At 38.4% G+C, this 57,671-nt stretch carries 46 protein-coding genes and 1 tRNA gene (1 of these 47 running past the window's edge); 22 read left to right on the top strand and 25 right to left on the bottom strand.

What is annotated here, in order from left to right:
* Positions 1–141: 141 nt before the first annotated feature.
* The 3 genes from E1140_RS19955 to E1140_RS19965 form a co-directional block, all read right to left on the bottom strand.
* Positions 142–216, bottom strand: a tRNA-Pro gene (locus E1140_RS19955).
* A gap of 73 nt (positions 217–289) precedes the next feature.
* The gene (locus tag E1140_RS19960) at positions 290–1,417 is read right to left on the bottom strand and encodes a hybrid sensor histidine kinase/response regulator (protein WP_155188336.1); all 1,128 of its coding nucleotides are present in this window, start codon (positions 1,415–1,417) and stop codon (positions 290–292) included.
* A gap of 36 nt (positions 1,418–1,453) precedes the next feature.
* Positions 1,454–3,676 carry a PAS domain S-box protein gene (locus E1140_RS19965; RefSeq protein ID WP_155188338.1) on the bottom strand — a complete coding sequence of 741 codons (2,223 nt, stop codon included), beginning with the start codon at positions 3,674–3,676 and terminating at the stop codon, positions 1,454–1,456.
* Positions 3,677–3,771: 95 nt separating this feature from the next.
* On the opposite strand from E1140_RS19965, the gene E1140_RS19970 reads away from it, so the two are divergent.
* The 4 genes from E1140_RS19970 to E1140_RS19985 all read left to right on the top strand — a co-directional run bounded on the left by E1140_RS19970 (position 3,772) and on the right by E1140_RS19985 (position 9,732).
* Positions 3,772–6,375: a WG repeat-containing protein gene (locus tag E1140_RS19970; RefSeq protein WP_155188340.1), complete on the top strand. Its 2,604-nt coding sequence runs from the start codon at positions 3,772–3,774 to the stop codon at positions 6,373–6,375.
* A gap of 63 nt (positions 6,376–6,438) precedes the next feature.
* Positions 6,439–8,058, top strand: coding sequence for an alkaline phosphatase PafA (gene pafA, locus E1140_RS19975; RefSeq protein ID WP_155188342.1), 1,620 nt, complete (start codon positions 6,439–6,441; stop codon positions 8,056–8,058).
* A gap of 61 nt (positions 8,059–8,119) precedes the next feature.
* Complete coding sequence (locus tag E1140_RS19980; RefSeq protein WP_155188344.1) at positions 8,120–9,622, top strand: sodium-dependent transporter; 1,503 nt, start codon at positions 8,120–8,122, stop codon at positions 9,620–9,622.
* A 20-nt stretch (positions 9,623–9,642) separates the two neighbouring features.
* Positions 9,643–9,732, top strand: coding sequence for a hypothetical protein (locus tag E1140_RS19985; RefSeq protein WP_246203073.1), 90 nt, complete (start codon positions 9,643–9,645; stop codon positions 9,730–9,732).
* Here E1140_RS19985 and E1140_RS19990 read toward each other — a convergent pair.
* On the bottom strand, positions 9,729–10,568 hold the full coding sequence (locus E1140_RS19990; protein ID WP_155188347.1) for a hypothetical protein: 840 nt from the start codon (positions 10,566–10,568) through the stop codon (positions 9,729–9,731). The genes E1140_RS19985 and E1140_RS19990 overlap by 4 nt on opposite strands.
* 413 nt (positions 10,569–10,981) lie before the next feature.
* Here E1140_RS19990 and E1140_RS19995 point away from each other — a divergent pair, with 413 nt between their 5' ends.
* The 4 genes from E1140_RS19995 to E1140_RS20010 are packed head-to-tail and all read left to right on the top strand — an operon-like array spanning position 10,982 to position 15,012.
* On the top strand, positions 10,982–13,084 hold the full coding sequence (locus tag E1140_RS19995; protein WP_155188349.1) for a WG repeat-containing protein: 2,103 nt from the start codon (positions 10,982–10,984) through the stop codon (positions 13,082–13,084).
* 35 nt (positions 13,085–13,119) lie between these two features.
* Entirely contained in the window at positions 13,120–13,590 is a 471-nt protein-coding gene (locus E1140_RS20000; RefSeq protein ID WP_155188351.1) for an NfeD family protein, read from the top strand.
* Between the two features lie 5 nt (positions 13,591–13,595).
* On the top strand, positions 13,596–14,588 hold the full coding sequence (gene floA, locus E1140_RS20005; protein ID WP_155188353.1) for a flotillin-like protein FloA: 993 nt from the start codon (positions 13,596–13,598) through the stop codon (positions 14,586–14,588).
* 13 nt (positions 14,589–14,601) lie between these two features.
* Entirely contained in the window at positions 14,602–15,012 is a 411-nt protein-coding gene (locus tag E1140_RS20010; protein WP_155188355.1) for a hypothetical protein, read from the top strand.
* 25 nt (positions 15,013–15,037) lie between these two features.
* Here the strand turns inward: E1140_RS20010 and E1140_RS20015 are convergent, their stop codons facing one another.
* The gene (locus E1140_RS20015; RefSeq protein ID WP_155188357.1) at positions 15,038–15,418 is read right to left on the bottom strand and encodes a group III truncated hemoglobin; all 381 of its coding nucleotides are present in this window, start codon (positions 15,416–15,418) and stop codon (positions 15,038–15,040) included.
* Positions 15,419–15,490: 72 nt separating this feature from the next.
* On the opposite strand from E1140_RS20015, the gene E1140_RS20020 reads away from it, so the two are divergent.
* Positions 15,491–16,258, top strand: coding sequence for an exodeoxyribonuclease III (locus E1140_RS20020; protein WP_155188359.1), 768 nt, complete (start codon positions 15,491–15,493; stop codon positions 16,256–16,258).
* A 144-nt stretch (positions 16,259–16,402) separates the two neighbouring features.
* Here E1140_RS20020 and E1140_RS20025 read toward each other — a convergent pair whose 3' ends face one another.
* From E1140_RS20025 to hemA, 3 genes are all read right to left on the bottom strand, one after another.
* The gene (locus E1140_RS20025) at positions 16,403–17,086 is read right to left on the bottom strand and encodes a DUF2461 domain-containing protein (RefSeq protein WP_155188361.1); all 684 of its coding nucleotides are present in this window, start codon (positions 17,084–17,086) and stop codon (positions 16,403–16,405) included.
* On the bottom strand, positions 17,083–17,856 hold the full coding sequence (locus tag E1140_RS20030; protein ID WP_155188363.1) for a S1/P1 nuclease: 774 nt from the start codon (positions 17,854–17,856) through the stop codon (positions 17,083–17,085). Before E1140_RS20030 ends, E1140_RS20025 begins: the two co-directional genes overlap by 4 nt.
* 86 nt (positions 17,857–17,942) lie before the next feature.
* Positions 17,943–19,208: a glutamyl-tRNA reductase gene (gene hemA / locus E1140_RS20035; RefSeq protein ID WP_155188365.1), complete on the bottom strand. Its 1,266-nt coding sequence runs from the start codon at positions 19,206–19,208 to the stop codon at positions 17,943–17,945.
* Between the two features lie 211 nt (positions 19,209–19,419).
* On the opposite strand from hemA, the gene E1140_RS20040 reads away from it, so the two are divergent.
* The 6 genes from E1140_RS20040 to E1140_RS20065 all read left to right on the top strand — a co-directional run bounded on the left by E1140_RS20040 (position 19,420) and on the right by E1140_RS20065 (position 30,740).
* Positions 19,420–20,163: a ComEA family DNA-binding protein gene (locus tag E1140_RS20040; RefSeq protein ID WP_155188367.1), complete on the top strand. Its 744-nt coding sequence runs from the start codon at positions 19,420–19,422 to the stop codon at positions 20,161–20,163.
* Positions 20,164–20,220: 57 nt separating this feature from the next.
* On the top strand, positions 20,221–24,225 hold the full coding sequence (locus E1140_RS20045; protein ID WP_155188369.1) for an AAA domain-containing protein: 4,005 nt from the start codon (positions 20,221–20,223) through the stop codon (positions 24,223–24,225).
* 224 nt (positions 24,226–24,449) lie between these two features.
* The gene (locus tag E1140_RS20050; RefSeq protein ID WP_155188370.1) at positions 24,450–24,872 is read left to right on the top strand and encodes a hypothetical protein; all 423 of its coding nucleotides are present in this window, start codon (positions 24,450–24,452) and stop codon (positions 24,870–24,872) included.
* A 151-nt stretch (positions 24,873–25,023) separates the two neighbouring features.
* Positions 25,024–26,109: an efflux RND transporter periplasmic adaptor subunit gene (locus E1140_RS20055; RefSeq protein ID WP_155188372.1), complete on the top strand. Its 1,086-nt coding sequence runs from the start codon at positions 25,024–25,026 to the stop codon at positions 26,107–26,109.
* Between the two features lie 25 nt (positions 26,110–26,134).
* The gene (locus E1140_RS20060; protein WP_155188375.1) at positions 26,135–29,314 is read left to right on the top strand and encodes an efflux RND transporter permease subunit; all 3,180 of its coding nucleotides are present in this window, start codon (positions 26,135–26,137) and stop codon (positions 29,312–29,314) included.
* Positions 29,307–30,740, top strand: coding sequence for a TolC family protein (locus E1140_RS20065; RefSeq protein WP_155188377.1), 1,434 nt, complete (start codon positions 29,307–29,309; stop codon positions 30,738–30,740). Before E1140_RS20060 ends, E1140_RS20065 begins: the two co-directional genes overlap by 8 nt.
* Positions 30,741–30,898: 158 nt before the next feature.
* On the opposite strand, the gene E1140_RS20070 is transcribed toward E1140_RS20065, so the two are convergent.
* The 4 genes from E1140_RS20070 to E1140_RS20085 all read right to left on the bottom strand — a co-directional run bounded on the left by E1140_RS20070 (position 30,899) and on the right by E1140_RS20085 (position 34,673).
* On the bottom strand, positions 30,899–31,726 hold the full coding sequence (locus E1140_RS20070) for a M23 family metallopeptidase (RefSeq protein WP_155188379.1): 828 nt from the start codon (positions 31,724–31,726) through the stop codon (positions 30,899–30,901).
* Positions 31,727–31,843: 117 nt separating this feature from the next.
* A complete protein-coding gene (locus E1140_RS20075; RefSeq protein WP_246203069.1) occupies positions 31,844–32,869 on the bottom strand; it encodes a serine hydrolase domain-containing protein in 1,026 nt (341 codons plus the stop codon).
* Positions 32,870–32,991: 122 nt separating this feature from the next.
* Entirely contained in the window at positions 32,992–34,065 is a 1,074-nt protein-coding gene (locus E1140_RS20080; RefSeq protein WP_155188383.1) for an acyltransferase family protein, read from the bottom strand.
* A gap of 8 nt (positions 34,066–34,073) precedes the next feature.
* The gene (locus E1140_RS20085) at positions 34,074–34,673 is read right to left on the bottom strand and encodes an ankyrin repeat domain-containing protein (RefSeq protein WP_155188385.1); all 600 of its coding nucleotides are present in this window, start codon (positions 34,671–34,673) and stop codon (positions 34,074–34,076) included.
* Between the two features lie 217 nt (positions 34,674–34,890).
* Here E1140_RS20085 and E1140_RS20090 point away from each other — a divergent pair, with 217 nt between their 5' ends.
* Entirely contained in the window at positions 34,891–36,984 is a 2,094-nt protein-coding gene (locus E1140_RS20090) for a helix-turn-helix domain-containing protein (RefSeq protein WP_155188387.1), read from the top strand.
* 33 nt (positions 36,985–37,017) lie between these two features.
* Here E1140_RS20090 and E1140_RS20095 read toward each other — a convergent pair whose 3' ends face one another.
* Entirely contained in the window at positions 37,018–37,875 is an 858-nt protein-coding gene (locus E1140_RS20095) for an SH3 domain-containing protein (protein ID WP_155188389.1), read from the bottom strand.
* 129 nt (positions 37,876–38,004) lie between these two features.
* Here E1140_RS20095 and solA point away from each other — a divergent pair, with 129 nt between their 5' ends.
* Positions 38,005–39,141, top strand: a complete 1,137-nt coding sequence (gene solA, locus E1140_RS20100; protein WP_155188391.1) for an N-methyl-L-tryptophan oxidase — start codon at positions 38,005–38,007, stop codon at positions 39,139–39,141.
* Positions 39,142–39,237: 96 nt separating this feature from the next.
* Here the strand turns inward: solA and E1140_RS20105 are convergent, their stop codons facing one another.
* Entirely contained in the window at positions 39,238–39,633 is a 396-nt protein-coding gene (locus tag E1140_RS20105; RefSeq protein WP_155188393.1) for an endonuclease domain-containing protein, read from the bottom strand.
* Between the two features lie 263 nt (positions 39,634–39,896).
* Between E1140_RS20105 and E1140_RS20110 the strand changes: the two genes are divergently transcribed.
* The 3 genes from E1140_RS20110 to E1140_RS20120 all read left to right on the top strand — a co-directional run bounded on the left by E1140_RS20110 (position 39,897) and on the right by E1140_RS20120 (position 42,582).
* Positions 39,897–40,268, top strand: coding sequence for a BlaI/MecI/CopY family transcriptional regulator (locus E1140_RS20110; RefSeq protein ID WP_155188395.1), 372 nt, complete (start codon positions 39,897–39,899; stop codon positions 40,266–40,268).
* The gene (locus E1140_RS20115; protein WP_155188398.1) at positions 40,265–41,599 is read left to right on the top strand and encodes a M23/M56 family metallopeptidase; all 1,335 of its coding nucleotides are present in this window, start codon (positions 40,265–40,267) and stop codon (positions 41,597–41,599) included. Before E1140_RS20110 ends, E1140_RS20115 begins: the two co-directional genes overlap by 4 nt.
* A 62-nt stretch (positions 41,600–41,661) precedes the next feature.
* The gene (locus tag E1140_RS20120; RefSeq protein WP_155188401.1) at positions 41,662–42,582 is read left to right on the top strand and encodes a polysaccharide deacetylase family protein; all 921 of its coding nucleotides are present in this window, start codon (positions 41,662–41,664) and stop codon (positions 42,580–42,582) included.
* Here E1140_RS20120 and E1140_RS20125 read toward each other — a convergent pair.
* The 6 genes from E1140_RS20125 to E1140_RS20150 all read right to left on the bottom strand — a co-directional run bounded on the left by E1140_RS20125 (position 42,572) and on the right by E1140_RS20150 (position 49,539).
* A complete protein-coding gene (locus E1140_RS20125; RefSeq protein WP_155188403.1) occupies positions 42,572–43,186 on the bottom strand; it encodes a hypothetical protein in 615 nt (204 codons plus the stop codon). The two genes, E1140_RS20120 and E1140_RS20125, sit on opposite strands and share 11 nt — an antisense overlap.
* A gap of 4 nt (positions 43,187–43,190) precedes the next feature.
* A complete protein-coding gene (locus E1140_RS20130) occupies positions 43,191–43,691 on the bottom strand; it encodes an RNA polymerase sigma factor (RefSeq protein WP_155188405.1) in 501 nt (166 codons plus the stop codon).
* Positions 43,692–43,780: 89 nt separating this feature from the next.
* The gene (locus tag E1140_RS20135) at positions 43,781–44,335 is read right to left on the bottom strand and encodes a DUF4287 domain-containing protein (RefSeq protein ID WP_155188407.1); all 555 of its coding nucleotides are present in this window, start codon (positions 44,333–44,335) and stop codon (positions 43,781–43,783) included.
* Between the two features lie 57 nt (positions 44,336–44,392).
* On the bottom strand, positions 44,393–45,115 hold the full coding sequence (locus tag E1140_RS20140; RefSeq protein ID WP_155188408.1) for a LytR/AlgR family response regulator transcription factor: 723 nt from the start codon (positions 45,113–45,115) through the stop codon (positions 44,393–44,395).
* A gap of 3 nt (positions 45,116–45,118) precedes the next feature.
* Positions 45,119–47,155 (bottom strand): tetratricopeptide repeat-containing sensor histidine kinase, encoded by a 2,037-nt coding sequence (locus E1140_RS20145; RefSeq protein ID WP_155188410.1) that lies wholly within the window; start codon positions 47,153–47,155, stop codon positions 45,119–45,121.
* 218 nt (positions 47,156–47,373) lie between these two features.
* The gene (locus tag E1140_RS20150; protein WP_343034270.1) at positions 47,374–49,539 is read right to left on the bottom strand and encodes a B12-binding domain-containing radical SAM protein; all 2,166 of its coding nucleotides are present in this window, start codon (positions 49,537–49,539) and stop codon (positions 47,374–47,376) included.
* Between the two features lie 163 nt (positions 49,540–49,702).
* On the opposite strand from E1140_RS20150, the gene E1140_RS20155 reads away from it, so the two are divergent.
* The gene (locus E1140_RS20155; protein WP_155188414.1) at positions 49,703–52,276 is read left to right on the top strand and encodes a M14 family zinc carboxypeptidase; all 2,574 of its coding nucleotides are present in this window, start codon (positions 49,703–49,705) and stop codon (positions 52,274–52,276) included.
* Between the two features lie 232 nt (positions 52,277–52,508).
* Here the strand turns inward: E1140_RS20155 and E1140_RS20160 are convergent, their stop codons facing one another.
* Together E1140_RS20160 and E1140_RS20165 are read right to left on the bottom strand one after the other, a co-directional pair.
* On the bottom strand, positions 52,509–53,123 hold the full coding sequence (locus E1140_RS20160; RefSeq protein ID WP_221412733.1) for a hypothetical protein: 615 nt from the start codon (positions 53,121–53,123) through the stop codon (positions 52,509–52,511).
* Between the two features lie 19 nt (positions 53,124–53,142).
* Positions 53,143–53,628 carry a YdeI/OmpD-associated family protein gene (locus E1140_RS20165; protein WP_155188418.1) on the bottom strand — a complete coding sequence of 162 codons (486 nt, stop codon included), beginning with the start codon at positions 53,626–53,628 and terminating at the stop codon, positions 53,143–53,145.
* Between the two features lie 148 nt (positions 53,629–53,776).
* On the opposite strand from E1140_RS20165, the gene E1140_RS20170 reads away from it, so the two are divergent.
* On the top strand, positions 53,777–56,137 hold the full coding sequence (locus E1140_RS20170; protein ID WP_155188420.1) for an ABC transporter permease: 2,361 nt from the start codon (positions 53,777–53,779) through the stop codon (positions 56,135–56,137).
* Between the two features lie 7 nt (positions 56,138–56,144).
* Here E1140_RS20170 and E1140_RS20175 read toward each other — a convergent pair whose 3' ends face one another.
* From E1140_RS20175 to creD, 3 genes are all read right to left on the bottom strand, one after another.
* Complete coding sequence (locus E1140_RS20175) at positions 56,145–56,501, bottom strand: TfoX/Sxy family protein (protein ID WP_155188422.1); 357 nt, start codon at positions 56,499–56,501, stop codon at positions 56,145–56,147.
* 81 nt (positions 56,502–56,582) lie between these two features.
* A complete protein-coding gene (locus E1140_RS20180) occupies positions 56,583–56,867 on the bottom strand; it encodes a hypothetical protein (protein WP_155188424.1) in 285 nt (94 codons plus the stop codon).
* Between the two features lie 10 nt (positions 56,868–56,877).
* Positions 56,878–57,671, bottom strand: partial view of a cell envelope integrity protein CreD gene (creD, locus tag E1140_RS20185; protein ID WP_155188426.1) — the 3' portion only. 553 nt of this gene lie beyond the right edge of the window; 794 of the gene's 1,347 nt are visible here — the last part of the coding sequence; the start codon falls outside the window, past its right edge; it ends in the stop codon at positions 56,878–56,880.

Here is a 57,671-nt window from a genome sequence, read left to right on the forward strand (position 1 = left end):
TCCAGAATAACCTGAAAATTCCGAAATCAAACCTTGCTCACTCTATTCGCATTTATTCATTTATAATTCCTTCATCAAATAAATTTGATTCTGTCTATAAATGAATAAACCTCTGGCATTTTTCCAGAGGTTTTTTATTTGTCGGGATGACTGGATTCGAACCAGCGGCCCCCACGTCCCTAACGTGGTGCGCTAACCGGACTGCGCCACATCCCGGAATGATGAAGTTGCAAACCTAGATTTACAAATCATATTTTCAAACAGGAAGAATACATTTTATTTCAGAAGATTACCCTTCTTCTGTTTCAGCGTTATTAGGGATCTTAATTGTAAAGACAGAACCTTTACCTTCTTCTGAATCAAGTAGAATTTCGCCATTTAGACGTTCGATGGACTCACTAACGATAAACAGGCCCAGTCCACTTCCACCCATTTTTTCATCAGAACCCTTATAAAACATGTCGAAGATGTTATTTTTTAGTTTAGGGTTAATGCCGATTCCGTTGTCAGCAACTTTGATAACAACTTCATTATCATCAACCTTGGCACTAATATTTAATTGTGGTTGAGGCTGATTAAGGTTACTGTATCTGATAGCATTGCTGATTAAATTATTCAAAATAATCTCCAATCTATATTTGTCACAGTACAGCTTAACAGTCTGGACAACATCAATAGTTTTTTTGATGTGCTGAGAGCCTATGAAATACTCATGAATGTCTACTGCATTTCTGATAACATCGTTTAGAATAATGTCATCTTTTCTTATCTCAAGGTGAGAATTGCGTGAGTATTGAATAATCTCTTTTAATAGTTCATCCAACCTTTTAACGCTGCCCTCCTGCAGGTCTAAATACTCCCTTATTCTATCAAGGTCTTCTTCTTTTTTTGCCAGATTGATCAAGCCAAGTACTGAAGCCAATGGAGCCCTTAGGTCGTGAGAAGACCTGTATACTAACTCGTCAAGTTCTTTATTGGTCTTTTGAAGTTGCTTAATAAGGTTCTTGTTTTCCAGTCTAAGTTTATAAGCTTCAAGTGCATAATCAATGGTTTCTTTTAGCTCATCTTTATTCCACGGTTTGGTTATGTACCTAAATACTCTGCCCTTATTAATAGCAGAGATTATAGCCTCCATATCGCTATAGCCTGTAAGTATAATCCTGGTAATTTCAGGGTATAGGTTGGCTATCTTTTCCAGAAACTCAACGCCTGTCATATTAGGCATGCGTTGGTCGGTTATGACAAGACGAATTTCATTATCTCTGAGCATTTCTAAACCTTCCTGCGCAGATTTAGCAACAAGAACTTCATATTCCCTTCGGAAAATAATCTTGAAGCTGTCAAGGTTCTTTACCTCATCATCAACATAAAGGATTAACTCTTTATTGTTATCGGGTTTTTTTATGATGCTATCCATAAATGCTCAAATTGTTCCAGAAGTTATCAATTCATTTTAATTGAATCCTTGTTTTGTTGGTAAAGAAACTGTGAATGTTGTCCCATTGTTATCGCTGGTAAAATTTATACTTCCGTTATGGTCTTGAATAATACCTAAACTTATAGATAGTCCAAGCCCTGTGCCCTCACCCGGTTCCTTTGTGGTATAGAAAGGCTCGAATATTCTACTTTGCATCTCTTCTGGTACGCCTGGGCCATTATCTTTTACGGTAATGATAACCCTATCTTCAGCCAATTCAGTTTTTACCAGTATTGCGCCTTCATCCTCTATGGCTTGAACTGCATTGTTTATTAAATTCATTAATACCTGATTAATCTGCCCTGGAGCGCACTCTATTGGCGGAATGTCACCAAATTCCTTAATGATCTCAATTTTGTACTTGTAGTTGTTGTGCAGCATCAAGAGTACATTGTTTATGGTGTCATGTATATTATGCTTTTCAATCTTCTCTTTATCCATGCGGCTAAAGGTTCGTAACCCTTTCACGATTTCAGCGGCCTGCTCAGCTCCCGAATTAATATGGGTAGCCATTTGGTTAAAATCCTGAGCTAGCTCATTCAGGTTATCATTTTCTTCACTTGTTATTTTCTTTACCTCTTCATTAAGTTCTTCTAATAGCATTTTTAGCGCTTCTGAACTTGTTTTTATATAACTAATTGGGTTGTTCAACTCATGAGCAATGCCTGCTACAAGTACACCCAGACTAGCCATTTTTTCGGTATGAATAAGCTGGTCACGGGTGTTTTTTAGCTGATAAACTGTATTTTCCAATTCTTTCTTCTGCACCTCAAGGTTTTCATTTAATGCATGAAGCTCTTCACTTTGTTGCCTTAGCTCTTCTTCAGAAGCACTTAACTCGTAGTTAGTCAGCTTTAATTCTTCCTCTATCTGTTTTATTTTAGAAATGTCATTGATATAAGCACAATTATAAATGGCTCCATCATATTCAATATTGATGGCATTGATTAAAACTGGAAATCTCGACCCATCTTTTTTGATATATGTTGCTTCTACATCTTTCAGTGGTTTGTCACTTCTTTCTTTAAACGTTTTGCCCCACTGCTTTTTATTCATTGAAGGGTCAATGTCATAAATTCTTTTGGTGTTAAACTCTTCTTGGGAAAACTGAGACACCTTTAAAGTCTCCTCATTTACATAATAAAATGAGCCATCTTCTTTTATCCATTCTATTAATATAGGTGCTTTATCTATAGTTTCCTGTGCTAATCTTAACTGCCGCTCAAGATTTTTAGATTCGGTGATGTCTACTATAAAACCTTCCAATGCTTCGAGGCGCCCATAGTCATCATATATGCCAATACCGCGCTCAGTCACCCACTTTTGAGCACCGTTTTTACAAACTATTGGAAAATTTATCTCATAAGGTTGCTGATCTTTCAACGCTCTTTCTATAATCGCTCGGTTTGAGGTTTGAAAGTCTTTCCTGACAATTTTTGTTTCAAAAAATCGCTTCGCATTTTTTATTTCTTCGCTGCTATAACCTGTCAATGGTAGGCAACCATCACTGATGAAAGTTACAGTTGAATATTTATCATTAAGGCATCTATAAGCCATGCCCTGCAGGTTGGTTAGCAGAGTAGCATATGCCTCTTCACTTTCAGAGATTCTTTTATTCTGCTCTGAAATTTCCTGCTGAGCTAGTAATAACCTTTCCTCCTGTAGTATTTCTCTTGTTATGTCTATCATGACACCTTCAAGTGCTACAAGCTTTCCTTTAGCATCATAGACACCTTTGCCCCTGTCAATTACCCATTTTTCGGCACCGCTCTTTGTCTGTATAGGGTATTTAACATTAAAGCTTGTCTTTTCTTTCAAAGCCTTCTTGATTTCTGACCATACCTTCTTATTTATTTTTGGATCAACCAAATCTTTATCAACTTGAAGTATACCTGCACTGAAATCTGTGGCAGGGTAACCTGTTAACTCTTTGGCGCCTTCACTTATGAATGATGTTTTCCAGCTTTTGCCATTAGGAAGGTATTGATATGCCATACCTTGAAGATTAGTTAATAACTCTTGATAAGATTCTTCTCTATATTTTAGCTGATCTGATTTATCTTTAATTTCATTGGTACGATCTACAATCTCCTTTTCTAGCTCCTCAATGATTTGATTACCAGACCTTTTCTCTTTTATCAAGTCTATGAGTTCCTTTTTAGTGAGTTTTTCCAGTGGTCCCAATTTCTTTAAATTCATAACTTTGGCTTTAACACAGTTAGAAAATTAGCTAATTGGAGAGCTAAATCAAATCAAAACGATATTTACACCTTATACAGTACCAGCCTGAGCAAATGCCTAGAAAATCGCTTATATACTTTATTTTTTCTATTTACTGTCTATCTGCGTCAGCTCAGACAGGTAATATTAAAAAGGCGCTGAAGCTGCAGGAGAAAGGAAAAATCGAGAAAGCACAAAAACAGATTGAGAAGGCATTTAAGAAAGATGCAAGTTTACCAGCGGCCATTTATGCTACAGCAAAAATCCAATTTGATACAGCATATCATAATTACAATATAGATAGCGCCTATTTCACCCTATTGGAAGCACGGAAGTATTTCGGTTTGCTCGAAGAAAAGGATATGGAAAAGCATGCTAAAATTGGCGTCAACCTGGTATCGATGGATGAGTTTAAGCGTGAAATAGAAACAGCAGCTTTTTTACGCGCCAGATTAGAGAATACTGAAGATCGGTTGAATTACTTTCTAGAGACTTTTCCTAAGTCGAAGCAAGAGGCCTCGGCTGTCAAGATTAGGGATAGCCTAGCATTCCAAACCGCTAGAAGAACCAATACCTATGGTGCCTATGAAGACTTTATGTCCAAATACCCCAATGCACTTCAATACGATGATGCTAAGCAACGGTATGAGAAACTTTATTTTACGAAAAGTACTGCTGACGGCAAACTTGACAGTTATGTGAAGTTTCTTCAAACGCATGGCACAACACCATACAGGTTTGAGGCAGAAAGAAATATTTATGAAATATCTACAGCAGATAATGAGCCTAAGAGCTATTTGGCGTTTATGGATAAGTACCCAAAAAGCAACTGGGTTAAGAAAGCACGTAGGGTCCTGTATCATGTGCTGAAGGATAAGGGTGAAATTGAAAGTTTTCCCAAAAAATGGCTTACAGATTCGTTAGCGACAATTATAAAATATGACACCATTGGGCCATTAATCCCAGTTTATAAAGCTGGTAAGTATGGTTTTGTGGATTTGAAGGAAAACCAAATCATAAAATCACAATACACCAACATTAATTCCGAGTTGTTGTGCCATGTTTTAGAGACTGATTTTTTTCAGTCGGATGAAGGTGTGATTGCCAGAGATGGGAGTGCTATATTACCAAAGCATAAGGGTGAAGTTGAGGATATGGGAAGTGGCTTATTAAAAGTTAAATACCGAAATAGTTTTAAGGTATTTCACAAATCTGGATGGGAGATAAATTCAGACTATTGGGATGATGTTAAGCTCTTGAATGGAAAATTTATTGCCTTTAAATTAAACGATAAATGGGGTTTAATGTCAGTGGCTGGACGTAACGTGACCAAAGCTGTTTTTGATAACATCTCTACACAGGGCCCGTTTTATATTTTTGAATTAGATGAAAAGTATGATGCCCTCACTGCCAATAAGCTAGCAGAGGCAGTGGACAAAAATCCAATAAACTTCAATCCTATTCATGAGGACTTTGAACTTCTGGAAGGGAATAAACTATGGTTACAATCGACATTCGGAGAGATGGTTTTAGATGAATATCTCAACGAGACCATTCCTTTTAATGAGCAGAAGATAAAAGTGTTAAGTAAGGCGGTAATAGTTAAAGGAAGAGAGAAGATTGAATTGCTAACCATTGAGTATAAGCTCAAAGCCGAAAAGCAATCGGATAAAATGGAATATAACGATGAATATCTAGGGATCAAGATGGCCAATGGTTGGGAGTTATATTCTTTTCTGGACTTCACTCTGATAGATACTTTTGACACGCTGACTTTTTATGGGAGTAATTTTTTGTTGGCTGGTAAAGGTGATACTACCTTAGTTTACTTTGCTGAAAAATCGAAATTGCTCGTTAAAGATATTGAAAGTCTTAAGTTTCTCACATCATCTGGAGCATCACAATACCTGGCCATAAATTATGAAGACAAGAAGAAAACCTACTATTTTGATATGTATGGAAACTTTGTCATCAACGAAAATTTTGAGAGTATAAACCCTATAGGTAAGGAGTATTTGGTCACTACCGATAAAGGGAAAAAAGGGCTGATCAATAATAAAGGAAAAGAGCTGCTTAGACCGAAATATGATGCTGTCGCTAACTATTCAAATGGTTACATATCTTATCTACAAGGCAAGAAATTCGGTTTAATCCATTCTGATTTAGATGTCAAGGTAGACGCAGAGTATGATAGGAATATTGTACCCTATAACTCAAAACTATTAGTGGCTGAAAAGAATGGTAAGTTGGGTTTTGTACGAAATGATGGCAAAGAAATTTCTGATTTTGGTTTTGAGGACATCAAGTTTTGGCAGGATTCGGTAGCACTTGTGAAGACAAACTATCTCTGGAAGTATTTTGATATTTATAATAACACGCTCCGAGATGGTGGATACAAATCATATCACTACCAGTTAAATACGCCAGAAGAGATTGTGATTATAGCCCGAGGAGATCAGGGTTATGGTGTCTTTAGCAGCACCCGGGGAGAAGTAATCGCACCAACATTCAACGATCTTATTAATGTGGGTTCTACCGCTGATCCTATTTATTTTACCGAAAAGCATGTTGAAGAGGCAGAGTTCTATGTGGTTATTTATTATGATAAAACGGGTCAGATAATCAGAAAACAAGCTTTTGAGGCAGCGGATTATATGTTAATTTATTGTGAACAATAGAATTTCCTTCTTATAACTAAGTCTCAATTCCTAATATTGCCATCAGGAATTAAAGAATAAATCATGAAGGCAAATTATCTGCTAGCTCTATTATTTTTATCAACATTTACAGGCCTTAATGCACAAAGCCAAAAGCCAAAGTTAGTGGTAGGTATTGTGGTGGACCAGATGCGTCAGGAGTACCTATATCGTTTTGGTGACAGGTTTCAGGATGACGGTTTTAAAAGATTGATGGGCGAGGGTTTTATGTTTAAAAACATGCATTATAACTACATCCCTACAAAAACTGCCCCTGGTCATGCGTCAATTTATACAGGCACAACACCGGCCATTCATGGCATAGCGGGCAATGATTGGTACCAGCCAGACCTGGAAAGAGAAGTTTATTGTGTAGAAGACGAGCATTATAATACAGTAGGCTCTGATTCAGACAATGGTCAGATGTCACCAAATAGATTGCAGGCCACCACTATAACTGATGAGCTCATGCTTTTTAGTCAATATAAAAGCAAAGTTTTAAGTATGTCATTGAAAGACCGTGGAGCAGTACTTCCTGCAGGGCACAGAGGTGATGCATTTTGGTATGATAACTCTACAGGAGATTTTATAACCAGCACTTATTATATGAGTGAGCTGCCAAAATGGGTTAGCCAATTTAATAAGAGGAGACTGGCAGATGATTACCTGAGTAAAACATGGAATACACTTTATGATATCAGCACTTATAAGGCCAGTAGTGAGGACAATGATAGCGCTGAGAAAACACTCAACGGGCTATTCAAGGGATTTCCTTACGATATGCGCGAGATCAAAAATGATTATGGAATCCTAAGGAATACTCCTTTCGGGAATGATATTTTGGCCGATTTATTTATCGCGGCATTGGATAACAATGACTTTGGAAAGGATAACTATACAGATGTTATAGCCATTAGCTTTTCAGCAACAGACTATATGGGGCATGATTCAGGGCCTTATTCTATTGAAGTGGAAGATGCCTATTTAAGACTAGACCATAATATAGCTGCAATATTGAAAAAGTTAGATGAAAAGGTTGGAAAAGGGAATTACACCGTCTTTCTTACTGCAGACCATGCTGTGGCTCCAATTCCCCAGTATATGAAGAACAATAAATTTGGAACAGACTATTTCAATAAAAGCTCAGAAGTTAAAGAACTTTCTAAACTATTGAATCTGAAATATGGCGAAGCAAAATGGATAGAGTACTCCATTAATAATCAGCTTTATCTAGATCATGATTTGTTAAGAGAAAAGAAGATTGATATTGATGAAATGGCCGACTACATAGCCCAATACATGGCTGATATTGAAGGCGTTCAATTTGTCTATACAGCAAATGAAATAAAGACAACACCATGGAGTGATACAGACATCAAAGGCAAACTGGCCAGAGGTTATAATATTAAAAGGTCTGGTGATGTTATGTATGAATTCTACCCAGGTTGGTTAAATACGCAAACGGGAGATGCTACCACGCATGGTTCTGGCTATAGCTATGATACACATGTGCCAATGCTTTGGTATGGAAATGGAATAAAAAAAGGTGAATCTGTTATGAAGCATAACATTACAGATATAGCTCCAACCTTATCCATGCTCCTCAATATTTCGCTACCCAATGGAGCTACAGGCGAACCATTATATGAGCTATTCGACCACTGATAAAGTGCCATTTTATTTGTTGCCCTTTTTTGAGTATCATTAGGCCTCTTACAAATGGGCTATGACAAAAACTGAAGAATTTAGTAACCGATGGGGCATTGTCCTTGCTTCATTGGGAATGGCAATTGGGGCAGGTAATTTATGGCGCTTTCCTCGCCTGGCTGGGCAATATGGAGGCGCTTTTTTAATACTATGGATTGGCTTTTTGCTTATCTGGTCTATACCTATTTTGTTGGCCGAATTTTCCATTGGTAAGAAGTATAAAAAAGGAGTTATTGGCTCTTTTGGTAGTGTGTCAGGTAAAGGACTTACTTGGGGCGGATTTTTCATTACAGTATGTACTTTGGGTATAGCATTTTATTATGCTGTAGTTACAGGCTGGGCATTGCAGTACCTGGGACTTGCCAGTCAGAACTTATTCTCATTTATTACTGGTAGCAAGACCATTGCTGTTCATTTAGCAGAAGACCCAACTTATTTAGAGACTTATTGGGATGGTATTTCTACTGGCAGTATGTCAACTGTCATCTTGTATATACTGGCTGTCATTGCTGGTATTTATTTATTGATTAAAGGCATTCAAAATGGTCTTGAAAAGGCCAACAAGGTGCTGATACCTAGCCTATTTGGGCTGTTAATTGTGATTACAGTCATTTCGCTAAATATGGAAAATGGCTTCAAAGGGCTAGAGTACATGTTTGCCATTGATACAAAGCACTTTTCTAACCCAACGATCTGGATCGAGGCACTATCACAGTCGGCATGGTCAACAGGAGCAGGTTGGGGATTGATTATGACCATATCCTCTTACTCTAGAAAGAAAGAAGATGTGGTGCTTAATACATTTATTAGTGGGTTTGGAAACAACACTGCTTCAATAATGGCCGGTGTGGCTATTTTGCCTGCTGTTTTCGCATTGGCTACCAGCGAAGGTGAAGCCATCTCATTTCTTCAAAGTGGAAATCAGGCATTGACATTTACCATCATTCCGAAGTTGTTTTCTACCATCACCGGTGGAGCGATTTTGTCGTTCATATTCTTCCTTGCATTTTTTATGGCAGCATTTAGCTCGCTGCTCCCAATGCTTGAGCTTTTCATTAGCAATTTGAAAGACATGGGCATAACCAGAAAGTCCGCAGCCGTACGAGCTGGCGTGTTCTGTATCATATTTGGATTTCCATCAGCCTGGTCGTTGAACTTCTTTAATAATCAGGACTGGGTGTGGGGCATTGGCCTAATTATAAGTGGACTGCTTATTATTATAGTTGTTTTGAAGTATGGAATTTCAAAATTCAAAAAGGACTTTATAGATACAGATTCTGATCTGAATGTTCCATTGAAATATTTCTCAATTACACTATGTTTTAATGTGGTATTGGCCGTAGTGCTGATTTACTGGTGGATGTCCAGAGGGTATTCTGAAAACCCATGGTTTGATGCCAATGGAAACTGGAATGTGTTTGATGTGTATAGTAATGCTTCAGTAGTTACGCAATGGGCGTTGGCCTTGATAGCAGGTATTGCCATCAACAAATATCTTTACAATAAATTTGTCAAATCATGAGTGGAGGAGCTATTATATCAATGATTTTTATAGTAGGAGTAGTTGTAGGCGGCTTCCTTTATTTCTTGAGACTTGCTATGAAAAACGAAAAGTCAAAGAAGGTTGATTAAAAACCACTAACAACTACGGCTAGTTTATCGCCTTGTGGGCTAACGGCTAATCTTGAAATTCCAGATAGGCCAAATTCTTTTAAATCAGCAATTGGCATCCAGCCCTTTTCATTATCATATTGGTGGAGGACATCGCCCTGGCCCATAATCATTATACTTTCTGGTGTCCAGGCTAAATCTTCAGATCCTTCCAGGGCATCAGCTATTTTAACCTTAATACCTGTTTTTGGATCTATAGAGTTGATAGCAAAAGGTGAAGTCTTTTTACTCACATAACTGATCAAAGGCTTATTTGGAATATTAAGCAGGCACCTTCCAATATTATCATCCATAATTTCATTGGTCTTTTTCTTTAAGTTGTACTTTCTCAAAGTAAAGGTGTCACCCAAAACAAAAAGTAATACCGTATTGGCGTCAGCCCAGCAATGGTAGCCAACTACCAAATCATCTATCAAGACTACAGGTTCCTTTTTATTAGGTAAATATTTCACCAAATATTGCATGCTGTCATATATGCAGCTAAAGGATTTTTCTCCATATACAGGTGTTGGTGAGTATTCATTTGCCCTTGTGTTGATTAGGTACTCATTGGTTTTCTTATCAAAATCATAAAGCGCGACATCGGTCTGACCATCTTGGGTGCTGGTGTACATTAAATTGCTCTCAGGAGTAAAATGAGGCTGATTATCATAACCTTCATTTTTATTAGAAACGTTAATAGGATTGCTTACCTCGTACTTCCCATTGGTGGAATTGAGGTCAAAAACATAAACTTCAGTGTCTGGCTGAGCCAGAGCAGCGGTGGTGGCAAATAGTAGTAAAATGATTAATCTCATAAGGCAAGATAATCACTTTAATATAAATGGGCTAAACTTTTACGCCAACAACTCTGAATGGCAGCAATAATATTGCTTTAATCAACTCAAACAGAGCATTTATTGATACGCCTACAAGTCTGAAAGGAATTGAAATTATCCAGATGATGGGGTAAAGGAAAATAGCAAGAATAGCTATTGGCCAACACAGCACAAATAGTAAACACCAAAGCAAAAAGGACATTAAAAATCTCATGATTGTATGAACGAAAAACCCGCTTTAAGGTTGACATAATAAGCAGCCATAAAGGTAGTTATTGAATGTATCTTTTGAAGATGCCAAATTTTGAAGATGCAACTGCTAATTAGAGATGTCATAAATAGGCATTTAAGGCCAAACCAATTACATTTGAGACTTATTGTTAGTGAAGGAGATGAGATATTTTTTACGCGGATTAGTACTGATTTTAATCACCGCTGTTTCTGTTGCCCAGTCAAAGGATTTTCAACTTATATACAAGAATGGTAAGGTAGGCCTGTCCGATGCCAATGGAAATGTTATTATTCCTGCTGAATATGAAAAGCTAGGATGGAGCACGGGAAATGAGGAGCCACAGTCTAATACTATTGGGTATAAAAAAGGTGAATTGTGGGGTTTGTTGACACTTAACAATCAAAGAATAACAGAGGCAGAATACACCAGTTTATATCCAGCCAAAGGTGGATTTTATATTGCCTCAGTTCGAGGAAAAGTTAGTCATAACGATTTTTTAGGAGTTATTACCAATCAGGGAAAAATCATTATTCCATTTAAATACAATGCCATAAAAGTGGTAGACCTTAGGGCTGTCGTTGGAATTAAATATGGAAGACAATACAAGTTTGGTGTTGTTGATATGACCGATAAGTCAATCATTCCAGTAGAATATAAGGAGATAATCAGCCTCGGCCAGTTAAGGTTTGCAGTCAAAAACTTTGAGAACAAAACGGCCATTTTTTCCGATGCCGGAAAGCCCATGGTAGATTTTGTGTTGGATAGCATTTCCAATTATCGGAATGGGCATGCTATTATTTATGCCAATCATCAATTAGGTGTGGTAGATAATAATGGTCAGATAATAGAAGAACCACAGTATCAGGATGTGCTCTTGGATGATGATTTGCAAGTAAAGGGATTTGACGAATGGCAAGTGCTCAAAGCAGGTAAAGCTTCATCATCAATGTACTATGATCATATAAGGCCATTTGGAGAACAGAATTATAAAGTGGGAGCTAATGGAAAAAGCTGGGTAATTAGTAAGGATAATGAACCTCTTACACCACAGAGGTTTACCTATATAGATGAACCGGTGAATGGTAAAATGTTATTCAGGTATCATAATAAATGGGGTATTATCAATAGCGATGGTGAAATATTTATGAAGCCGAAGTATGATTCCCTGATCCTTAATAAGGATGTTATTTATGCTAAAAGTAAAGGCAATTGGTCATTATTCGACTTTCATGGCGTGCAAAAATCCAATACCAATTATGAAGAGATTGGAAAACGTACGGGCTATTACTATCCTGTGAAAAAGAAGAACCACTGGGGCTTTATTGATAGGTCAGGGGAAGAAATTATTCATTGTGTGTATGATCAGGTGGGTGAGATCATCAATAACATGGTGGTGGTGAGATTTCATGGTGAATATGGCATTCTCGATAAAATGGGCGAATGGGTTGTTTTACCTCAAAGGGGGAGACTCACGATTATCAATGATGACTATTACCTTATTAAATCTGGAAAGTTAAGCACATTGAAAAGCTATGATGATGAGACCATTTACTTTACAGAAAATAAAGTGGATATTATGGAAGATCATTTGCTTGAGCATTTATCTGATGGAGGATTATGGAAAATTGATTTTAATGGAAGAATAGTAAACCGGGATATTCCGCAACAGCGTTTTGAAGAAATCAGGTCTTCAGGAGCTGGTTTATTTGCAGTTAAGTATCAGGGCCGGTTTGGTTTTGTTGATAATCAGAACAGGCTCATAATAGCCAATAGATATGAAAATGTGGGCGACTTTGGTGATGGTCTAATTGCTGTTAAGTTGTTGGGAAAATGGGGTTATATTGATAGATATGAAAAGATAATTATCCAACCCGTTTATACCGAGGTGAGCATCTTTAAAAATAATATGGCCATTGTAAAAGCACCATCAGGATATGGAATAATAGATAAGGAAGGCAAAAAGCTTACTCCTCAAAACTTTGATGAAATTACGGTCCTGCCATCTGGTAGATTCCTCGTTAAAAAACAGGGTAAGTATGGACTGCTGGATACCGAAGGAAGCTTTTTGATTAATGCTAAATACGATATGCTTGAGGAGGTAAATGACATGTATGTCAAAGTAAGTCTTTTTAATAAATATGGTGTTCTTTCTAATAATGGGGTAGATGTTATTCCCATTATGTATGACGACCTTTTTTATGATGCCAGGTTCGATGAATATCTCGTGATGAAAAAATCATCATGGGTAAAAGTAGCGCAATAATATTTTTAGTAGCTTTAGGCTTTACTTAAAAACATATGTCAGCCTGGACCACAGTTATTTTTCTTGTTATTTCCGGATTTGTCCTTCTTATTGTTGAAGTACTATTTGTGCCGGGCACTACAGTAGTTGGTATATTAGGATTGATTGCCACGGTATTGGGCATTTACCTAAGTTTTGACTATTTCGGAAGTGAAGTAGGGTGGTGGTTTACACTGGGGTCAACTATGTTTTTTGGGCTTGCGATTTATATTAGCTTCAGGAACAAGACATGGGAAAAGCTGGCACTAAAAGATACCAATGTTGGCAAAGTGAATGAAGGGCTCACCGATAGCCTGACTGTAGGAGATAAAGGGATGGCTATTTCTACTTTAAAGCCTATAGGCAAGGCAGAGCTTAATGATAAAGAATACGAAGTAAGAACCACGGGTTCTTATGTGGATTCTGGCACAACTGTGCAGATAATAAAAATTGAAAAAAATAATATAATAGTAGAACCAATCAACTAAAACTAATGGAAGAATTCGGATTAATTGCGATTATTTTTCTGGGCATAATAGGCTTTTTTATATTCATCTATTTTATCCCAGTAGGGCTATGGATTACAGCCCGTTTCTCAAATGTTAATGTAGGCTTATTTGAGCTTATGTTCATGAGAATACGAAAAGTGCCACCAGGAGTAGTTGTAAATTCAATGATTACAGCTACTAAAGCGGGACTTATTGTTAGTACAAAAGAATTAGAAACTCACTACTTGGCTGGTGGTCATGTGCCTTCAGTTATTAAGGCATTGATTTCTGCTGACAAGGCGAATATCAACTTGACTTTTAAACAGGCTACGGCTATTGACCTTGCAGGTCGTGATGTATTTGAGGCGGTGCAGATATCTGTAAACCCAAAGGTGATAACCACACCTAAAGTAGCAGCTGTTGCCGCTGATGGTATTCAGCTGATTGCTATTGCAAGAGTAACCGTAAGAGCTAATATCCAGCAGTTGGTTGGTGGTGCCGGAGAAGATACTATTCTTGCCAGAGTTGGTGAAGGTATTGTAACTTCTATTGGTTCTGCAGAGTCACACAAAAATGTATTAGAGAATCCTGATAAAATTTCTAAGCTGGTATTGCAAAGAGGTCTGGACGCAGGTACTGCATTTGAGATACTCTCAATTGATATTGCGGATGTAGATGTGGGTGCTAATATTGGAGCGAAACTTCAAACCGATCAGGCTAGTGCTGATCTTAAAGTGGCGGAGGCTAAGGCTGAAGAGCGTAGAGCCATGGCTGTAGCAGTAGAGCAAGAGATGAAGGCGAAAGCACAGGAGGCAAGAGCAAAAGTAATTGAAGCTGAGGCTGAAGTGCCAAAAGCTATGGCCGAAGCCTTTAGACAGGGTAATCTGGGCATCATGGATTACTACAAAATGGATAATATCCAGGCTGATACTGATATGCGAGAGTCTATCGCAAAACCTGGAAAAGGATCTTCTAAATCGAAAGGTAAGGGAGAGTAATAAAGCTTAATTGATGATAAGAAAGGCGCCTCATGGGCGCCTTTCTATGTTTTACAAAAGTATTATTAGTATTCTAGATCACATGTCGGGCAAGAGAAGTTCTTTTATTAAGAAATATGGGTATTTACTGATCTTGTTAATCATCGCAATTCTGTTGTCTTGGGGGTTTTATGATCAAAAAACACACACGCTTTCGCTGGAAGGACATTCTAAATACGTGATTGGGACAGTAATTGGGAAACAGCATCGAAAAAGTAGAGGTGATTGGGCTAAATACCAGTATTTAATTAATGGTGAAAAACACACCGGAAGTCAGAAGATAAACGTCAATGTTGAAATTGAAATTGGAGATAAGTTTAAGGTAAAGTATGATTCATTGGATCCAGATAATTCAGAAATGATATTTCTAGAACCAATGAAATAGCTAATTACAGGATGCTTGTCAAATATTAGGCTTTTGGCCAATGTAAAATCTTACTCCTCATCACGGTAGCAATTGACAAAGCCCTGATCTTAATTTGCTCTGCATTGTTGCCCTTAAATAACTCATCTACCGTTGTATTGAATACCTCAAGCCAGACTTGAAAGTGTTGTTCGGTTAAGGCATGTTGCTCATTCAGGTCTTGATGAACAGCCAGCACATTGCCCTTGTATATTGTCTTTTGAAAAAGAGTACTCTCCCAAAAATCGCAGATAATGGGCAGGTGTTTTTTCAAATTCAACTTGGCTACATCGGTAAATAGAAAACCAATGTCTTTATTATTTATCACCTTTTGATAGAAGGAATCCATTAGTGACTCTATATCCTTCCGGTTTGAAATGTCGCCCATTAATTATTTGTCTTAAACATTGACAATATTACCTGATTGGGTCAATTTGCATGTAACCTAAAGTAAATAATCATGAAAATAGTTTCCTGGAATGTGAATGGCATCCGAGCCATTATAAAGAAAGACTTTAAGAATAGTATTGATGCGTTAAGTCCTGATGTCTTTTGTCTTCAGGAAACTAAGGCGCCTTTAGAGGAGGCGCAAACTGCACTTCAGATATTTGATGATTATACAAGTTATGTTAATTACTCTAAGGCCAGAAAGGGCTATTCGGGCACAGCTATTGTAACTAAGGAAAAGGTGGTGAATGTTACACATGACATTGGTATTGAGGAGCATGATCAGGAAGGGCGTGTGAATACTGCGGAATTTGAAAAATTCTTCTTGGTAAACGTATATACCCCAAACTCCGGAGCAGGCCTAAAACGTCTCGATTATCGCGAAGATTGGGATAAGCAATTTTTGCATTATTTAAAGAATTTAGAAAATAAGAAACCAGTAATTCTTTGCGGTGATCTTAATGTCGCACATCAGGAAATTGACATCGCCAGAGCGAAAGAAAACTACAATAAGTCAGCCGGGTACACTCAGCGAGAGATCGATGGCTTTGAAACTTATTTGGAAAACGGATTTGTAGATTCTTTTAGAAATATGCATCCAGATGAAGTAAAATACAGTTATTGGAATTATATGTTCAATGCAAGAAGCAGAAATGTTGGCTGGAGAATTGATTATTTCCTTGTAAATCAATCACTTATGGAGAAGGTGGAGGCCGCTGAAATCCATAATGAATTTATGGGCTCTGATCATTGCCCAATTAGCATTACTATCAAAATATGATTTTCGAGAAATAGTGTGATTACGCTACATGGCATAGAGAATGACACTTTTTGGATTGTAGATTTTTTCTCACATATTGCGAAGTAAAATATTAATTCAACCTGTAAACCAAACCGAAAGGGCGTCCTAACCAGACGCCTTTTTTTATACTATAGGTAATCCGTTAGCGTCTGTAGTCAGCACTTCGCTCATGTAATTGAAATAAGGACGTAGAAGCGCAAATCGCTCTGATACCTTTTGAGCAAAACCTTTACTATTTGCTTCTTCATCGCTAAAGTGGCTCACAAAGTAGAATTGCTTATACCTGATCAAATCAATGGCAGGGTGCTCTTTATCAAATCCTTTTGGGGCAGTTTTTAATTGTTCACCCTGAAGTTGTCCAAAATGCTTTTTGAACTGTTTGTCACTTAAGATTTGGCGCATTGGCTCTTGATCTTCAACTATTTCTTCTCTAATTCTTTGAAGATCTTCTTTAGAAGGAGAAAAGAATCCTCCTCCTATCAATACATTGCCTGGCTCCAGGTGAAAATAGTAGCCACCGCGGAGCCATTTAGTTCCTCTTTTAAAAGACCCACTAAAATGGGTTTTGTAGGGTGATTTATCTTTAGAGAACCTGACATCCCTATAAATTCTGAAAAGTGATTTTTTCCCTGACACTGTTTCAATGTCATCGTGTTTCTTCATCTCAGATAAGAGATCATCGGCAAATGAAATTACGGACTTATGCGCTGCGACATACTTGTCTTTATTTTCACCAAACCAATCTCTGTTGTTATTCTTTCTGAGGTTATTCAGGAACTTGAAGACGAATGGATCGATGGAACTCATGAATAGATATCATTAAGGATCCCCGCCAATCTTATACCGGCTTGCTGAAGTCTTTTTTCCACTGTTGGCCAGTTATCATACCTATATTGGTAGCCAAGTCTTTTGTTTTCTGGTAGATTGTAAACTTGCTTTCTTAAGTCCATCGATTCTTTTGCCCAGACAAGCACATCATCCTGTTGCCAAAGTTTGATAATGTTCGGATCGACATGATCTATAGAAGAAGCCAATTCAGTATAGCTAAATTCTTTGCTTTGAATCATGTCTGAATCCCAAATCCTATGGAGGTTAGAATCTTCACCAAACCAGCTTACCTTGACGGCATTGCCTCCGATATCTTCACCTGTGCCTACGTGCAATGGCTGATGAATATCGCCTACAAGATGAACTAGTATTTTGAGATTCATAACCTCTTGCTCTTTGGTAAGCGTTCCCGATTTTAGTTCTTCTATAACTCTATTAATGGTCTGTATTACATCTCCATTTTCGTTCTTTTCGGTTTCTGCATAGGTTTTTCCTTCTGGAATAGTTACCCAATGCCAGTCACTCGCATGCCTGAAATCTGGATTAGATTTCTGATCGTCCATCCAAACGCTAATAATAGCAAGTGACTCATGAAAAAGTAGCTCTTTAAGCTTCTTTTTTGTTTTCTTTTTGAGGTGCTTCTGTGCCACTAGCCCAACAGTTCGGTGTCCAATTTGTCCCCATGAAAATGCTTGCTCAGCACTAAAAATTGTGATTAATAAAAATGCGATTACTCTAACTCTAATCATGTCTTACTCTTTGAAAAGCTAAAAATATCAAAAACATTATTAACGGTTGTTAATAAATAATGATGTGTATATAAAATTTGATTTTTTTATTTAGACGGTTCTGACTCCTTATCCAAATCGAATAAGTCATTCAGTACGTCTATCAAGGTTTCAGCTTCACCTCTTTTACATGCTGCTTTAAGCTGTAATACTGGCAACTTCATGATTTTCTGCATCATGCTTTTCGTTACTGTGTCAACAACCTTAGCCTCATCGCTAGAAGCATCTTTTAAATAACGCTGAATTTCTTCCTGACGGATGTTTTCTAAAGCTCCCTTTAGTTTTTTGATAGTAGGAGAAACTATCATTTCTTTTGACCAATCTTCAAAATCGACTAACGACTCATTGATGATGTTTTCAACATCAGGAACCGCAGCTATTCGCTTGTTCAGTGTTTCTGAAGCTTTACTCTGGATATTATCAATGTTGTAAAGTAATGCGCCTGGCACATCTTCAATGGTCATCTCAATACTCCTTGGAACAGAAAGGTCAATGAAGAACTTTGGAGTTAATATTTCTATCTGAGAAACACTTCCTTTAGTAATTGTTGGTTCATCCCTGGCAACAGAGCAAACGACAACATCAAAAGTAGAAAGGTCGCTTAGAGCTGCTTCGAAAGCAAGTGTTGGGAAGCCACATTCAGCACCCAATGATTCAGCTTTTGCTGCCGTACGGTTAGCAATAACTATATCCTTTTTACTGCCTACAAAATTTCTGCAAACGTCTTGGCCAATCTCACCTAAACCAAGGATCAATATCTTAGGATTTGCAATTTCAGCAGTAATATCTTCGATTAATTCTTTAGTAGCATATGATACAGAAGCCGCACCATCTCTGAATGATGTTTCCTGAACTACACGTTTGTTAGCATAGAAGATTGTGTGCATTAACCTATGCAAAAATGGACCTGCTGTGTTTTCATCAGCACTCCATTGATAGGCTTTTTTCACCTGATTAGAGATCTGAATATCTCCAACCACCTGAGCATCCAGCCCCATAGAGACATTAAAAAGGTGCTTCACCGCATCATGATTTTCTGCAATGCACGATAAATATGATGCAACAATACCTTTGTCAACACCTTTGATCAAAGCAAGCCCGGTAGCAATTTCATTGTTAAGGTCAGTACTGAAGTTATAATAAATTTCAGTTCTATTACAGGTAGAAAGTATCAGGATGTCAGTAGCAGCAGTATTATTATTAATAAACTGCATCAATTCCTTGGCCTGAATTTCATCCAATGCCAGCTTCTCACGCACCTCGATAGGTGTGCTTTTAAATGATAGTCCGGTGACTTTGAAGGTATTCTCCATGAACTTGCAAATCTAATCAGTTATGAATTGTTTTGAAAACACCCACGATAATTTAGAATGCATTCAAATTATTACATCTGACAAATATAAAAAGGCTCAATACTTATTAACCTCCTTCCGATCAGATATTTAAATGATAAAAATCAGTTTGTGATTTTATTGATATATAAATAAATAATGATTAGTTTGAATAATAAATAATTTAGTAGAATTGAATAGAATTAATCATTGGTTAAGAAGTCAATTAGGAATATCTAAAACCGAAGCCAATGGTATGATAATTCTGATTCCTTTAGTGTTTCTATTCATTGTTTCACCCTATTGGTATCGTAATTATAAGGCTCAAAATGTGGAGTTGCTGATTGAAGATCAGCTGGTATTAGATAGCCTGGTGGCAGTTTGGAGAAAGTCAATTATCATCGACTCCTCTTCTGGAGATATCGAACCTTACGTTGTCCATCGCTACAATAAATTTAAAAGCAAGCGATTTGAGTCTACAGAAAGAGCTGACAGAAAGCCCGAGAAAAAGGTATATAAAGTTAAAATAGAAACCTTTGACTTAAATTCTGCTGATACTATAAACTTTAAGCAAATAAGAGGAATAGGCAGTGTTCTATCTAAAAGGATCATTAAATACCGCGATCTTTTAGGAGGGTTTACCAACAAGGGGCAATTAAAGGAAGTTTATGGCTTAAAGGATTCGGTCATTCTTGCGCTTGATTCTGTATCTACATTGTCGGTAGCATTTACACCAGAGCAAATAGACATCAATAAGGCGGATGAATACAGCCTATCCAAGCATCCTTACATTTCAAGAACTTTAGCAAAAGCAATTATTAATTACCGGTTTCAGCACGGACCATTTAACCAAGTAGCTGACTTACAGAATATTCACCGATTAGATTCGTTAAAGCTGCAGCAAATAACCCCATATATTAAATTTCAAGAACCGTAATTAATACACGGGAGTGTCTCAATTATTTATTATTTTTTGGTTACTTGGTTTCTCCTTATGCTAGATGTCCTCAAATCATATTTAAAACGACTGACCAATCTATCAGCCAACAACAGATCTCTGTTGCTTTTAAGGTTGAATAAAGATCAATATCTAGATATCAAGGATTTGCAGTTTGTTAATAAAAATGGTCCTTTCGGGATTATTGAATCTCTTATTGGTGGACATAGACATACACTTTGTCAACAATTTGATAGCAGAGATGAGGAAACTAACAGATTAAGCAATCAGCTAAAAAAGATATCGAGAACCGAAAAGTTCATCTATGATGAGCGTGGTTCAAAAGACCTTTATGTGGGATGGCCATTTGTAAAGGGCAAACTTTCTGACGGTACGCCAGTGCGTGCGCCATTATTATTTTTTCCGGTTGATCTTGATTTAACCAATGGAAAGTGGATTCTTAAACCGCGTGCAGATGAAGGGGCCTCATTGAATAAGTCTTTTCTATTGGCATATGGTCATTATAATGGCGTAAAAATCTCAGATGATTTCCTTGATAGAAACCTTGAAGATTTTGATACTGACAGTACTGTTTTCAGAACATCTTTATATCAGCTTTTTAAAGACAGTGATATAGAGCTGAATTTTAATCAGGATAATTTTCAGGATGACCTGCAGAAGTTTGAAGACTACAAGAAGGCAGATTTTCTTGAAAAGCATGGTGATGGTGAGTTGAAGCTATTCCCAGAGGCTGTGTTGGGTATATTTCCGCAGTCAGGGTCATACCTTGTGCCAGATTATAATACCCTGCTGAGCAATAATTCTGTTCAGGATGTTGAGGAGTTTTTTATTGGCAGAACACCAAAGGAAGAGGCATCAGTTTATAAGCGATATTCATTTCTTGATAGTGTTGAAGAAGAAAAGACCTTTACACCATTTAAGATGGATGCCCATCAGGAGAATGCACTTAAAGCAATAAAGAAAGGTAATTCTGTTGTAGTGCAGGGGCCTCCGGGTACCGGTAAATCACAGCTGATCTGTAATCTAATATCAGACCATATTGCAACTGGTAAAAAGGTGCTGGTAGTGAGCCAAAAACGGGCGGCACTTGATGTGGTTTACAATAGAATGCATGAGAAGGAGATGACTCCTTTTATGGGGCTTGTTCATGATTTTAAGAATGACAGAAAAACCATATTTGAAAAAATAGCGAGTCAGGTTGATAGAATTGATGAGTATAAGATGCTCAACAATGGATTGGATGCCATTCAACTCGAAAGAAAATTTTTACAGATCAGTAGGCGCATTGATCAGATTACTGAAGAGCTGGAAGAGTTTAAGTTTGCTCTGTTTGATGAAAGCGAAGCAGGGGCTTCAGTCAAGGAACTTTACCTTACCTCTGATTTGGAGGGTGAGGCTATCAATTTCAAACAAGAATATACACAGTTCAAGATCAATGAGCTGGATAACTTTATTCTCCATCTTAAGGATTATGCAGAGCATATTCAGGCATTTGGAAGGCCAGACTATGAATGGTTTGACAGGCGCTCATTCGAGAATTATAGTGTCGGAGACCAGCGGACAATCAATGAAATTCTAGACGAAATTCCTTCATATCAGGAGGAAATTGCTAAACGAGCAGAGGAAATTGTAGGCTTCAGGCTTACACTCGAAGACTTTGAGTTTATGCTGAGCAAGCGAGATTTTATTGTAGAGATGCTCGGTACATTGAAGAATGATAAGGCCTATAGCTACTTTCAGCATTTGTCAGGATTTAGTGATGCAGAGACCAGTACGCTGTGGTTATCAAATATTGAAAGGGTTTTGATGGAGTGTTACAAGGGCGAGGGCCCGGAAGTTTCACTCCCTTCAGATCAGCTCGGCAAGTTTCAAGAGACTTTGCAGCGTAATATCGATGCGCGCAGAAGTTTGTTTCGTTTAGTAAAGTGGAGATTGTTTTCAAAAGATAAGTACCTCATTAAAAGAGTACTTGTTGAAAATGGTTTGAAACGAAACAGGGAAGGCTTTAGAACATTGGTTGAACGTATTGACAACAGGTTAAACCTCGAGCACAACCTTACAAAACTCAAATCCAGAGAATGGGTACCTGATGTGCCTACAAGCTATGAGAAGGTGCATTTTCAGACTTGGTTTCATCTGCTGAAGCTGACCATTAAGTCAAAACTGATCTTTAATTCGCTTAGAAACTTTAAGCAGTATTTCAGTGTGCAAAAGATGGAATATACTGAGCTTAAAGATGGAATAGAACAGTTATTTCAAATCATAAAGGAAATACCACAAAAGAAGGAAAGATGGCTGATTTATCTTACTGATAGTCAGATTACAGCTGTAGAGCGGAAACCTGAGTATGTAAACCGACTAAAGGAAACACTTAAAACTGATTTTGAGGAGCTGTGTGAATTTGATAGAGTAAAAAATGAAATGGCTGTTCACGAGATAAAAGCCATTGATAAGCTAATTCAGGAAACTGATATTACTGAGTCACAGACATTGGAGAAAATATTTCAGAACAGCTTAAGACTAGCCTGGATAGAGCATATTGAGACCAAGTTTCCAATTCTTCGTTCTGTGTCTTCTCGTAAATTTCATAAGCTGGAAGCTGAATTACAGAACCTTGTCAAGGAAAAATTGATGGTCAGTAATGATATGTTGCTGCTGCGATCTCGCGAAAGAACCTATGCCAATGCTACGCATAATAGGCTCAATAATATGGTCACTTATCGTGATTTATATCATCAGGTAACGAAAAAGCGCAGGGTTTGGCCGATTAGAAAGGTGGTGGCTGAGTATCAAGAGGAGTTGTTTGATTTGGTGCCTTGCTGGCTGGCGAGTCCCGAGGCAGTGTCAGCAATATTTCCTATGCATGAGATTTTTGATCTTGTCATTTTTGATGAGGCTTCTCAATGTTTTTCAGAGCGCGGTATACCAGCCATGTACCGTGGTAATAAGGTGCTAATTGCTGGAGATAGCATGCAGCTTCGTCCTAATGACCTGTATCAGGCGCGCTACGATGATGAAAATGACAGTCCTGATCTGGAGGTGGATTCTCTACTCGAGCTGGCCGATAGATATTTGATGGGGATTCAGTTGAATGGTCATTACAGGAGCCGATCGTTAGATCTTATTGATTTTTCTAACAAGCATTTTTATGGAGGTAAATTGAAACTGCTTCCTGATTTTGATGTGGTTAATAGTAAAGTTCCTGGTATTGAGTATCATAAAGTAGATGGTGTTTGGGAAGGTAATGTCAATGACATTGAAGCTTTGAAAGTAGTAGAAATGTTACTTGATCTGGCTAAGGAGGACCAGCAGAAACAAGTTGGCGTTGTTACTTTTAATGCTAAGCAACAGCAGCATATTCTGGATAAAATAGATGAGAAATTTATTGAAAGAGCCGTGTTGTGGCCAGAAGGCTGGTTTGTTAAGAATATTGAAAATGTGCAGGGAGATGAGAAGGATGTGATCATCTTTTCTACTGCCTATGCTCCTGATGAAAAGGGTAAAATGAACATGCAGTTTGGTAGCTTAAATGCTGTTCATGGTGAAAATAGATTGAATGTAGCAGTAACAAGGGCTCGTGAAAAAGTTGTAATTGTAAGTAGTATAATGCCAAATCAGCTGAAGGTTGAGGATAGCAAAAATGAAGGGCCAAAGTTGCTTAAGAAGTATTTGGAATATGCTCATCATGTCAGTAATGGAAAATTCACTCCCTCATTGCCAGAAACAAAAGGCCATCGTCCTGATTGGTACCTTAAAACAGCCTTACAGAAGTGGACCTCTGAGCAGATTGATTCGGTACAGCTTTCTGAAGAGTTACCATTTGCCGATATTACCGTAAAGTGCAAGGGTGATTATCAGGCTTTAATAATGACGGATGATGAGCTTTACTTTGAAAGCCCTTCTATTAAAGACATTCATGTTTATACCCCTTTTACCCTAAGTAAAAAACACTGGCGATTTAGAGGCTTTTTTAGTCGTGAGTGGTGGAGCCATCGCCAGCAAGTTCAGGAAACTATAATGAGATTTATAGAGGGTTCTTAGGCCAAGAATATTTTATGATTAACTTATGGTAGGAATTGATTTTTGCTAAAAATTCATCATTTTATCAAATATTTGACAATTAATCTTACATAGTAATAATGATAGGTTCAATCGTTTGTTATACCTTATAATTCTGAATTACAATTAGTTAAGTCAATGGGTTTGCGCAAAATTCAATAATTGCTGTTTGGTTATAATTTTAAGTTGATGCAACTTTGCGCTTAATGGTTAAAGTAGCCGCTAGATATTTTCTTTCACTTTGTATCCTTCTTTTGAGTGGATACGGCTACCTCTCTGCCCATGCTGTTCATGATTCTTTTGCGGCTGATGCCAGTGCCCAACAGCAAACACATTTCAACATTATTCATAATCATGCAGCTAATCCTGGCATTCTAACTTCAAGTACTGAAAGGGAAAAAAGCAAAGACCCTATTGAGTTTGCAGAAGAAGAGGAGGTTGAAGAGAACAAAGAGTCTTCTTCCAAAAAATTATTAGAGATCAGTGATTTCTATGTTGTCCTTCTTGATACAAAGCAGGCCTTATTTTATTCCCATTTTATCAAGAGCCGCTTATTATTCTATGAGCGCAGTTCTTACTACTCTTCTGAAGAACCCCTCAATATTGAGCTTGGGGTTTTCTTAATATGATTTAACCTTTTCAGGCTTTTCATTGCCTGACAATAATCCTGTTTTCTTAACATCCTGTATTCGATAGCTTAAGCTAAACAGGCGTTTGTGTTGTGCTATATGCACTTCACAATAATCATAAAATTTTATTGGTTAATAAATATTTAAAACAATGAAGAGAATTCTCTTAATCATGGGTTTTGGTGCATTGATATATAATACAAGCTGCAACTCGGGTCATGGTGAACATACGGAAGAGGAAACCAAATTTTTGGTAACTAGTCCTGCCAGAATGGATACATCTATTACTAAAGATTATGTATGTCAGATCCATTCTGTTAATCATATTGAAGTAAGAGCTTTAGAAAAAGGCTACTTGCAAAGCGTATTTGTAGATGAAGGGCAGTTAGTTAAGAAGGGGCAGCCTATGTTTCAGGTTATGCCGATGCTTTATGAAGCTGAACTGCAGAAAGCTCAGGCGGAAGCTAATTTCGCTGAAATAGAATTTTTAAATACCAAGTCACTAGCAGACAGTAATGTGGTATCTAAAAATGAGTTGGCGTTGGCCAAAGCCAAATTTGATAAGGCCAAAGCCGAAGTATCACTTGCTCAGGTGCACCTTGGTTTCACAAGGATAAAAGCGCCTTTTGATGGTATAATGGACCGTTTTCATGTAAGAATAGGAAGTCTTGTTGATGAAGGTGAACTGCTTACCAGCTTATCTGATAACAGCAAAATGTGGGTTTACTTTAATGTACCCGAGGCTGAATATTTGGATTACAAAACGACTATTAATAAAGATAGTCTTATCGAAGTGAACCTGATGATGGCAAACAATAAAGTGTTCCAATATCCAGGCAAGATTGAAACGATAGAAGCTGACTTTAATAACGAGACGGGAAATATTGCTTTCAGAGCCACTTTTCCTAATCCTAAAGGTCTGCTAAGACATGGTGAAACAGGTAATATATTGATGAAAGTGCCATACAAAAACGCCATGCTGATTCCACAGAAGGCAACTTTTGAAATCCTTGATAAAAGATATGTTTATGTGATTGACGAGCATAATACTATCAAGTCAAGAGAGATTCAGGTTGCTGCTGAATTGCCACATATTTATATAGTTGAGGGTGGTTTGAAAGAAGACGATAAACTGCTGCTTGAAGGACTACGTCTGGTAAGACAAAATGACGAAATAAGCTATGAATTCGTAGAGCCCGATTATGCGATCTCGCATTTGAGCCTCTATGCTGAATAATTAAGTATCCCAAACTACAAAAGAAATGTTTAGTAAAATTATTCATAGACCGGTTTTCGCCATTGTAATTTCCATTATTCTGGTCTTTACAGGAACGCTGGCTATCAAGCAGTTACCGATTTCGCAATTCCCACAAATTGCTCCCACAACAGTAAATATTTTTATTGCTTACCCTGGTTCTAGTGCTGATGTATTGGTAAAATCTACCCTCATCACATTAGAAAACTCTATTAATGGTGTGCAGGGTATGCGTTATATGGCTACCGATGCTACTAGTGCTGGTGAGGCTACTCTTAGGGTAATCTTTGAACCTGGTACTGATCCCAATCAGGCCGTTATTCGGGTGAAGACCCGGGTCGATCAGGTCATGCCTTTGCTGCCCGAACTGGTGCAACGTGAAGGGGTGATTATTACGCCTATCCAGCCAAGTATGTTGATGTATGTCAACCTCTATAGTACAGATGAACACATGGATGAAAAGTTCTTGTACAACTATGCTAATGTGAACATGATTCCTGAAATCAACAGGATCAAGGGTGTAGCAAGAACACAAATATTGGGGAGTAGAACCTATGCCATGCGTGTTTGGCTCAATCCTGACCGTATGCGTGCTTATAACATCTCCATTGAAGAGGTAATGGAGGCCATGCAAGAGCAGAGTATTGTTGGTCGCCCGGGGCGATTAGGGCAAAGCTCTGGTATTGAAGCTCAGTCGCTGGAGTATGTTTTGACTTACAAGGGTAGGTTTAACAAACCTGAAGAATATGAAGGCATTATTATCAGAGCCAATTCTGAAGGTGAGAGCATTCACCTTGGAGATATTGCCAAGGTAGAGTTAGGCAGTGAGTTTTTTGATATTTATTCCAATTTGGATGGTCATCCTTCAGCAGCTATTGTATTGAAGCAGAATTATGGTAGTAATGCCAGTGATGTAATTAAGGAGGTGAAGGCTAAGCTTAAGGAGATGGAGGCAGAATTTCCTCCAGGGGTTGACTATAAGATCTCTTATGACGTATCACAATTTTTGGATGCCTCTATTGAGCAGGTAACCCATACTTTAAGAGATGCTTTCATACTTGTTGCTCTGGTGGTGTTTGTTTTCCTTGGTGATTGGCGCTCTACATTAATTCCAATATTAGCGGTGCCTGTTTCATTGATAGGAGCATTTTTCGTAATGCAGTTTTTTGGACTTTCTATCAATCTGGTTACACTTTTTGCTCTTGTATTGGCGATAGGTATTGTGGTTGATGATGCCATTGTAGTAGTAGAGGCTGTGCATGCCAAAATGGAGGAGGAAAATATATCTCCTTACAAAGCTGTGCAAAAAGTGATGCGTGAGATTAGTGGAGCGATTATAGCCATTACTATGGTTATGGTATCTGTATTTCTCCCTATCTCTTTCATGACAGGGCCTGTGGGTACTTTTTACCGACAGTTTTCTATTACTATGGCCAGCTCAATTGTGCTCTCAGCTTTGGTGGCACTTACACTTACTCCGGTATTGTGTGCTATGCTATTGAAAAACAATCATGGCAAGCCTAAAAAGAGAAATATACTGACTAAGGCACTGGATGCTTTCAATAGTGGCTTTGATAAAGTGACAGGTAAATATGTAGGTTTACTCAGAGTTATTGTAAACAGGAGATGGCTTACGTGGGGCATTCTAATTGCCTTTTGCATTGGTATATTTTTCGAGAATCAAATTCTACCCTCAGGTTTTATTCCGGGAGAAGATCAGGGTACTATCTATGCCATTATCCAAACTCCTCCTGGGGCAACTTTGGAAAGAACCAATGAGGTTTCTCAAAGGCTACAGAAGATATGCGAGGAGATTGAAGATATTGAATCTGTATCATCATTGGCTGGTTATGAGATTATGACCGAGGGTCGTGGTTCCAATGCTGGTACCTGTCTTATCAACCTTAAAAACTGGTCAGATCGTGATCATTCGGTTCATGAGGTGATGGAGGAACTTGAGGAGAAATCAAAGGGTCTTGGCGCCATAGTTGAGTTCTTTGAGCCACCAGCAGTACCAGGATTTGGTTCTTCAGGTGGTTTCTCTCTAAGGCTTCTTGATAAAAACACAACTACTGATTATCGTGAGTTTGATAGAATAAACCAGGAGTTTATGGACAACCTGCGCAAGCGCGAGGAGCTGGCAGGATTGTTCACATTCTTTGCGGCTAACTATCCTCAATATGAGTTGATTATTGATAATGAAGCTGCCATGCAGAAAGGTGTTTCTATTGGTAAGGCCATGGAAAACCTAAACATCCTAATTGGTAGTACCTATGAGCAGGGTTTTATCAGATTCAACCGGTTCTTCAAAGTTTATGTACAATCAAGTCCAGAGTTTAGAAGGCTTCCTTCTGATGTTCTAAAACTGTTTGTGCGAAATGAAGCTGGTGAAATGGTGCCTTATTCTTCTTTTATGAAAATCGAGAAGAAGCAGGGGCCTAACGAGATTACACGTTACAACATGTACAATTCAGCGGCCATTCGCGGGTTGCCAGCTAAAGGTTTTACCACTGGTGATGCCATCGATGCCATTAGAGAAGTGGCTTCCACAACTTTGCCGAGAGGTTATGATATAGCTTGGGAAGACCTGTCATATGACCAGTCGAGACAAGGTAATGAATCGCTTTATACCTTCATTATTGTATTGGCCTTTGTGTATTTGGTGTTAGCGGCACAGTATGAGAGTTTTATTCTGCCTTTGGCAGTACTATTCTCTTTACCTGTCGGAATATTTGGTTCGTTCCTACTCCTCAAATTGATGGGGTTAGATAACGACATATATGCACAGGTAGGTCTAATCATGCTTGTAGGTCTGCTGGGTAAAAATGCCGTGTTAATTGTAGAGTTCGCGGTACAAAAGCATCGCCATGGAGCAACTATTTTCGAGGCGGCTATTGAAGGTGCCAAAGTCCGTTTCCGTCCTATTTTGATGACTTCCTTTGCCTTTATTGCAGGATTAATACCATTGGTAATTGCTCATGGAGCTGGCGCCATTGGAAATAGAACTATAGGTTCTTCAGCAATGGGAGGTATGATGCTAGGAACGGTGTTCGGGGTGATTATCATTCCGGGGCTGTATTACATATTCGGAAAAATGATAGAGGGTCGAAGCATGATTAAGGATGAGTATGATCGACCACTTACAGAATTACCACAACATCATAAATCGAAAGAAAAACATGATTAAGAGTATTATAAATAAGTGTTTGGGAGTTGCGTGCACGGCTGTAATCTTTACAGCGTGCACCATTCCTACACTAGTTGACAAATCGGTGAATACGAAGACTCCGGAGAGCTTTAATACCTCTATGGATACTACTAGCACCGCTACCCTGCAGTGGAAGGATTATTTTACAGATCCTTACCTAATTGCTTTGATAGACACGGCTTTGAGTAACAATCAGGAGCTGAATATCACATTGCAGGAAATACAAATTGCCCGAAATGAAGTAAGAGCGAAGAAAGGTGAATATCTCCCTTCCGTGGGCATTGGAGCTGGCGCAGGTGTGGACAAGGTGGGCAAATACACCAGAAATGGTGCTGTTGAGTCTAACCTTGAAATAGATGAAGGCAAGGAATTTCCTGAGCCTTTGGGTGACCTTATGGTTGGTGCTTATGCTAACTGGGAGGTAGACATCTGGAAGAAACTCAGAAATGCTAAAAAGTCGGCCATGATGAGGTACCTATCATCTGTAGAAGGTAAAAACTTTATGGTGACTAATCTAATTGCTGAAATAGCCAATTCATATTACGATTTGTTGGCGCTTGATAATGAATTAGAAAACGTGCAGAGTAACATCAAGATTCTTAACGATGCTTTGAAAATTGTTAAGCTTCAGAAGGATGCCGCTCGTGTTACCGAGTTAGCTGTACGAAGGTTCGAAGCTGAGGTGCTGAAGAACCAGAGCCGTCAGTATTATATCAAGCAGGAGATAGTTGAAATTGAAAATGAGATCAATTTTCTTGTGGGTAGATATCCTCAGCCTGTGGAGAGGGATTCAGAATCTTTTATCGATTTGGTTCCTCAGTCCATACAAGCGGGTATTCCTGCTCAGTTGTTAGAAAATCGCCCTGATATCAGACAGGCAGAAATGGAGCTTGCAGCAGCTAAACTTGATGTGAAAGTAGCCAAGGCAAGATTTTACCCTTCATTGGGAATATCTGCCGGGGTAGGTTTTCAGGCATTTAGCCCAAGTTACTTTGCCAAAACTCCAGAGTCATTGTTGTATTCACTGGCAGGCGATGTTATGGCACCTTTGGTTAATAGAAATGCTATTAAAGCAGACTATATGAGTGCCAATGCAGCGCAGATTCAGGCAGTTTATAATTACGAGCAGGCAGTTTTAAATGCTTATATAGAGGTAGTTAACAAACTATCGCTGATTAGCAACTTGAACAGTAGCTATGAGCTGAAGGCCCAGCAGGTGGAGGCGCTTACGCAGTCAATCACTATTTCTACAGTATTGTTTAGATCGGCCAGGGCTGACTATATGGAAGTGCTGTTGACACAACGTGAGGCTTTGGAAGCTAAGTTTGAGCTGATAGAAACTAAAAAGCTACAGCTAAGTGCTTTTGTAAATATGTATCAGGCATTAGGAGGAGGTTGGCATTGATATGTAAGGTTAGTATCAATGCTGGTTTTGTTTGATAGGAGGCCCTGAATACAGGGCCTCCTTTTTTGTTTCTATTTTCCAGAAGCGGCTTTTGCTTATTCAGAATTCATGACGGGTTCAACATTTTTTACAAAGTCAGTTGATTAGATATCTAATCCTTAGTCTTTTATTTTATACCTCTTACCCTGCTTCAATTTTTGATTAGCGTATCCTTTAAAATAAACCGGTATTGCTATGTCTCTTTCTTTGCGAACAACAAAATGCAGGTGAGGCCCACGGGTAAAACCTGTTACTCCTGATATACCAATTTTGTCTCCCATAGCAACGATATCACCTTCTTTAACAAAGCTGCCGTGATAATCCAGATGGACATAAGAGGCGATAGTTCCATCATCATGCAAAATCAATATTTTATTCGCAGCGTTTATTAATTCTCTTCCTCCTTGTTTTGTGAACCAGTCAATCACTTTGATAACCAATCCGCCCCTGGCTGCATATACAGGTTCACCAACATTTAGCTGAAAGTCAATGGCATACTTGGACCTTGTACTGTTATGAGAGGCCTTGCCATTAAAGCTTTGACTGACTTCATACTTTTTACCTTCCTTGAAAGGCAGTCTGTACTGAAAGTCCAAATCTGGTTCTATGACGGATTTATGCCCTATAAAATAAGCTAATCGCACACTATCGCTAAATTCTTGTCGAAATACAGAATCTACTTTTTTTCCTGTGTAGTTGAGAAATACAATACTATCAGATGGTTTCAATAAAAATGACTTCAACTCTTTGTCATTAGCTCTGCTATAAAAAATAACTTCAATGGGTGCTAATGTTTGGTTTTGTGCAGTAAACTTTAAGATTGAAGAATCATGCTGCCATGCAAAAGTGAGGTCATCTTTGTAGGAATAGGGCTCATCATCCTGCTTTTGGGCAAAGCAGAAATTGGTTAAGGCTAGTAGTGGTATTATGATGAAGTGTTTATTCAACGGTATTTGTTAAATTAATCTAAGTCTTCATTGGTGTGTTCAATAAAAAGGACTCATTACTAATAATCTATTGACTATAATACCAAATAAGAATTGATTGTTCTATATGAATTACGATTACTCTTTTCTACGCCTCACTATTTTCACAACCCGCTTATAAGCGATTTCCGCTAAACTCCATTCATAACCATTAAAGTCAGTGGTATTGTTAAATTGGATAACAACAGCATCTATGTCTTTGTGGTATTTGGCAATACTTTGATAGCCAGGAAGCAGGCCTGTATGTTCGTAAAAATAAATGGAAGAATAGATTTTCTGTTCCCCTTCTTTGAACACCGATCCATCGTTTAATGCCCTTAAGAAAATACCCACATCCTCTGCTGTAGCCACCATTGAGCCAGCAGGGCTTATAAATTCATTGTACTTCAGATCATCATCATACCCCACATAATATCCACTCATCACATCGTCCATATTCACTTCACTCAGCAAACTGTAAGTATGGTTTAGGTCAAGCGGTATCAATATTTCACTTTTGATATATTGATGATGACTATAGCCCAATGTTTTATCAAGGATTTTGCCTATCAACAAATAATTCGTATTCGAATACCTATATTTTTTATCAGGTTCATAGTCGGCAGGCTTATCAAGTATTAATTTAAGATTATCGCTATCGGCTTTTGGTGGAGCTTCCCAATAGCCAGGCGTGTCTGTAAAATTGGAAATGCCACTTCTATGTTGCGCCAACATTCTCAAGGTAATTTTATCAGCATTTTCAATTCTTCCTTCAAGTTCTGGCATGTAATCAGCCAGTGTTTTATCTAAAAACAACTGATTGTCATATACCAATTTAGCAACTGCAACAGCCACATATAACTTGCTGATACTTGCAATTTTGAATAATGCTTTCGGATCGGCAGGTATTTTGTTTTTACGGTCATGCCACCCGGCCGCGTAAAACTCTGGTGGCTTTCCTTCCTGATCTACATATACAATCATGCCATCAAACCCATAATCAATGGTCTGATTTAACTGTTCCTGAACAGTATCAGGCAGTGGTTTGATCCAGGCCTTTACCAAAATCCATGGTACAAAATATAGCGAGCCTATACTGGCGGCAATAAATAATATTCTTAACATTAGTTTTACTTGTTTCTTATTCATAAACTCAGTGTATCTAAGAGGTTAGTTTCTATTTAGTGTTGTTCAAAAGCGGAACCTTGTAAGCATGATGTTATGCTTAAAACTAACAAATCCCAGCCTTAAGCCATAGCCAGCTTTTTCTCTTTTACCATCTTCAACCCGAACAGCGGCCTTATCCAGTTCACTCTTTTTACTACAAATTCGTACGTTACAAAGCATCCTACCAAAGTGATGATCACTACCAAGACAAACTTTGCAAAAGCGGGTATTGCCATCGGAAACAGCAACCACGAACCCAAATAGAGGAATACCATGTGCAGGATGTAAACAGGATAAGCAGCCTGACTTAAATAACTCAGTATATTGCTGGGCTTGTTAAGATACTTGTGGGCAAAGCCAAACACGGTAAAAATCCAAAGGTTAGACTCAATGGCCTTTAGATAATAGGGTGCATTAAATTCACCTTCCTGTACTCTCAATCCATATAATATGGACGCTATAATAAGCATTACCCATCGCCATTTAGTCACATTGCTCCAAAATGTCCGGCCGCTATAAACACATAGAAACCCAGTCAAAAAAGCGACCATGCCTAACCAGAAACCATGGGCATTCATGGCATAATATTCAAAACTTTCTGGGTTAAGCAGCTCTGCTTCTGCAATGAATGGAAGGATGACAACCAGTAGCCCCAAAGGATGGCCCATGACCTTGCTGATCCATTGATGCAGCTTCCCATCTGGGTTATGTTTCAGGTAGAAAAACAGAGGTGTAAAAATGAGTACATAAATGAATATGTTGCCTAAAAACCACAGGTGCATAGGGCTTACTACATAGTTTAAATCCTGATTATAATACTCTTGCCATAGAAACACGTGCAATGGCACAATGGCCAGCATCCCGAAAGTAAAAGGCACTAAAATTCGTTTTGTACGCTCAATTAAAAGTGCTTTCCAATCTCGCCTCTGGATGGCGAAGTAAACGCCCATACCAGAGACAAAGAATAATAGTGGAATACGCCAGATGTTGAGCATCGCCATAGGAGTCCATAGCCACTGCATAGTTTCGCTGTTTTGGATAAACCCGATGAACACCCCCCAGGGTTGAAAGCCCACTGCTATGTGGTAGATCAGTAATAGACCTATAGCAATGACTCTCACCCAATCAATATCGTATCTTCTTGTAGTTGACATTGTATTAATTATTTGCCGTTAGCTTGAATCATTTCAGCAATCAAAGGGCGATTGGCCTGCAACTGCTCATAATCCAGTTTCAAACCTAGAGGTCCAAGGTCTTTGCTTAATTGATCATAAATGGGCTTTACACTCTCAAATGGACCAGACACAGACTCATAGGCAGTAGAGTTGTAGGAGTTACGAACTGAAGCATCAACACCTTTTTTAAGCAATGCCTTTACAATTTCAGTGCGTCCGTAGAATGCTGCAGTATGAAGTGGTGTAGAACCATCAGCACTGGTTGCATTTACATTGGCGCCACCTTCTATTAATAACAAGGCCACATCTGTTTTTCCGAAAGTAGCGGCAATGTGTAAGGGTGTTGATCCATAAGCATCCTTCTCATTGAGATCAGTTTTAGCGGCAATATGCTTTTTCACTGCCTCTGCATTGCCAAAAAATGTAGCCTCATGTATGGTAGCTTTCGGTGCTTCTACTTTTACTTCTTCCGAAGTTTCATCTGCAGTTTTTTCCTGCGCTTGATTACAGGAAGCCGTTCCTAATAGTATAATAGTAAGGCTTAGGACAAACCAATTTTTTACTGTTGTTAATTTTAAAGTTTTCATTGTTTTTGTGTTTTGTGATTAACATTTATTTCGATGATACAAAGCTCAGAAGGAAGGCAGTGCGCCACTAAACAGCCATGCTGCAAGAGTTGTCAGCTATGCGTTTTATGTAGAAACTATGCTGATAGACTATAAACTATGATGCAAAAGGGCGATATTGAGCTGTTGTGAGTGGTATTTAAATTCCCGATTATTGCATGTCCACATATTGATATAAATGTCAGATTTCCAGACCTCTAAGAGTACTTTTTTAAAAAAGGTAGTTGCCATTATTGAAGATAATCTTGCCGATGAACACTTTGGTGTAACTGAGTTGGCTGATAGCATTAGTATGAGCAGGTCAAATCTGCTGAGGAAGGTGAAGCAGGAAACTGGGGAGTCTGTAAGTGTACTGATCAGGAATGTAAGACTACATAATGCAAAGCAGCTTTTGAAAGATGATACTTTGACGGTATCGGAAATATCCTATCAGGTGGGTTTTAGCAGCACTTCTTATTTTACCAAATGCTTTAGAGAATTGTATGGCTATACTCCTGGTGAGGCAGGAAGCAGAGCAAAGCTTGAACAGGAACAAGAAGCTGCTGAAGAAGCGCAGCCAACCTCTCAGGATAAACGAAATATGACCTGGCCATTGATCATTTCTTCATTAGCCATTGTAGCGGTAATGCTGTTTTTTTATTTCGACAAGCAAAAACCTGTTCAAAATAACCTCAGTAAATCCATAGCGGTATTGCCCTTCAAGAATGACAGTGCAGACAGTACGAACATCTACTTTATGAATGGGCTGATGGAAGCCATTCTGGACAACTTTCAGAAGATAGAAGATATAAAGGTGACTAGTCGAACCACTGTCGAGAAGTACAGGGGAATCGCCAAGACCATTCCTGAGCTATCCAAAGAACTTAATGTGAGTTATTTTATTGAAGGCAGCGGTCAAAAAATTGGGAATGAAATTTTGCTTACCATTCAGTTAATTGAGGCACCAAGTGATAAACACTTGTGGTCAAAGCGATACAAGCGTGAGATCAATGATGTTTTTGAGTTACAATCTGAAGTAGCCAAGAGTATTGCTGGCGAGATCAATGCTATTATTACCCCTGCTGAAAGAGAGCGCATCGAAAAAATACCGACCAACAATCTGGTGGCCTACGACCATTATTTAAAAGGTAAGGCTTTGCTTGATGACGAAACGGGCGAAGGACTGAGAGAGGGCCTTGCAGAGTTTAAGAAGGCCATTCAGGAAGATGGGCAGTTTGCTCAGGCCTATGCCTACATTGCTATTTCATACTATTACCTGGACCTGTACCAGACAGAGCAGAAATATACTGAAGATTTGAAGAGCTATGCTGACAAGGCCATGGAGTTGGATTCAGCGCTGGGTGAAAGTTTGATCGCCAGATCTTTGTATTATATGCAAACCAGGGATTTTAATAAAGCCATTGACTCTTTTGAAGAGGTGTTGGAATACTACCCCAATGTGGCCTGGGTGCATAATTTCTTGTCCAACATTTATGGGTTGATACTTCCTGATACCGAAAAATATCTTACGCATGCGCTTCAGGGTATTCGGGTGGCAGTAGCAGGTCAGGACTCTGCAACGGCCAGTTATACTTATTTGCATTTGAGTAATGCACTGGCACAATCCGGTTTTATAAATGAGGCAGAGACTTATATTAAAAAGTCGCTGGAGTATAATCCTGATAACTTATATTCTCAGTACCTGTACGTCTATATTAAAATGGCACGGGATTTTGATTTGGTGAGAACCAAGAAGGAATTATTAGAAGTACTGGCACAGGATACTACTAGAGTGGATATAATTCAGGAAGTGGCGAAGGTATGCTACACGATGAAAGATTATAAAGAGGCTTGGCAGTATTATGATCGGTTTATTAAGTTGAAGGAAGCACTGCAATTGGATATCTACCAGAGTGAAGACATTAAAATAGGTTATGTACTTGAGCAGTTGGGCCGTAAAGAAGAAGCCAAGCGCTACTATAACAGTTATTTGAAATATGCTGAAAATGATCAGTCGATGTATAGAGATTTGAGCCTGTCCGCTTATTATGCAACCATGGGTGATACCGATAAAGCCATGGATCACTTAAAGGCCTTTTCTGAGCAGGATAATTATCAATACTGGATCGTGCTGTTTCTAGATAAAGACCCGATCATTCCGCAAATGACAGATCATCCTGATTATCAAAAAGTGATGAAAAAGATCAAAGATAAATTCTGGGCAAAGCACAAAGAGATCAGGGTAATGCTAGAGAAGAAAGATGTTATCCAGCCTTTGAAAGGGGATTTGTAGTTGGCATTAAAACTCATAGGCCTTGTTAAGAAATTACTTTTTAGTAAGCCTAGATTTATGTACAAATCCATGAATCGGGTATGGCGTTCCATTCTTGTAAATAATGACTTTCCACCAGTTGTAATTAGGATCTTTCCAATATCTAAAGTCAGAATTCGGTAATAGTTTATAAACAATATTTGACTTTATTATTGGTCTCATTCTCACATTTACATATCCATCAGGGTCATTAATTTTTCCAACAATGCCCTTTATCAATTCTTCCGATGTTGTTTCATATGGTGAATAGTCCATATACGATCCATTTAAGCATTTAACACTATTCAAATCATGAATTTCTTTAAATCTCATAGTTTCACGATTTACTCTCCATGCCTGTATAGTATTGTTAAAATATTGGAATGTCTGAAGTGGATGCTTCTGCCAATAGGTTTTTTGATTTTCAACTGTAATGGCAAAAATACTTATATCATTATTGTCACTTAAATCACAGCTTAAGTAGTTTATATTTTGACTCTCACCATTTTTAAATGGTACTTTAATTTTATCTAAAACCTTGACTTGACTTGCGTATTCCATTATCCCCAATACGAATAGATATGAAGTATCATTCCTAAATTCAAACACAAAACTATTTCCCATTCCAAATAAGTATCGTCCCTCATGAATTTTATCTGCAACTGTGTCAATGGTTATTTGTTTATGAAGACCATACTCTAATACATTTCCTTCATCTTCGATGTTATATGTACAAACAAAACATGGGGGTTTATCTTTAAAATTAAGGTATTCAATATCCCCTTTTTGATAGTTAATTATGTCTTGGGAGAATAACAGAGGCGTATATAATACTACAAAGCAAAGAATTGAATAAGATTTCATGATTTTCATGCGATGCATTTATCACAAACACCCACCGAGTGTTTGTCATTTATATTAGTAAGCTTTAAAACTAATAAACCATACTTATTATTTCACCTCAATTACTTTTTTCATCGCAACTAACATTAAATTTATTCCATGGTATATGATGTCATTGTAATTGGGGTTGGTTCTATGGGATCGGCCACCTGTTATCAGCTAGCTGCACGGGGTGTGAAGGTGCTGGGTATTGAGCAATTTGGTATTAGCCATGAGAATGGTTCGCATACCGGCCAAAGCCGCATTATTCGCAAAGCCTACTTTGAGCACTCCGATTATGTGCCGTTGTTACATAAGGCTTATGACGGCTGGCGTCATCTGGAAAAGAAGTCGAGGAGGCAGTTTTACTGGCCTACAGGCATTGTATACTTTGGTGCTGAAGGTGACACTACACTAACATCTATAAAGCGTTCGGCCGACACCTATGACATAAAGCTGGATCAACTGGACTTAGCTGAAGCTAAGCTGAAGTGGCCTCAATTTAAAACACCTTCACACTATGAGTGTCTTTTTGAGCCAGAGGCTGGTTTTGTAACTCCAGAAAGGGCTATTCAGACTTATGCTGAAATGGCAAAAGAACTAGGCGCGGAAATCCATACCAATGAGCGCATAGAAAAATGGGAGGTAGGCAGCAATGGAGTGACTGTTACTACCAATCTAAGACAATATAGAGCAAGCAGGATAGTATTTGCATCAGGCGCATTTTCTGAGCAGCTGCTTGATTTGAAAGTTAAGCTTAAAGTTACCAGGCAGTATTTGGCGTGGGTAAAACCGCAAAATAATTTCAAATACGATCCGGCCAATATGCCATGCTGGCTATTGGTGGATGAGGGCAGAGATGGCGCTTTTTATGGGTTCCCTCAAATGCCAACTGAAGTTGGTGGTCCAGAAGGGGTAAAGTTTGGCTATCATAACCCCGGAGAGGTTTATAGTGACCATGAGGATTTAGAGGTACTTGAGCGTGAGAAGGAATTACTCAATGATTTTCTGGCTCGCTATTTCAATCAGGTGAATGCTAAGTTAGATACAGTGAAGTCGTGCAAATACACCTATACTCCCGATGATCATTTTATAGTTGACCTGCTGCCTGATATGAATGAGCGTGTTGTGATTGCCTGTGGATTCAGCGGCCATGGTTATAAATTCTCACCAGTAATAGGCGAGGCATTAGCCGATCTTGCCCTGGAAGGCGGCAGTGATTTGCCTATCCAGTTTTTGGAATTGGGGAGGTTCTAAAACCCACCTCAAATTATTGTCTTGCCGGACTTGATCCGGCATCTCCGACATTTAGACCCCGGAACTAGTCCGGGGAGAGCATTTTTTTACTGTGTACTAGTTCCCCTCCTGGGAGGGGCTAGGGGTGGGTCGGTTAACTTCAATCCATTGATAAATCTCATTGACAACCCATCTGATATTTTTCTTAACATCTAAATCATCAAAGCGTAGAAAGTGCACTCCTAATGATTCTAACCGTTCCTGTCTGACTTTATCTTTTATCTGCTGTATTTCAGGATGATGACTACTGCCATCAATTTCTAGCGCAAGCATTAAATCTTTGCAGTAGAAATCTACTATGAAATTGTCAATAGGTATTTGTCGGCTAAACTGAAAGCCGAGTTGTTTGCCTTTGAGTTCATTCCAAAGTAGTACCTCACTTAATGTCATATTGGCTCTGAGCTTTTTGGCCAGTGGAAGTAGCTTTGGGTTATATGGAATGATCTTGCGCATTAATTACAATATAGTAATTGTGAGAGAAATGTTACCCACCCCTTTGTCCCCTCCTTGGAAGGGATTACTTGCATGGTGTATTAGTTCCATTCTAGGGAGAAAATAGGGGTAGTAGGTTATCTTGCCGGACTTGTTCCGGCATCTCCTGATTAATAGTTGAAGTTTTATTTAAAAGGGCCCGGAACTTGTCCGGGCATAGTGCTTTTTCATTTATAATTATAAAAATAATTTTATAATTATAAATATAGTTATATATTTGACGCATGAATGAATTAACTAAGGCCGAAGAGAATATCATGCAGGTACTCTGGAAGCTCAAAAAGGGCTTTCTGAAAGATATTGTGGAGGCTCTTCCAGACCCCAAGCCAGCCTACCCAACGGTATCTACTGTTATTAGAGTGATGGTGAAAAAGAAATTTGTAGGGCATAATACCTACGGAAAGATCAATGAGTACTATCCATTGATAAAGAAGGAGGATTACTTTAAAAATCACTTCAAAGGAATGGTGTCTAACTTCTTTGAAAACTCATGGCAGGGCTTTGCTACATTTTTCAGTAATTCTGATTTGACGGTAGATGAACTTCAAGCCATTAAAGCTGAAATCGATAAAGAAATTAAAAAGAAAAACGAATGAACCCTGTGCAGTACTTTCTCATGTCTGGCATTGGCCTTTTACTCTTCTGGCTTTATTATTTCATATTCTTAAGAGGCAAGACTTTTTTTGCCATGAACAGATGGTATTTGCTAAGTGCACTAGTTATCAGCTTAGCTGTCCCATTTGCCTCTTTATTTCTTACTTCTGAACAATTACCTGCAGCCATATCGCAGGTCACTTCTTTATCAGAGACCTCTAACCTGGATATTTCAGAGGTGACAAGACAGTGGAGTACTATGAGTTCTTCGACCAGCATTTGGCCAATTGTAATTCCTGCTGCTTATGGAGTGATAGCCCTTTTATTGTTAGTAAGGTTAATATGGGGCATTCGGTCTGCATTATTTATGGTGAAACAATCGGAAAGATTGATCATCCACGGACAGGAGGTTTATGCCAATGACAAAGTTAAAGAGCCAATTTCCTTATTTAATAAAATATATATTCCAACCCACTGGAAGAACCATGTGCCTTATGAAATTATTATTCATGAGCGGGAGCACATTAACAAAAAGCACTTTATTGATCTGGTTTTTATAGAGCTGTCAATAATTGTATTCTGGTTTAATCCTGTGATCTATCAACTCAAGAAAGCGATTAGAATTAACCTGGAATATCTGGCCGATAGGGAGGTAATACTACAAGGAGGAAATCTTCTGGCCTATCAGTCATTACTCGTTTCACAATCACTTGAAAGCAGCAACAAGTACCCAATAACAACAAATTTTGCTGCACCACTTAAAAATAGAATAAGTATGATGAACAAAACAAAAACTCGAAACTGGGGACGCCTTTTTATTATTGGTGCGCTTCCTATGACCGCAGGACTGTTGGCCATGAACACTCGCCCTGAGGTAAAAGCCCCAATCCTAGAATTTGCTGAGCCCCTGACAAGTTTGGTTGAGGAGGTTCAGCCTAAAGGCTGGCCAATTAGATTAGATGGTGCGATAAAAATAACCGCACCATTTGGAGAAAGAATGCATCCTATTCTTAAAGAGAAGAAACACCATGATGGTGTTGATATCAAAGCCAAAGAAGGTACACCAATTTATGCTACTGCTGATGGTGTAGTGGAACTTGCCAAGTTTGATGATGCAAGAGGTTATTACGTTCAAATCAAACATGGTGATAAATATGCTACTCAATATGCGCATATGAAAAATTTTGTGGTGATGCAAAATCAGAAGGTATTTAAGGATCAGCTTATCGGCTATGTGGGTAATACCGGAGCTTCTACAGCTCCACATTTGCATTATGAAATCCATGAAGACGGAAAGCCAGTCGATCCAAAATTGAGTACCGAAGGCTGTTAATTTTTTAAATAAATATTCAAAAGGCTCAGCAATTAAAGGTTGAGCCTTTATTTTTATAATCCATGAGATTAACAACCACATTTTACCTGATATTAATTGGTTTTGCGGCCAGCGCACAAACCAAGCAAATTTGTATCACCGTAGATGATTTGCCCATAGTTCCTTATGCAGTATCCTCACCAGACACACAATTTGAAATCACACAAAAGCTCTTGGCTACATTTAAAGAATATGATGTTCCGGCCATAGGTTATGTTAATGAAGGTAAATTATATCCCAACGGAACCTTTAATGAGTCGAAGTATAAGTTGTTGGTGTATTGGTTAGACAATGGGTTTGAATTGGGCAATCATACCTATTCGCATGGAAGTTATAATAAGATGTCATATACAGACTTTACCGAAGATTTGCTAAAAGGTGAAAAGCATATTCGTCCTTTGCTTAAAGAGCATGGCAAGGAATTGAAGTATTTCAGGCATCCATTTCTTCATAGTGGAAATACTCAAGGGGCATATGATTCTTTGAATCAGTTTTTGGCTGATCATAATTATATACCTACACCCATCACGATAGACAATGAAGATTACCTTTTTGCTCAGGCTTATGCGAGGGCCTATGTGAATGGAGATAGTACTTTGATGAAAAAAATAGGTGCGTCATATCTTGATCATTCTGAGCAGAAGCTGAAGTATTATGAGAACATGTCTTCCACATTGTTTGATAGAGACATCGCACAAACTATGCTCACCCATGCGAATAAGCTCAATGCTGATTACATGGATAAGCTAATAGGTATTTTTAAAAAGCATGGCTATACTTTTGTCTCGCAGGAGGAGGTCTTAAAAGATGAAGCTTATCAGGAGCAGGTAACAAAGTTTGGTAACTGGGGTATCTCCTGGCTCGAGCATTGTGCCTTGAGTAGAGACCTAAAAGGTGATATATGGAAGGGGAACCCCGAAGTACCCAAATACATTACCGACTAGCCTCGTCATCTTCCAATGTGTTAATAAATTCCATAGCCGCTTTTAGCTTCTCATTTGGAAATCTTTTGAGGATAAAAACCAGTATTGCCGCTACAACAAAACTGCCTCCAACATACTGAATCATCCAGGTGAGATCAAATTGGTATAAATCAATACCCAAAAGTCCTTTGGCTAGAATCAGAAAGAATGGCCCTGAAAAAACAGGAATAATAATGTACAAGCTGTAAGTATCTATTATTTCCAAACGCTTGAGTAATGTAAGTTTTTCTTTAACCTTCAATACCGATTCCTGAGCATCTAAGGTTAATACTTGATACAGCTTGAATATTTCAGCGCCAACCTCAACTATTGTCAATACCAAAAGCAATATTGCTGGAATTAGGAACTCATATTGGGTCAGATGATCTCTTATGAAATTGACAAGAAAGAAATAGAACAATACGTTTACTGCCAGCTCAAAGAAGCTTGTCCACTTGATTTCATACAGGCTTGACTTGATTTTTCTGAAAGCCAGATTTTTAACTAATAGCCTGTTTACTTTAATGGTGCTTTCTAGTGTTTGATCATTTGCTTTCCAGGCGGATGCTAATTCTTCAAAATTCATAATGCTAATTTTTTAAGGTTTCAAAATGACCTTTCAATTCTTCGATGATGCGCTGCTTTTTGGTTGAGATATTTGAAACTGTAAAACCCGTAATCTCAGCTACCTCTTTATTTGAAATTCCATCCAAATGAAGTAGTATAACGGCCTTGTCAATTGGCTTTAATAAACCAATAAATTTGAAGAGGTTAGCCAGATTTTCATCTTCATGCTGCTCGTCAATGTTCAAATACTCCACCTGCTCCAGATACTCTTCAAGCCTTTTGCTTTTAGAAGTTGACTTGCGGAGCTGTGAAATGGAAACATTAAGTGCAATCCTGTAAGTCCATGTAGAGAAGGCATATTTGTCATTATAAGAAGGAAAAGCCTTCCATAATTGAACGATAATATCCTGAATCAAATCCTTTAGGTCTTCAGCGTCATGACAATAGACTCTGGCCACTTTATAGATCAGCTTTTTATGCTTCTCTAGGTAGTTAGTGAATTCAATTTCCTGTGCTGCCGTCAATGTTCAAATAATTAAGAATGAAAGATTTTAACTATTATTCGAACAGACTTTGAAAATGTCACAGATCTTTAAAAGAAATTTTAAAAATCTTAACCAGCGTTGTCATACGCTTTCTTGAGCCAGTCAAGTACTTCGCTATCTGCATCATTGATATCTGCCAGATTGATCTTGTGAGAAAACATGGCATTGGCTGCAGTCACCTCTTCCAGTTTGCCAGAACCAGGTTGACCTTTGAGATTAATACCAACTTCAAATCTTGTTTTAGTAGCAGGGTTCAGGCAGCCGAATTGTTTTTTCCTTCTAAGGCTTACATAGGCTTTTTTCGGAGCTACTTCTACATCTTTGCCAAACTTAAGGATGTCAGCCAGGAGTTTATCATAAAGAGGCTTAAAGTGCTCCTTGCCTTTATATTGAGCTTCCACCAGATCATCAGTATTACTGGCTGAACCGGCATCTGAACCTTTGGATTTATGAGCTACCAGATTGGCAAATCCATGGGTGAAGCCGTGTGTTTCTTTTAAGAATTTTATAACCTCACCGTGCTTGGTAAAATTCTCTTTTTTAACAATTTCGATCCATTCTTCAAGAGATTTACCCGTGTTCTTGTGCAGGTTATCTATCATGGTTTGGGCTGCTTGATCCATATTCTTAATTGGTTATTCCTATTAAATTATGAAAATCAAGGCATTGAATCAAACGACTTACAACTTATTGATTCGCTCCATCAAATGGTGAAGTCGGTCTCGGCCTATAGGAAGCTTTTCTTCATTTATCACCACATATTCTGAGTTAATGGCAGACATCTGATCCAGATTGACGATGAATGACTTATGTGTTCTATAAAACTTATTGTGGTCGAGCTTGTTTTCTATTTCTTTCAGGGTAGACCGTAAAACATAGTTTTTATCTCTAGTTTGAATCTGGGAGTAGTTGCCATCAGCTTTAATATACCTGATTTCGCTCAATGGTATTTTCACGGAGAGGTTTTTGGTTCTCACGAAAAGAGAGTCTGACAGCAGCATGGGTTCTTCTTCAGACTTTGCCTGTTGAGATCTGAAATTACTTAGTGCGACTTCTATAGCGACCAGCACATCTTGATCTTCAAAAGGCTTTACCAGATAGCCGTAAGGATGTACTTCAGTAGCCCGCTTAACAGTTTGCGGATCGGAGTGGGAGGAAATGAAAACAAATGGGATATTGTAATCTTCACGAATTTTGTGTGCCAGGTCTATACCATCTTGTTCACCTTTAATCTTGATGTCCAGTAATACTATGTCAGGTTCAGTGTAGTCAATTAACTCAATGGCCTTGTCATAATTTTTTGCAACCCCACAAACATGAAAGCTGTTGGATTCGAGGATGTCTCTTATATCCTCAGCTATAATCATTTCATCTTCAATTATGCCAACTCTAGTTCCTTCCATATATTATCTCGCAGTTATGGGGCTTGTAAATTTTAATGTAAATGATGTTCCTGGTTGCTCTGATATCTCAACTATTCCATTAAGTTGTTCTGTTAAAGCATTAACAAGTCGCATTCCCATGCTTTTTTTAGTTCTGAAGTCTTCAGGAAGACCAGGGCCACTATCCATTACCGATAAGATGTGATTGTTAGCCTTACTTTTCAAACTTATTTTTAATTCGCCATCCTCATTGTTAAAAGCGTATTTGAGCGAATTTGAAATAAGCTCATTCAAAATCAGACCGACAGGAACGGCAGTGTCAATATCAAGGTCCAGCGAATCCACATCAATATTTCTTTTTACCTCATTTTTAGGTTTGTAGCTGCTGAATAGAAAATCATTAAGTTCTTCAATATATTCTTTCATGTTAATGACTGATAGCTGATTATTTCCATACAGTTTTTCATGAATCAATGACATTGATTTAATTCGGCTCCGACCTTCATTTACAGCATCTTTAGCTATTTGATCTTCTAAATTTCGGGACTGTATATTTAGGATACTTGATATGATCTGGAGGTTGTTTTTAACTCTATGATGAATCTCCTTTAACAAGGTTTCATTCTCATTGTTTTTAGCTTCAATTTCCAGTTTCTGTTGAGCTAACTTTTTGTTACTGCGGAGCTTCACTACCAGGGCGAGCAATATACTCAGCGCTGCAATGATAGAAGCTGCTACACCAATGATAAGTTTTGTATTCGTGCTTTGCGCCAGATCCAGACTAGCCTCTTTGGCCTTTAAATCAGACTGCTGAAGTTCAATGGTCTGTTGCTTCTTTTCGGTCTCAAAAAGGGCAGACATTGCCGCCATTTGTTCCGATTTCTGAATATTGAAAAGGCTATCTTTTAAAGCTTCGTATTGCATTCTGTAGTTCCATGCTTTTTTATAATCCCCAAGGCCCTGATAGCTTTCTGAGAGGTACATCATTGATATTTCTTCACGATCTTTATGATTGATTTCTTTTGATAGGTCATAAGCCTCTTGAGAATATTCTAATGCCGTTTTATGCTGCTCAAGAGCATTGTGAATTCTTGCTAAAAAATGCAGTGAAAAAATAATACTTGCTTTATCACCGCCTGCTCGTTTCATATCTAATCCTTCTTTGGCTATTGCGTATGCTTTTGAATAATCACCTTTCAAAAAGTAGGCTTCTGACATGTTATGTAGTGCAGTCCCATAGCTTCTTCCTCGCTCTTTGTCTATTTCAATGGTCTTATTAAAAAAGTAAATGGCACTATCATACTCTTTTAGCTTCATTTTTAGTAAACCTAATTGATTGGTGTAGTTCGATTGTAGTGAAAGATTAGTTTTTAAGATAGGCAAGGAACCAGCTTCATCTAAATAGGGGATGATCATCTTATAATCCTTTTGATAGATATAGGCCATTGAAATATTAAGTAGATTCAGTGCTCTTTTTCTTTCAAAGTTATTTTCTTTATTAAGCTTTAGGGCTTTCAGATAGTATTCAATGGCTTTATCATAGCTTCCCACTTTCTCCATCACTTTTCCAATATTGTTGTAGGCACTGGTAATGCCGCCAATTTCATTCATTTTCTGCTGATAGAAAAGTGCATCGTTATAGCTGGAAGCTGCACTTTTGAAATCACTAATTTGAAGCTGCAGATTGCCTAAAGCATTAAACGCATTGGCGATGCCAACAGTATCAGCTATGGATTTTGCGTAGTTAACTGCCTCTTTGAAGTAATAGGCAGCACTGTCATTATTATGGTAGTCAAGATTATTATAGCCAACATTGATTAAAGCCCTGGCCTGTCCTATCCCGTAGCCTATCGCTTTGGCTTCTTTCAAACCTTGGTATGAGTATTTCTTTGCTTTTTCTAATGAGGAGAAGGCATAATCGAAGCCCAAAGTATTAAGTATATCTACTTTCTCACTTCCTTTTTTACTATCGACAATAGCTTCCAGGCTGTCAAGCTTAGATTGACTGTGTAACTTACCATTAGCAAAAAGGTACAGCAGCGCCAACAGGAAGTACCTCATATATTATAGACAGATTCGAGATATAACACCAAGTATTCAATATAATAGCTCTCACTACATTATCCTACTGTTAATCAACATTTTGCTGCAGTTAATCCCAAAGCTTTGAATTATTAGGTAGGATGGTTCTACATTTAACTAAGCAGGTTTATTCTTCATAAAGTGTCCAGAGGTGGAGGCGTGGGATCGAGAGGTTCTGCGCTTCCGCCTTTTATGACCTAGAGTATTAATAGCCCAGCTTCACGAAGTTTGTTGATAGGCTTAGAATACCAGAATAATTCAAAGTCTTCGAACTGTTCCTCAAATGATTTTTTTACTGCACCTAAATTCAAGGTTGGCGTTGAGTCTGGCTTTGCTTCCTCCAAGAATTTAAGAAGCCATTTAACCTTGTCTTTTTCTATTGTGATTTGAGTTGAATCTGAATTTCTATAGAATGTCAACTTAGTTTTTTTACCTTCTTCCAATATCGGTTTCTGTCCTAACCAGAAAACTTTAGCGGTAGCTGAGAGTTCCTGAAACCCTTCATTCTCAAGGCAATTAAAAATGTAATCAGGCTCAATAGTTGTACTTGGAATTTTGAATTCGAACCACTCCTGTAGGTCATAATCGAAGCAGATACCATGCATATAGTTAAACAATGACTTCTTCAGTCCAAAACTGAATTGATTATGATCTATGCCAGTATCATCGGTGAATTGAATATCATTATTGGCAAAGGAGATTTTTTCCTGAATAGGAGTAACTCCATAGGCTGCTGGTTCTAGACCGACAGGGCTATGTGCCGTAAGTGCAAACTGATGCCAAAACCCAGATTGTAAAATCCCTTGTTCAAACATCTGGCGCACCATTTCTAAACTATCAATGGTCTCTTGTACCGTTTGGGTAGGATAGCCATACATTAGGTAAGAGTGCACCATAATACCGGACTCAGTAAAATTTCTGGTTACTCTAGCTACTTGTTCAACAGTTACTCCTTTGTCGATAAGTTTTAATAAACGATCAGAAGCCACTTCCAGTCCTCCTGATACAGCTACGCAACCAGATGCCTTGAGCAACTGGCACAAGTCATAGGTAAAACTCTTTTCAAACCTTATATTGGTCCACCAGGTTACGACTAAACCCCTTCTTAAAATCTCCAGAGCCAATTCCCGCATGAGTGCAGGCGGTGCTGCTTCATCCACAAAGTGGAAGCCCGTATCACCGGTTTGTGCAATGAGCTGCTCCATTCTATCTACTAATACTTTGGCTGCAATGGGCTCATAGAGTTTTATATAGTCTAGCGAGATATCACAGAAAGTGCATTTGCCCCAATAGCAACCATGCGCCATAGTGAGCTTATTCCATCTGCCGTCACTCCATAAGCTGTGCATCGGGTTGGCGATCTCAATTACTGAAATGTATTTGTCTAGTAACAGGTCTGAATAATCAGGAGTGCCAACTTGTGTCTGTTTGTAATCGGAGCTTGTAGAAAGGTTATTGTAATAAACTTCACCATCTTTTAGATGAAGGGTTCTTTTAAGCTCAGCCTGATCTATTCCTTTACTAAGTTGTTGTACTAATAATTCAATGGGCAACTCACCATCGTCAAGTGTTATAAAATCAAAATACTCAAATACCCGAACATCGGTTACTGACCTTAACTCTGTATTAGGAAAACCACCTCCCATTGCAATTTTAATACTAGGATCATGAGTTTTTATCCATTGTGCGCAGCGGAAGGCACTGTACAAATTACCGGGGAAAGGAACCGAAAAACAGACTAGCCTTGGTTTTATTGAATTTACCTTTTCTTCAAGTATCTGAAGTGTGAGCTCATCAATAAAAGTTGGAGGGGCGGACAAACTTTGATGCAATTCATCAAAGCTATTGGCACTCATACCCAGCCGCTCTGCATACCTGCTAAAACCAAAATTTTCATCAATACACTCGATGATAAAATCAGAAAGGTCTTCCAAAAACAAGGTGGCCAAATGCTTTGCTTTGTCCTGCAAACCCATATTGCCAAATGCCCAATCCAAATCATCAAGTTGATCAAAACGAGAAGCCTGAGGCAGAAAATCATGGGTGGTAATGGATCTGGCAAGTGACAGATTTTTACCTTGAAGGAAATTGATTACTTCCTCAATTTTGGAAATATACTGCTCTTTTAATGCATAAATCCTTTTAGCATTGTCAGACTTTATTGTCCTATTCTTTTCAGCTTGCTCAAAAACTCGACTCAGGTTCTTTTTTGAAAATAACTCTAGTATTACCTCTATACCCAAATCCATTTGATGGGACGGAATGTCTTTGGTATTCAAAAAGCCTTTTAAATATGCTGTTGCCGGGTAGGGCGTATTAAGCTGTGTAAAGGGTGGAGTAATTAAAAGTAGCTCGTTCAAGATGAAAGCAATTTATGCAAATATCGACTTAGTGATAGAACCTTGCTCTAATATTTCAAAAAGATTATAGAAACCTTCGAATTCGATAGCATCAACCGATCATATAAAATCATTAGGGTGTTGATGTCTTTTAACTAAATTTAATGATCAACCAATCAGATTAACTATGCGTCAACTATTAACCCTCATTATTATTACATTTTCTTCGCAGCTTTTAGCGCAAGATTATTTCTATAAAAAATTCGAGCCGTTTGATCCTGCCATTCCTAGCCCGGAGCAGTTTTTAGGCTATCCTGTTGGTGAGCATCATACCAGGCATGATCGTATAGTAGCCTATTTACAAAAACTTGCTGATGTTTCTGATAAGGCCAGTCTTACAACTTATGGTATAACACACGGTTATCGCCCGCTGGTTATATTGAATATTTCTTCACCAGAAAATCTTAATAATTTACCCAAACACCAGGCGGATCACATGGCTCTGGTTGACCCGAATAGCTCAAAAACGGCAAGTGAAGACATGCCGATATTTATCAACCTTGGGTATAATGTTCATGGCAATGAACCGTCAAGTTCTGAGGCAGCACTGTTAACCGCATATACTTTGGTGGCTTCGCAAAGTACTGCGGTAAAGGAATACTTAAATAAGGCTGTTGTTTTTATTGATCCAACCATTAATCCTGATGGCCGTGACAGACATACGCATTGGGCAAATATGTATAAGGGTAGTCCTAAAGTAAAAGACCCTGCAGATGCTGAACATAACGAAGCTTGGCCTAGAGGTAGAACCAATCACTACTGGTTTGATCTTAACAGGGACTGGTTGTTAGCCATTAATCCTGAGAGCAGAGGGAAGCTTAAGTGGTTCCATCAGTGGTACCCTAATGTAGTGACTGACTTTCATGAAATGGGCACCAATAGCACCTATTTCTTCGAGCCTATGAAGCCTATTGCTTCCAAAGACCCAATAATGCCAAAGGAGAACTACACTAAACTGAATGATCTTTTCGCTAAATATTTTGAAGAGGATTTGAATAAAATCGGGTCGCTCTATTTTACAAAAGAGGCCTTTGATGGCACTTATCCGGGTTATGGTTCTTCTTATCCTGATTTGCAGGGTGGACTGGCTTTACTCTTTGAGCAGGCAAGTAGTAGGGGGCATGTTCAGGAAACCCCAATGGGTGATATCACTTTCGCCTTCACTATCAGAAATCAATATACCTCTAGTATGGCTACGGTTAGAGCCGCTGTGGAGAACAAAGGCATGTTGATGAATTACCAAAAAGATTTTTTCAAATCAGCCATCTCAAATGCTAATAAAAGCGGAGTGAAGGGCTATGTCTTTGGTGACCCTTATGATGAGAATAGGACTAGAGCATTTATTGATAAACTATTACTGCATGAGATAAAAGTGCACAAGCTTTCATCTGATGTTACCAGAAATGGGAAAGTATTTAAAACTGACTACAGCTATGTAGTGCCGACTGCCCAACCACAATATAGAATGGTGCAGACCATGTTTGAGACGTACAGTCAATATTCTGACAGTGTTTATTATGATGCATCGGCATGGTCAGTGGCTAATTTTTACAATATGCCTTATGCATCTGTAACTGGCAATCTTAGCCTTGGTGCTGAAGTGACCGCTGACAAAAATGTTAAGGAAGTTGCTGCTGTTGAGAGCTCTAATTATGCCTACCTCATGTCTTGGGAAGATTACAATGCACCTGCTGCTTTGTACTATCTGCAAGACCATGATGTGAGAGCAACGTCAGCCTTTAAACCATTTTCTATTAATGTGGCGGGCAGTGCCAAAAAATTTAGTTATGGTACGATAATGATACCGGTATCAAAACAGAAGATCAGCAAAGACTCATTAAATTTATTGCTTAAAGTTGTTACCGATAAGTATAAGGTTGATATCTATCCGGTGGCTACCGGATATTCTTCCAGTGGCATCGATTTAGGTAGTGGTAATTTTGAAACGGTGCAAAAGCCAAAAGCTGTAATGCTTATTGAAGGCAATGTTTCTTCTTATGAGGCAGGAGAGGTTTGGCATTTACTGGATACCCGTATGGATATGCCAATAACCAAAGTACCAATGAGAAACTTTGGAGGCCTTGACCTCAATGATTACAATACTTTAGTAATAGTCAGTGGAAGGTATAATGACCTTGACTCTGCTGATAAGGCTAAAATAACCTCATGGATTAGCAGTGGAAATACCTTGATTACTATTAGAACCGCCACATCTTGGGCCATTAATAGCAAGCTGGTAAAAGAGAAATTGGTGGATAAAGAGAAGGACAAGAAGGATGATGATAAAACTCTGGTTAAGTCAAAGCCTTATGTGGATGCAGGACCAAATATTGGCAAGAAGGAAGTAGGAGGGGCTATTTTTGAAGTTGTTCTTGATCTTACACATCCATTGGCCTTTGGTTATAGAAACAATAAAATACCGGTTTATAGAAATAGTGATGTGTGGTTAGCCCCAAGTGCCAGTGCTTATGGCACGGTAGCCAGATACACGGATAATCCACATATAGATGGCTTTATTACACCAAAAAATCTGAATGAGAACTTGAAAGGATCGGCTTCATTGATTGTAAGCCCTTTAGGTAGAGGCAGGGTAGTGATGTTTGCTGACAACCCTAATTTTAGAGGTTCATGGTATGGCACTAACCGACTGTTTTTAAATGCATTGTTTTTAGGAAATCATATTTCGGTACCTAAGGAGTAGAATTTTTCAATAGTTGATGAAAAAAGGATAGTCTCAACGGCTATCCTTTTTTATTGGGGAAATTGAAATCTGGACTGTGATTAGAATTCTAGAACATACTATGGCGCAAGCGTCCGCTTGTGTCTCATTAGATTAACTATTCATGACCAGCCTTGGGTAAGCGCCCTTCTTATGTTCCAAGGGTTTTCTTGAAGACTTTCAGTGTTACAAAATGCAAAGGCATTAAAATTATCTAAAAACCTAATACAATAAGGATAGGCATTGGTATCATATTGGCCTCAATTATTTTAAGCTGGGATAAGATCAACGAAACAATCGAACCTCCAACTCCTAATATCAGGAAACCCTTTAAATATATAAATGGGTAAGTCTTTATTTTAGAATTGTCAATGATTTTACAGATTGTTACAGGAACTAAAGCACTCGTAGGAGATGCAATTCTAATTTGAAACTTTGACCCGCTAAGTCGTCTGATCTGAAGTTCATTTCCATTTTTTAACCAATATTTCGCAGTTGCCTTAATTGGAATTTGGCTGAGGTTCTGAATAATGTTCTTTGTTATTTTAGCAGAATCTAATTTTTCTTTTTTCTTATTTTCGCTTAGGACTTCTACTTCTTTATCAAAGGCTGCAATTACTGGAGAAGCTGATTTTCGGTTCTTCAGGATGATCGATGCTGCTTGTCTTGCCTCAAAAACATAAGCTTTCGAATCTTGAGCTATTCTCTCAAGTTCTGAGTCGGTCTTTGATTGAAATTTTTCTAAAAACTGATTTTCAGACATATGGTGCAAATGTATTCTAGCATCCAAATATACCTTGCAAATAAGCATAAGTATATTTATCTGCATATAAACTTCCTCTCACAATCTACCTATCATACAACTTCTTTCCAGCCAACAGCTTGTCCATCATGGTCACTATTCTATCGGCTCTTTTGTCTTCTGTTTTGGCGCCATATACCCAGTCGATATAGGCTTTTTGCTCGCTTTCATTTAGTGTTTCAAAGAATGCTTTTACCTGCTTCGGTTCATTGTCAAAGCACTCATAAATTTCTTCTGGTATGGTCAGTGGGGTGTTGTCTACTTCAGCAATGATATGTACTCTATCACCCGCCTGCTTTTTAATTTTTTTCCTGATTTCAGCTTTTACAGGAAGGAACAATTGACCATTACCAAAAGGCATCAGCTTGTACTTTACCAGCAGGTAACCATCAATGCTACCATTAATTGTCACCCATCCAAAAGGTATTTTACCACTGCTCGGTATTTCAGGAATCAGCGCATAAGTCCAGCCCCCCTTACCAGGAAATTTTTCGAGTTGGTATTCCTTATCTACACGCGTTACAGGCTCCATATTTCATTTATTATTAGCTGAAATGATGAAATAAAATTACAGTTCCATTTTAAAAGTGTAACCTCTTGTGCAAAAAAATGTCTAACAAATGCATCCATTGCTCTAAAGTGCTGTCATTAAGACAGTTTGTCCACCAAAACCCACGCATATGTTCTTTAAAATAGCCCTTCGAAATCTACTCAAAAGAAAAGTTTACACACTTATTAATGTTTCAGGATTAGGAATTGGTTTGGCCGCTTGCCTCACCATTTTTCTGTTTGTCAAAGACGAGCTGAACTATGATAAGTTTTACCCAAATGCTGATAATATCTATCGCATTGTAAGGGAGTCAGGTGTTCAGGACGATAAATCAAGTCATGCTGTGATCAATTATAAACTTGGTGAATTGGTAAAGGAAAACCTATCTCAGGTCACCATGCTAACACAGTTTTCGCAGCGCAATGAGGTTAAAGTTAAAGTAGAGGAGACTGTCTTTAATGAGAATAATACTCACTTCACAGACAATCAGTTCTTTCAGGTTTTTGGTGTTGATTTTCTGGAGGGTAATAAAGAGGAGGCGCTTCTCAAGCCTAACCAGGTTGTAATTACAGAAGAGGTTAGTAAAAAGGTTTTTAATGACCAGTCAGCCTATGGCAAGGTTTTATCCATTAATGATATTGACTATGAGGTGGTTGGGGTTGTCAATGAGTTTCCGAAAAATGCCCACCTGCACTTTGACTATTTAATGTCAATAGAAACTACAAGACAAATTTATGGTGAAAGTATGTTTGAACATTGGGGAAATATCTGGATCTATACTTATGCTGTGGTAACTGATGGTGTTAATGCTGGAGAGCTTGACCAGGCCATCAACCAAATGGCTTTGGCAAACGGCCCCACTGAGGTTTTAAATAATTTTAATGTCAAGTTTTTTTCTCAGCCTGTGAGTGATATCCATTTGCACTCGAGCTTATCTTCAGAGATGGAGAAAAATGGAGACTTTCAGCTCGTAGTAATACTTGTAGCAGTGGCAGTTTTAATATTGATTATTGCCTGCTTCAATTTTATAAACCTTTCTACTGCAAGGTCCATGTGGCGTGCCAAGGAAGTAGGAGTGAAGAAGATTTTGGGTATCAGAAAAGGAAACCTTATCAAACAGTTTTTAGGGGAGTCTATGCTGATCACAACCATATCATTTTTGTTTGGGATGGTGCTGATCACTCTGATTTTGCCCTTCTTCAATAATTTTACTGGCAAGGAGCTTTCGTTCAGCGATTTATTAATGGCACTACCAGTTTTTGTCCTACTCATTCTGTTCGTTGGTCTTGCTGCTGGGGCATTTCCAGCTTTTATTATGTCTTCATTCGAGCCACTTAAAATCATAAAAGGTAAGTCTAGTTTTGGCAATTCGAAGATCGCAGGGCCTCTTCGTCAGTTGTTGGTCATATTTCAGTTTACCATCGCTGTTATGCTAATTGTCTGTGCTATAGTTATCTATCAGCAACTCAATTTCATTAAGTCAAAGGATCTGGGAACTAATATAGACAATGTTTTAGTGCTTAATCTGAAGAATAAAAATGTGCGTAGTAATATTGATGCGCTTGAAAACAGCATCCTGCAAGTGTCTGGAGTTACTTCAGTGGCTGCAACTTCTGATCTTCCTTTTGAGGGCTTGAATTCATGGCGGGTGAAAACTAAAGAAGGTGGAGGAAATGAAGAGCTTATTAACGTGCTAACTGCCGATGAGAAATATTTTAGTACGCTAGATATCAAGTGGAGTGAACAAATGGATAAACCGGAACTCGATGACCGGAGTATTATCGTTAATGAAGCCTTTGTAAAGCACTTTTATATTGAAAACCCGATAGGCAAGGAGCTGGTTATAGGTCATATTGAGGAGCCAGTGCAAATTGTCGGTGTGGTAAGTGATTTTCATTATGAATCACTACATGCGGCCATCAAACCATTGATGATGTATGAGCTGCCATCATGGTACAGAAAGCTTGTGGTCAGACTTCAGGATAATGAGAGTAATAACACCTATGCCTCCATTGAACAGGTTTGGAAGAACATAAACCCAGATGATCCTATTGATTACTACTATTTGGAAGATAAATTTTCCTCTCTGTATGACTCTGAAGAAAAGTCAGCTAAGATGATTTCCTATTTTTCAATACTTGCCATTTTTATTGCTTGCCTCGGTCTTTATGGGCTAGCAGCCTTCATGGCTGAAACCAGACTTAAGGAAATTAGTGTGAGAAAAGTGTTAGGTGCATCGCTGCGCGAGCTTGTAACCATTCAATACAAGGTGTTTTTCAAACTGATTATAGTAGCGGGAATTATGGGTATCCCAATGGCTATAGCACTTACTAACAACTGGCTTAATGGTTTTGCCTACCGTGTTGATTTTCAGGAGTGGGTTATAGTTCTGGCTTTGGGAATATTGCTTTTTAGCAGTTTAATTAGCGTAGGCTACAGCTCATTGAAGGCAGCATCTTCTAATCCAGCTGATAATTTGAGAGTGGAGTAGACCACTACTACTTCTTGCTCTTTTTGGCTTTCGGATTGAAGTCTAGGGCAAGGTCTATCCAATATTCAAGGTCTTCGTCCATATCAAAGCCTTCTGGCTTCACAAAGACAAAGCCTTTCATAGGCCTTCCTGTGAAATCCATTGGCGCGCAACCAGTTTTGGTGAATGCTTCTTCCATGGCCTCTTCACCAATGCGTGCCATCAGCAAGTCTTCATTTGTTTTTTTGTCAACCAGTAAACCAACACACATTTTCTCATCTACCATAAATACATAGCCACCCATCATTTTCTTTCCGAAGAAAGGCGCCTTTCTTTCTGTGAAGATGCGTTCTATGCGTTCTTGTAAATACTCATTGTAAGCCATGACATGAATTTAATGAAAATAGGGTATCTCCATTGGAGAGATACCCTATTTCTACGAATCAAAATTTATTTTGGTTAAAAATTAACCTGTTATCTCCGGATAATAGCCCTCATTAACTGCACCAACTGCCAGTGTAACCCAAGCAAGTATAAGCGCTAATATGATCTTAAATATGTAATGAATATTTATTCCTGACCATTTTCTTGTCAGTGCATCAATAGGAGAAAAGAAAATTAAAGAAGCAATGATCAATGCTATTCCAAATTCAAAATCGTTACCGCGAAGCATGTTCAGAATTCCATGAGTAAAGATGTAAGTGCCAAATAGGGCACTTACTACATTTTCGAATTTTAATGATGATGTCATGATCAAAAATTTATTCAGTTTCGATATTTAATTTATACCAGTTGATATTTCTAGTGAAATACATGGTTGCTGCCAGAATTACGGTTAAGCCGATGCTTCCCATTAATAATGCATAGTCAGCCAGCTGTAGGGTGACAAATAAGAAACCATAAATACCTGATAAGGTAGTAACTAAAAGCAGCGTTAGTTTTTTGGCCTTAAATACACTCATTGAATAAAGCGTGATCATGCTTACAATACCAGCAGCTGATAAGCCATAGGCGAAATTGAAGTTGGAGTGCTCGGAGATGGAGACCAACAGTATGTAGAAAAGACATAATGCTAAACCAACCAGTGCATATTGGAAGGGGTGGATCTTTTTGCCATTGAGTACTTCCACCAGAAAGAAGATCAGGAAAGTTAGTGCAATAGTCATGACCGCGTATTTTGCTGATCGGGTGGACTTTTGATAATCGTCCATTGGCATCAAAAAATTTACTCCGAATAGAGATGATTCCAATGGTACTTTTATTTCTCCCTGCGTCCATGACTGTGGAAAATTTCTGTTAAGGTTCAATATTTTCCAATCTGCAGTGAAGCCAGCTTCCGTTACTTCTCTATTGTCAGGCAAGAAGCTGCCATCAAAGCTTGGGGTATCCCAGTTCGATTGTAGATTGACATTGGTTGTACTACCCAAGGGAATAAATGACATGTTCTGACTACCCTGAAGCTTCAAAGTATAGTCAAATGGAATGTCGGTATTTATGTATTCTTCAACATTCGGGACGTTGATGGTCATACCGGCATATACCACATCTGATATTT

Origin of the sequence: Fulvivirga lutimaris, assembly GCF_009711525.1 — a bacterium.
In the GTDB taxonomy this organism is placed as follows: Bacteria; Bacteroidota; Bacteroidia; order Cytophagales; family Cyclobacteriaceae; genus Fulvivirga; species Fulvivirga lutimaris.

Bases quoted from the DNA above. Each gene is read 5' to 3' on its own strand.
- E1140_RS19960 (WP_155188336.1), bottom strand. From the start codon at position 1,417: ATGGATAGCATCATAAAAAAACCCGATAACAATAAAGAGTTAATCCTT.
- E1140_RS20065 (WP_155188377.1), top strand. From the start codon at position 29,307: ATGATTAAGAGTATTATAAATAAGTGTTTGGGAGTTGCGTGCACGGCT.
- E1140_RS19980 (WP_155188344.1), top strand. From the start codon at position 8,120: ATGACAAAAACTGAAGAATTTAGTAACCGATGGGGCATTGTCCTTGCT.
- E1140_RS20045 (WP_155188369.1), top strand. From the start codon at position 20,221: ATGCTAGATGTCCTCAAATCATATTTAAAACGACTGACCAATCTATCA.
- E1140_RS20030 (WP_155188363.1), bottom strand. From the start codon at position 17,856: ATGATTAGAGTTAGAGTAATCGCATTTTTATTAATCACAATTTTTAGT.
- E1140_RS20115 (WP_155188398.1), top strand. From the start codon at position 40,265: ATGAACCCTGTGCAGTACTTTCTCATGTCTGGCATTGGCCTTTTACTC.
- E1140_RS19970 (WP_155188340.1), top strand. From the start codon at position 3,772: ATGCCTAGAAAATCGCTTATATACTTTATTTTTTCTATTTACTGTCTA.
- E1140_RS20125 (WP_155188403.1), bottom strand. From the start codon at position 43,186: ATGAATTTTGAAGAATTAGCATCCGCCTGGAAAGCAAATGATCAAACA.
- E1140_RS19965 (WP_155188338.1), bottom strand. From the start codon at position 3,676: ATGAATTTAAAGAAATTGGGACCACTGGAAAAACTCACTAAAAAGGAA.
- E1140_RS20055 (WP_155188372.1), top strand. From the start codon at position 25,024: ATGAAGAGAATTCTCTTAATCATGGGTTTTGGTGCATTGATATATAAT.
- E1140_RS19990 (WP_155188347.1), bottom strand. From the start codon at position 10,568: ATGAGATTAATCATTTTACTACTATTTGCCACCACCGCTGCTCTGGCT.
- E1140_RS20090 (WP_155188387.1), top strand. From the start codon at position 34,891: ATGTCAGATTTCCAGACCTCTAAGAGTACTTTTTTAAAAAAGGTAGTT.
- E1140_RS20080 (WP_155188383.1), bottom strand. From the start codon at position 34,065: ATGTCAACTACAAGAAGATACGATATTGATTGGGTGAGAGTCATTGCT.
- E1140_RS20085 (WP_155188385.1), bottom strand. From the start codon at position 34,673: ATGAAAACTTTAAAATTAACAACAGTAAAAAATTGGTTTGTCCTAAGC.
- E1140_RS20110 (WP_155188395.1), top strand. From the start codon at position 39,897: ATGAATGAATTAACTAAGGCCGAAGAGAATATCATGCAGGTACTCTGG.
- E1140_RS20060 (WP_155188375.1), top strand. From the start codon at position 26,135: ATGTTTAGTAAAATTATTCATAGACCGGTTTTCGCCATTGTAATTTCC.
- E1140_RS20140 (WP_155188408.1), bottom strand. From the start codon at position 45,115: ATGGAAGGAACTAGAGTTGGCATAATTGAAGATGAAATGATTATAGCT.
- E1140_RS20010 (WP_155188355.1), top strand. From the start codon at position 14,602: ATGATAAGAAAGGCGCCTCATGGGCGCCTTTCTATGTTTTACAAAAGT.
- E1140_RS20105 (WP_155188393.1), bottom strand. From the start codon at position 39,633: ATGCGCAAGATCATTCCATATAACCCAAAGCTACTTCCACTGGCCAAA.
- E1140_RS19995 (WP_155188349.1), top strand. From the start codon at position 10,982: ATGAGATATTTTTTACGCGGATTAGTACTGATTTTAATCACCGCTGTT.
- E1140_RS20135 (WP_155188407.1), bottom strand. From the start codon at position 44,335: ATGGATCAAGCAGCCCAAACCATGATAGATAACCTGCACAAGAACACG.
- E1140_RS20075 (WP_246203069.1), bottom strand. From the start codon at position 32,869: ATGTTAAGAATATTATTTATTGCCGCCAGTATAGGCTCGCTATATTTT.
- pafA (WP_155188342.1), top strand. From the start codon at position 6,439: ATGAAGGCAAATTATCTGCTAGCTCTATTATTTTTATCAACATTTACA.
- E1140_RS20170 (WP_155188420.1), top strand. From the start codon at position 53,777: ATGTTCTTTAAAATAGCCCTTCGAAATCTACTCAAAAGAAAAGTTTAC.
- E1140_RS20160 (WP_221412733.1), bottom strand. From the start codon at position 53,123: ATGCAGATAAATATACTTATGCTTATTTGCAAGGTATATTTGGATGCT.
- E1140_RS20120 (WP_155188401.1), top strand. From the start codon at position 41,662: ATGAGATTAACAACCACATTTTACCTGATATTAATTGGTTTTGCGGCC.
- E1140_RS20180 (WP_155188424.1), bottom strand. From the start codon at position 56,867: ATGACATCATCATTAAAATTCGAAAATGTAGTAAGTGCCCTATTTGGC.
- E1140_RS20015 (WP_155188357.1), bottom strand. From the start codon at position 15,418: ATGGGCGACATTTCAAACCGGAAGGATATAGAGTCACTAATGGATTCC.
- E1140_RS19985 (WP_246203073.1), top strand. From the start codon at position 9,643: ATGATTTTTATAGTAGGAGTAGTTGTAGGCGGCTTCCTTTATTTCTTG.
- E1140_RS20000 (WP_155188351.1), top strand. From the start codon at position 13,120: ATGTCAGCCTGGACCACAGTTATTTTTCTTGTTATTTCCGGATTTGTC.
- E1140_RS20175 (WP_155188422.1), bottom strand. From the start codon at position 56,501: ATGGCTTACAATGAGTATTTACAAGAACGCATAGAACGCATCTTCACA.
- E1140_RS20025 (WP_155188361.1), bottom strand. From the start codon at position 17,086: ATGAGTTCCATCGATCCATTCGTCTTCAAGTTCCTGAATAACCTCAGA.
- solA (WP_155188391.1), top strand. From the start codon at position 38,005: ATGGTATATGATGTCATTGTAATTGGGGTTGGTTCTATGGGATCGGCC.
- E1140_RS20095 (WP_155188389.1), bottom strand. From the start codon at position 37,875: ATGAAAATCATGAAATCTTATTCAATTCTTTGCTTTGTAGTATTATAT.
- E1140_RS20020 (WP_155188359.1), top strand. From the start codon at position 15,491: ATGAAAATAGTTTCCTGGAATGTGAATGGCATCCGAGCCATTATAAAG.
- E1140_RS20145 (WP_155188410.1), bottom strand. From the start codon at position 47,155: ATGAGGTACTTCCTGTTGGCGCTGCTGTACCTTTTTGCTAATGGTAAG.
- E1140_RS20155 (WP_155188414.1), top strand. From the start codon at position 49,703: ATGCGTCAACTATTAACCCTCATTATTATTACATTTTCTTCGCAGCTT.
- E1140_RS20165 (WP_155188418.1), bottom strand. From the start codon at position 53,628: ATGGAGCCTGTAACGCGTGTAGATAAGGAATACCAACTCGAAAAATTT.
- hemA (WP_155188365.1), bottom strand. From the start codon at position 19,208: ATGGAGAATACCTTCAAAGTCACCGGACTATCATTTAAAAGCACACCT.
- E1140_RS20050 (WP_155188370.1), top strand. From the start codon at position 24,450: ATGGTTAAAGTAGCCGCTAGATATTTTCTTTCACTTTGTATCCTTCTT.
- floA (WP_155188353.1), top strand. From the start codon at position 13,596: ATGGAAGAATTCGGATTAATTGCGATTATTTTTCTGGGCATAATAGGC.